Annotated in this window: 43 protein-coding genes (2 of these 43 running past the window's edge); 22 read left to right on the top strand and 21 right to left on the bottom strand. The window is 64.1% G+C overall.

Annotation, left to right across the window (positions count from 1 at the left end):
- Positions 1-448, top strand: partial view of an amidohydrolase family protein gene (locus C7R54_RS14780; protein WP_129151213.1) — the 3' portion only. Its footprint begins 425 nt before the window's first position; only the last 448 of its 873 coding nucleotides appear in the window; the start codon falls outside the window, past its left edge; it ends in the stop codon at positions 446-448.
- A gap of 84 nt (positions 449-532) precedes the next feature.
- On the opposite strand, the gene C7R54_RS29500 is transcribed toward C7R54_RS14780, so the two are convergent.
- Together C7R54_RS29500 and C7R54_RS14770 are read right to left on the bottom strand one after the other, a co-directional pair.
- Positions 533-703: a hypothetical protein gene (locus C7R54_RS29500; protein ID WP_158021210.1), complete on the bottom strand. Its 171-nt coding sequence runs from the start codon at positions 701-703 to the stop codon at positions 533-535.
- 494 nt (positions 704-1197) lie between these two features.
- The gene (locus C7R54_RS14770; protein WP_192903664.1) at positions 1198-2052 is read right to left on the bottom strand and encodes an IclR family transcriptional regulator; all 855 of its coding nucleotides are present in this window, start codon (positions 2050-2052) and stop codon (positions 1198-1200) included.
- A gap of 192 nt (positions 2053-2244) precedes the next feature.
- On the opposite strand from C7R54_RS14770, the gene C7R54_RS14765 reads away from it, so the two are divergent.
- Both C7R54_RS14765 and C7R54_RS14760 read left to right on the top strand, forming a co-directional pair.
- Complete coding sequence (locus tag C7R54_RS14765) at positions 2245-3219, top strand: Bug family tripartite tricarboxylate transporter substrate binding protein (RefSeq protein ID WP_129151210.1); 975 nt, start codon at positions 2245-2247, stop codon at positions 3217-3219.
- A gap of 68 nt (positions 3220-3287) precedes the next feature.
- The gene (locus tag C7R54_RS14760) at positions 3288-4565 is read left to right on the top strand and encodes an NAD(P)/FAD-dependent oxidoreductase (RefSeq protein ID WP_240039532.1); all 1278 of its coding nucleotides are present in this window, start codon (positions 3288-3290) and stop codon (positions 4563-4565) included.
- Between the two features lie 40 nt (positions 4566-4605).
- Here the strand turns inward: C7R54_RS14760 and C7R54_RS14755 are convergent, their stop codons facing one another.
- Positions 4606-5853, bottom strand: coding sequence for an amidohydrolase family protein (locus C7R54_RS14755; protein ID WP_158021209.1), 1248 nt, complete (start codon positions 5851-5853; stop codon positions 4606-4608).
- A gap of 309 nt (positions 5854-6162) precedes the next feature.
- Between C7R54_RS14755 and C7R54_RS14750 the strand changes: the two genes are divergently transcribed.
- Together C7R54_RS14750 and C7R54_RS14745 are read left to right on the top strand one after the other, a co-directional pair.
- Positions 6163-7104, top strand: a complete 942-nt coding sequence (locus C7R54_RS14750; protein ID WP_129151208.1) for a Bug family tripartite tricarboxylate transporter substrate binding protein — start codon at positions 6163-6165, stop codon at positions 7102-7104.
- A complete protein-coding gene (locus tag C7R54_RS14745; protein ID WP_158021208.1) occupies positions 7101-7565 on the top strand; it encodes a YybH family protein in 465 nt (154 codons plus the stop codon). The genes C7R54_RS14750 and C7R54_RS14745 overlap by 4 nt, the downstream gene beginning before the upstream one ends.
- A gap of 57 nt (positions 7566-7622) precedes the next feature.
- Here the strand turns inward: C7R54_RS14745 and C7R54_RS14740 are convergent, their stop codons facing one another.
- The gene (locus C7R54_RS14740) at positions 7623-8939 is read right to left on the bottom strand and encodes an MFS transporter (protein ID WP_129151206.1); all 1317 of its coding nucleotides are present in this window, start codon (positions 8937-8939) and stop codon (positions 7623-7625) included.
- A gap of 96 nt (positions 8940-9035) precedes the next feature.
- Between C7R54_RS14740 and C7R54_RS14735 the strand changes: the two genes are divergently transcribed.
- From C7R54_RS14735 to C7R54_RS14720, 4 genes are all read left to right on the top strand, one after another.
- Positions 9036-9950: a LysR family transcriptional regulator gene (locus C7R54_RS14735; RefSeq protein WP_129151205.1), complete on the top strand. Its 915-nt coding sequence runs from the start codon at positions 9036-9038 to the stop codon at positions 9948-9950.
- Between the two features lie 113 nt (positions 9951-10063).
- Positions 10064-10570 (top strand): RNA polymerase sigma factor, encoded by a 507-nt coding sequence (locus tag C7R54_RS14730; RefSeq protein WP_129151204.1) that lies wholly within the window; start codon positions 10064-10066, stop codon positions 10568-10570.
- Positions 10571-10629: 59 nt separating this feature from the next.
- On the top strand, positions 10630-11604 hold the full coding sequence (locus C7R54_RS14725) for a FecR family protein (protein ID WP_129151203.1): 975 nt from the start codon (positions 10630-10632) through the stop codon (positions 11602-11604).
- A gap of 200 nt (positions 11605-11804) precedes the next feature.
- Complete coding sequence (locus C7R54_RS14720; RefSeq protein ID WP_275669693.1) at positions 11805-14243, top strand: TonB-dependent siderophore receptor; 2439 nt, start codon at positions 11805-11807, stop codon at positions 14241-14243.
- A 183-nt stretch (positions 14244-14426) separates the two neighbouring features.
- Here the strand turns inward: C7R54_RS14720 and C7R54_RS14715 are convergent, their stop codons facing one another.
- The 9 genes from C7R54_RS14715 to C7R54_RS14675 all read right to left on the bottom strand — a co-directional run bounded on the left by C7R54_RS14715 (position 14427) and on the right by C7R54_RS14675 (position 27242).
- Positions 14427-16232, bottom strand: a complete 1806-nt coding sequence (locus tag C7R54_RS14715; RefSeq protein ID WP_240039531.1) for a Vi polysaccharide transport protein VexE — start codon at positions 16230-16232, stop codon at positions 14427-14429.
- Positions 16233-16425: 193 nt separating this feature from the next.
- Positions 16426-17454 carry a KpsE/RkpR family capsule polysaccharide export protein gene (locus tag C7R54_RS14710; RefSeq protein WP_158021228.1) on the bottom strand — a complete coding sequence of 343 codons (1029 nt, stop codon included), beginning with the start codon at positions 17452-17454 and terminating at the stop codon, positions 16426-16428.
- A 121-nt stretch (positions 17455-17575) separates the two neighbouring features.
- A complete protein-coding gene (locus C7R54_RS14705) occupies positions 17576-18295 on the bottom strand; it encodes an ATPase (protein ID WP_129151200.1) in 720 nt (239 codons plus the stop codon).
- A gap of 9 nt (positions 18296-18304) precedes the next feature.
- Complete coding sequence (locus tag C7R54_RS14700; protein ID WP_129151199.1) at positions 18305-19645, bottom strand: ABC transporter permease; 1341 nt, start codon at positions 19643-19645, stop codon at positions 18305-18307.
- Positions 19646-19652: 7 nt separating this feature from the next.
- Entirely contained in the window at positions 19653-20813 is a 1161-nt protein-coding gene (locus C7R54_RS14695) for a polysaccharide biosynthesis/export family protein (RefSeq protein ID WP_129151198.1), read from the bottom strand.
- Positions 20814-20854: 41 nt separating this feature from the next.
- Positions 20855-22912, bottom strand: coding sequence for a glycosyltransferase (locus C7R54_RS14690; protein WP_129151197.1), 2058 nt, complete (start codon positions 22910-22912; stop codon positions 20855-20857).
- Positions 22909-25389 (bottom strand): tetratricopeptide repeat protein, encoded by a 2481-nt coding sequence (locus tag C7R54_RS14685; protein WP_129151196.1) that lies wholly within the window; start codon positions 25387-25389, stop codon positions 22909-22911. Before C7R54_RS14685 ends, C7R54_RS14690 begins: the two co-directional genes overlap by 4 nt.
- A 37-nt stretch (positions 25390-25426) precedes the next feature.
- Entirely contained in the window at positions 25427-26686 is a 1260-nt protein-coding gene (locus C7R54_RS14680) for a nucleotide sugar dehydrogenase (RefSeq protein WP_129151195.1), read from the bottom strand.
- A gap of 331 nt (positions 26687-27017) precedes the next feature.
- Entirely contained in the window at positions 27018-27242 is a 225-nt protein-coding gene (locus C7R54_RS14675) for a hypothetical protein (protein ID WP_129151194.1), read from the bottom strand.
- A gap of 342 nt (positions 27243-27584) precedes the next feature.
- Between C7R54_RS14675 and C7R54_RS14670 the strand changes: the two genes are divergently transcribed.
- From C7R54_RS14670 to C7R54_RS14660, 3 genes are all read left to right on the top strand, one after another.
- Complete coding sequence (locus tag C7R54_RS14670; RefSeq protein ID WP_129151193.1) at positions 27585-28154, top strand: cysteine dioxygenase family protein; 570 nt, start codon at positions 27585-27587, stop codon at positions 28152-28154.
- Positions 28155-28292: 138 nt separating this feature from the next.
- A complete protein-coding gene (gene purB, locus C7R54_RS14665; protein WP_129151192.1) occupies positions 28293-29648 on the top strand; it encodes an adenylosuccinate lyase in 1356 nt (451 codons plus the stop codon).
- Positions 29649-29727: 79 nt separating this feature from the next.
- Positions 29728-31098 (top strand): MFS transporter, encoded by a 1371-nt coding sequence (locus tag C7R54_RS14660; protein WP_129151191.1) that lies wholly within the window; start codon positions 29728-29730, stop codon positions 31096-31098.
- On the opposite strand, the gene C7R54_RS14655 is transcribed toward C7R54_RS14660, so the two are convergent.
- Genes C7R54_RS14655 through C7R54_RS14645 form a run of 3 tightly spaced genes read right to left on the bottom strand, consistent with a single transcriptional unit; the run spans position 31037 to position 33133 of the window.
- Positions 31037-32047 carry a CobW family GTP-binding protein gene (locus C7R54_RS14655; RefSeq protein WP_129151190.1) on the bottom strand — a complete coding sequence of 337 codons (1011 nt, stop codon included), beginning with the start codon at positions 32045-32047 and terminating at the stop codon, positions 31037-31039. The genes C7R54_RS14660 and C7R54_RS14655 overlap by 62 nt on opposite strands.
- A 2-nt stretch (positions 32048-32049) precedes the next feature.
- Complete coding sequence (locus C7R54_RS14650) at positions 32050-32364, bottom strand: hypothetical protein (RefSeq protein WP_129151189.1); 315 nt, start codon at positions 32362-32364, stop codon at positions 32050-32052.
- Positions 32365-32386: 22 nt separating this feature from the next.
- A complete protein-coding gene (locus tag C7R54_RS14645) occupies positions 32387-33133 on the bottom strand; it encodes a GntR family transcriptional regulator (RefSeq protein ID WP_129151188.1) in 747 nt (248 codons plus the stop codon).
- 119 nt (positions 33134-33252) lie between these two features.
- Between C7R54_RS14645 and C7R54_RS14640 the strand changes: the two genes are divergently transcribed.
- Together C7R54_RS14640 and C7R54_RS14635 are read left to right on the top strand one after the other, a co-directional pair.
- Positions 33253-34647, top strand: coding sequence for a dihydroorotase (locus C7R54_RS14640; RefSeq protein ID WP_129151187.1), 1395 nt, complete (start codon positions 33253-33255; stop codon positions 34645-34647).
- 75 nt (positions 34648-34722) lie between these two features.
- Complete coding sequence (locus tag C7R54_RS14635) at positions 34723-36162, top strand: MFS transporter (protein WP_204524339.1); 1440 nt, start codon at positions 34723-34725, stop codon at positions 36160-36162.
- A gap of 108 nt (positions 36163-36270) precedes the next feature.
- Here C7R54_RS14635 and C7R54_RS14630 read toward each other — a convergent pair whose 3' ends face one another.
- Complete coding sequence (locus C7R54_RS14630; protein WP_129151186.1) at positions 36271-36645, bottom strand: hypothetical protein; 375 nt, start codon at positions 36643-36645, stop codon at positions 36271-36273.
- A gap of 190 nt (positions 36646-36835) precedes the next feature.
- Positions 36836-40390, bottom strand: coding sequence for an autotransporter family protein (locus tag C7R54_RS14625; protein WP_129151185.1), 3555 nt, complete (start codon positions 40388-40390; stop codon positions 36836-36838).
- Between the two features lie 671 nt (positions 40391-41061).
- On the opposite strand from C7R54_RS14625, the gene C7R54_RS14620 reads away from it, so the two are divergent.
- The 4 genes from C7R54_RS14620 (at position 41062) to C7R54_RS14605 (ending at position 45788) form a co-directional block, all read left to right on the top strand.
- Entirely contained in the window at positions 41062-42168 is a 1107-nt protein-coding gene (locus tag C7R54_RS14620; protein WP_338026171.1) for a Fic family protein, read from the top strand.
- Between the two features lie 131 nt (positions 42169-42299).
- Positions 42300-43199 carry a LysR family transcriptional regulator gene (locus C7R54_RS14615; RefSeq protein ID WP_129151184.1) on the top strand — a complete coding sequence of 300 codons (900 nt, stop codon included), beginning with the start codon at positions 42300-42302 and terminating at the stop codon, positions 43197-43199.
- Between the two features lie 135 nt (positions 43200-43334).
- Positions 43335-44357 (top strand): Bug family tripartite tricarboxylate transporter substrate binding protein, encoded by a 1023-nt coding sequence (locus tag C7R54_RS14610; protein WP_129151183.1) that lies wholly within the window; start codon positions 43335-43337, stop codon positions 44355-44357.
- A gap of 24 nt (positions 44358-44381) precedes the next feature.
- The gene (locus C7R54_RS14605) at positions 44382-45788 is read left to right on the top strand and encodes an amidohydrolase (RefSeq protein WP_129151182.1); all 1407 of its coding nucleotides are present in this window, start codon (positions 44382-44384) and stop codon (positions 45786-45788) included.
- A gap of 8 nt (positions 45789-45796) precedes the next feature.
- Here C7R54_RS14605 and C7R54_RS14600 read toward each other — a convergent pair whose 3' ends face one another.
- Both C7R54_RS14600 and C7R54_RS14595 read right to left on the bottom strand, forming a co-directional pair.
- Entirely contained in the window at positions 45797-47845 is a 2049-nt protein-coding gene (locus C7R54_RS14600; protein WP_129151181.1) for a TonB-dependent siderophore receptor, read from the bottom strand.
- Positions 47846-48605: 760 nt separating this feature from the next.
- Positions 48606-49640 carry a Fe(II)-2OG oxygenase family protein gene (locus tag C7R54_RS14595; protein WP_204524338.1) on the bottom strand — a complete coding sequence of 345 codons (1035 nt, stop codon included), beginning with the start codon at positions 49638-49640 and terminating at the stop codon, positions 48606-48608.
- A gap of 1120 nt (positions 49641-50760) precedes the next feature.
- Here C7R54_RS14595 and C7R54_RS14590 point away from each other — a divergent pair.
- Together C7R54_RS14590 and C7R54_RS14585 are read left to right on the top strand one after the other, a co-directional pair.
- A complete protein-coding gene (locus tag C7R54_RS14590; protein WP_129151180.1) occupies positions 50761-54090 on the top strand; it encodes a UvrD-helicase domain-containing protein in 3330 nt (1109 codons plus the stop codon).
- A gap of 384 nt (positions 54091-54474) precedes the next feature.
- Complete coding sequence (locus tag C7R54_RS14585; RefSeq protein WP_129151179.1) at positions 54475-55338, top strand: DUF5677 domain-containing protein; 864 nt, start codon at positions 54475-54477, stop codon at positions 55336-55338.
- Here the strand turns inward: C7R54_RS14585 and C7R54_RS14580 are convergent.
- Positions 55291-56091, bottom strand: coding sequence for a hypothetical protein (locus C7R54_RS14580; protein ID WP_129151178.1), 801 nt, complete (start codon positions 56089-56091; stop codon positions 55291-55293). The genes C7R54_RS14585 and C7R54_RS14580 overlap by 48 nt on opposite strands.
- Before the next feature lie 395 nt (positions 56092-56486).
- On the opposite strand from C7R54_RS14580, the gene C7R54_RS14575 reads away from it, so the two are divergent.
- Together C7R54_RS14575 and C7R54_RS14570 are read left to right on the top strand one after the other, a co-directional pair.
- Positions 56487-57209, top strand: a complete 723-nt coding sequence (locus tag C7R54_RS14575; RefSeq protein WP_129151177.1) for a hypothetical protein — start codon at positions 56487-56489, stop codon at positions 57207-57209.
- Positions 57206-57671: the start of a DotA/TraY family protein gene (locus C7R54_RS14570; RefSeq protein WP_129151176.1), read on the top strand. It continues 1802 nt past the right edge of the window; 466 of the gene's 2268 nt are visible here — the first part of the coding sequence; its start codon is at positions 57206-57208; its stop codon lies off the right edge, out of view. The genes C7R54_RS14575 and C7R54_RS14570 overlap by 4 nt, the downstream gene beginning before the upstream one ends.

Genomic DNA, 57671 nt, shown 5'->3' with positions numbered 1-57671 from the left:
ACGGGCCGAGGTCATCGCCGACCTGGCGCCGATGCTGCGGCGCCAACCCGTTCCCGTAGTGCTGGATCACCTCGCGCGCCTGCGGCGGATCGATGGCGACGATGCCGCCGCCTATGCCGCCGTGCGCGGCCTGCTCGACACGGGCCGCGCGTGGATCAAGCTGTCGGGCGCCTACCTGGACAGCCAGAGCGGCCCGCCCGGCTATGCGGACCGCGCGCCGGTGGCGCGCGCCCTGCTCGGGGCGGCGCCCGAACGCCTGGTATGGGGCACGGACTGGCCCCACCCGTCGGCATCCGCCGGCGAACGGCCCATGCCCGACGCCGCGCGCCTGCTGGGGCTGTTGGCGGACTGGAGTCCCGACGCCGCGCTGCACCGGCGGCTGCTCGTGGACAACCCGCTGGCCCTTTACGGTTTCGATCCCCAGCCATCCCGGACTACCCCGACATGAGAAGCACGCTGTTCGTACCCGGCTCTCGCGCCGAACGCTTTTCCAAGGCCCTGGCCAGCGCGGCCGACGGTATTTCGCTGGATCTCAGGTAGCCTTGGCCAATGCGGCCTTCGGCCCAGCGACCGCGAACTCGCGCATGCGCCCAAGGTCGTCGAAGCCGCCCTGGCCGCCCGCGGCGCGCTGGAATGGGAGGCCTGCTTCGGCGACGCCGTGCCGTGCGCGGCGGCGCGCACCATCGAAGACATGTTGGGGCATGAGCAAGTCCTGGCCCCGCCCCTTACGCCGCCCCTCGCTGGGCCAGCACAACGGCCTGTGGGCCACGCCGGCGCTCGACGCCGGGGATGACTGAGCACCCGTGGACGTTACGCCTCGCGCCGCGAGGCAAGGGCTGTTCAACGCGTGTTGACCCAGTCCTTGGCATCCTGGATGAACCACGGCAGCCTCAGCTTCTCGGCTTCGCCCGCCCGTATGGTCAAACGCTGATCCGACGATGCGGAAGGGTTGGGCACAGGCCGCGTCACATAATCCGGCTCCCCTGGCGCGGCCGGGCCGGCACGACCGGATGGCGTGTCGGCGCAGGCGGAAAACGACGCGCATACTATCGCGAGCAAGACCAGACGCGACGCGGAACGAAAACTCATCATGATGCCGTGACTCTCGGAAGCGGCGCCGGCCTACCTGCCTGAACGCACTGAACGCACCGGGACCAGCATACGCATATCCGGCGCTGGAAGCCAGCCGGCCAAGCCTCAGCGCCTGCCCGCCAGGTCATTGCTGATGCGGCGCGCGCACTGCAGCAGCAGGGGCGCGAGCTCCTTCTTCGCGCGGGCGATGCTCCAGCGCGGCGAGGGCACGGCGATATTGATGGCGGCCGTGACCTCGCCGTCGCGGTCGAACACCGGTGCAGCCAGCGAAATATCGCCGATGAAGGCTTCCTGGTTGTTGACCACGTAACCCTCCCGCTTGGCCTGGGCCAGGATCGCCCGCAAGGCGGCGAGGTCGGTGACCGTGTGTTCCGTCATGGCCTTGCGCGGCCCGGCGAGCAGGTGTTCCGCCTCGGCCTCGGGCAGCCACGCCAGGATGGCGCGCCCCGCCGCCGAACAGAAAACCGGCAGCCGCGACCCGACGTGCAGGTCGACGCTGACCGGATGGCTGCTGGGGTAGCGCAGGACGTAGACGATCTCGTTGCCTTCCAGGTCCATCAGGTTGACGGTCTCGCGGCAAGCGAGGTTCAGCGCGCGCAGATGCGGCTCGGCCGCCTCCCGGATGAGATCGGTCACCAGCATGCTGTAGCTGAACTCCAGGAGTCGCGAGGACAACACATAGGCGCGTGTGCGCGGATGCTGGCGCAAGTAGCCCAGGATGCACAGCGTATGCGTGAGCCGTTGCGCGGCGCTCTTCTCCAGGCCCGACAGCTCGGTAAGTTCCTTCAGGCTGAGCGGCCGCTGCGCCGCATTGAAGGTTTCGAGGGCGCGAAAGCATTTGGCCACGGAGTTGACGAACAGGCGATCCGTGCCGGCCTCGGCTGGCGCCATCGCACGCATTCTCCCCTTGCCGCGCGGCCTGGCGATGTCGTCGATGCGTGTGGAAATGGGGGGCGACACGATGGACTTCTCTCCCAGGCGCCGAATGGATATCGAGATATCGGCAAGATATCGGCATGCGGCAAATATCGGCATGCACCCGATATCGGCATGCAATATCCGCTATTGCAGGTAAATATTCTATCGATATAGCCTCTAGCCAGGCAAGGTCCAGAAACCTGCCACTTTCAGATAATCACAAGGGGAAGTGCCATGTTCAACGTATTGACCAAACTGCTGCTCATGACCGGGCTGGCCGCCGCCACGGGCGCGGCGCTCGGCGCCGAGACCTATCCCGCGCGGCCGGTGCGCATGGTGGTGGCCTATCCCGCGGGAGGCACCACGGACATTGCCGCCCGCGTGCTGGCCAAGGCCTTGAGCGAACGCATGAAGGGAAGTTTCGTCGTGGAAAACCGCGCCGGCGGCGGCGGCGTGATCGGCGCCGGACTGGTGGCCAACGCCACGCCCGACGGCTATACCCTGCTGTTCGGCGCCTCGCCCGAACTATCGATCGCGAAGTCGACGAAAAAAGACATAGCCTACGACCCGGACAAGAGCTTCGCGCCCATCGCCCTGGTCGGGCAGGCCCCGTTCGTGCTCGTGGCCAACAAGGACTTTCCGCCCAACACGGTGCAGGAACTGATCGCCTATGCCAAGGCGCATCCGGGCGCGGTCAACTTCTCGTCCTTCGGCAGCGGCACGTCCAATCACCTGACAGGGGAATTGTTGAACCTGGAGGCTGGCATCAAGATGACGCATGTGCCCTATCGCGGCAGCGCCCCGTCGCTGACCGACCTGATGGGCGGACAGATCCAGGTCACGTTCGATACCATCACCGCGGTGCTGCCGCTCATCCAGTCGGGCAAGGTCAAGGCGCTGGCAATGGCGACCGCGCAGCGCTCGTCCCTGCTGCCGGACCTCCCGACTATCGCGGAAAGCGGCGTGCCTGGGTTTTCCGGCGGCACGTGGTTCGGCCTGGTGGCGCCCAAGGGAACGCCGGATGCCGTCGTACAGGCCTTGTCGCGCGCGACGACAGCGGCGCTGGACGATCCCGCGGTCAAGAAAGACCTCGAAAACCGCGGCATCGTGACCGATGTCCAGTCCCCCCAATACTTCGCCAACTACCTGACGTCGGAAACCGCCAAATGGCAGCGCGTGGCCACCAAGATAGGCTTGCAACCGCAATGATGCAGCCCGATGATAGCCGCCTGCGCATTGACGCCTGACCATTGACGCCTGACCAATGCTCCTGATTCATGATGCCTGATTCCCACAGTCGTTCGGCCCTGGTCATCGGGGCCGGCATCGTCGGCCTGTGCGCGGCCTATGCCCTGCAACGCAGCGGCGTGGCGGTTACCCTGCTTGACCCGAATCCGCCTGGATCGCAATGCTCGTCGGGCAACGCGGGCGCCCTGTCCTCGGGGTCGGTCGCGCCGCTGGCCATGCCGGGCGTGCTCAAGGACACGGTATCGATGCTGTTCGATCCCGTCGGGCCGCTGCACATCCCCGCGCGCTACTGGTGGCAGGGCGCGCCCTGGCTGGCCCGGTTCGCCCTCTCGTCGCGGCGGGACACGGTCGCGCGCATCGCCGATGCCCTGCACATCCTGCTGCGCGGCTCGGTTGACGAGCACGCCCGCCTGGCGCGCGAAATCGGGCGGCCCGAACTGGTACGCCGCAATGGCCAACTGCATCTGTACCCGGACGCCCGTTCCCTGGACAAGGATGCGGGCGGCTGGGCGCTGAAGGAAGCCCACGGCTTGCGCATCGAACGCGTGGGCCGCGCCGAGATTCTGGACCTGGAACCCGCGATATCGTCGACGTACGCCACGGGGGTATACCTGCCCGACGAAGGCAGCGTGACGGACCCGCAGGACTATTGCGAGGCCATTGCGCGCGCCACGCTGTCGGCCGGCGCCCGGTTCGTCCAGGCGGGCGTCGCCACGCTCCAGCGCACGGCGACGGGATGGCGCGCCAACAGCGGCGATGCGCAATGGGAAGCTTCCCACCTGGTGCTGAGCGCGGGCGCCTGGTCCGCGCGCCTGCTGGCCGGACTGGGCTTGCGCGTCCCCCTGCAAACGCAGCGCGGTTATCACCTGCAATTGCAGCCGGGCCAGCATGCCATTTCACGCATCGTGGTCCTGGCCGACCGCAAGGTCTTTCTCAATCCCATGGACCGCGGGTTGCGCATCGCGGGCACCGTCGAAATCGATGCGCTGGACCGGCCGCCCAACATGCGCCGTGCGAACGTGCTGGCGGAGCACGCGCGCGCGGGCGTGGGCGGCATCGACGCCACCGATGCACGGGCATGGATGGGGCATCGCCCCTGCCTGCCGGATTCCATGCCGGTCATCGGTGCCGTGCCCGGCGCAGCGGGCCTCTGGTGCGCCTTCGGTCACGGTCATCTCGGCGTAACGGAGTCGGTCAACACGGGAACGTGGATAGCCGACGAGATCAATGGCCGCCCGGGAACCGTGGATAGGCGGCAAGGATTGCGCGCGTTTTCCATCGCGCGCTTCAAGGGTTGGAAAGTCTAGGCTGGAGAGGCCAGGGCTTGAGAGTGTAGGGCTTGAGAGTCTAGGGCTTGGGAGTCCAGCGCTTGAGACCTTCCGCGCGCTTGCCGGGCCGTTTGTCGCTGATGATCTGGCCATCCTTGATGACCAGCTCCAGCTTGCGCACGTTATGAATATCCTTTAGCGGACTCTCCTTCACCACGATCATGTCGGCGATCTTGCCCACTTCGATCGTGCCCAGCTTGTCGCCCACGCCGCAGATGGCCGCGCCATGCGCGGTGGCCGCCTGCAAGGTCTGCCACGTCGAGGCGCCGTTGCGCGTCCACAATCCCATTTCCAGCAGCGCCGCCTCCTTCAGCGGCCGGATATCCGAACCCAGCGCCATCTTCACCCCCGCTTTCAGCGCCTTCTGGAACCACTCCGCGTGCACGGGCGCCGCGACTTCTGCGCGGCAGCACAGCGCATGCGACCACCCGCGGCCGATGGCGAATGTCGACTCCCAGTTATTGGTGGCCTGCTTGGGCGTCAGCTGGCTGATGGCCAACGTGGGCACCAGCCAGGTGCCATGCTCAAGCAACAGCTCGATGCACTCGTCATCCATGATGTAGCCGTGCTCGATGCTGTGCGCGCCCAGTCGTATCGCGGCCTTGACGACGCCCGGATGCGTGGCGTGCGCCATGATCTTGAAGCCGCGGGTGCGGCAGATTTCGAAAGCCGCCTGCAACTCCTCGTCCAGGTAGAACGATTGCGTATGCAGGTCCCACTTGGGTCCGATGATGCCGCCGGACAGGTTCAGCTTGATGTGGTCGACGCCGTTCTTGATCTGCTCGCGGATGGCCTTGACGAAGCCATAGGGGCCATCGCATTCCAGCGCATGCCCGGACGTGAGGAAGTGCCCGCCCGTGGTGGTCAGGAAATGGCCGCTCGCGAACAAGTGGGGGCCGACATACTGGCCGGAATCGAAGGCATTGCGCCAGGCCACGTCCATGTAGTTGTGGGAGCCCGCGCAACGGAAGCCCATGATGCCGGAATCGAACAGCGCGGACCGCAGCCTGTGACCGAACAACGCCGTCTGCTCGGGCAAGGGGTTGGTCGACAGCGACAGGTAATCGGGATGGACATGCACGTCCCACAGGCCGGGCATGAGATAGGAACCGTTCAGGTCGAACACGGCATCCTGCTCGGCCGGCTGGAACGCATCGGCCCGCGAAACCTGCGCGATCCTGCCGTCCTCCACCACCACGACGCCCTGCGGCAGGGGTTCGGGATTGACGCTGTCGATGATGGTGGCGTTCGTATATACGGTTCGCATGGTGACGTCTTCCGGCTTGTAGTGAGAGGCGGTTCTGGATCTTCTGCTTGTATTGCCGCCGCCGATTATGAAGGGGTGCAAGGCCACCGACAATGGGTAAAAACATCCAGCTTGGCGCGTTGTCGCGTATAGGCCCGCATGCCGCGATTTACGGCTTTTTTCGGGGCTGCGATATTGCATTGTGATAATTGCCATTGCGTGTCGCATCGGGCCGAAAGTACATTCGGCGGCAACGGGACAATGCAATGAAAAATCGTCCCGCGACAAAGAAAACCCGCATCGTCATCGCGTTCATCAAGGGGAACCGACATGAGATGTCGCTGGACTCTCGCCGCCGTCGCGGCGTGCTTATTCCTGTTCGCGCCGCCGAGCCGCGCCGCGGGCTATCCGGAGCGTTCGATCACCATCGTGGTGCCCTGGCCTCCTGGGGGACTGACGGACAACCTGGGGCGCATGGTCGCGCAGAAACTCGGCAAGCGGCTCGGCGTTTCCGTCATCGTCGACAACCGGCCCGGGGCGTCCGCCTTGATCGGATCGGAATACGTCATGCGCGCGGCGCCGGACGGCTACACGCTGCTGGTCACCTCATCGGACGGCACCGTCAAGATGCTCCAGGTTCCGGACGCGGATCCCGTCACGCAATTCACGTCCGTCGGCATGCTGGCGTCCGTGCCGGTGGCCTTGGCGGCCGGACCCAAGTTCAAGGGCGCGACGTTGCGCGACTACATCGACGCCGCCAGGAAGAATCCCGGCACGATCTCCTATGCATCGCTGGGGGAAGGCGGCGCGACCAATTACGGCATGGAGACGCTTTCGAAGGAAGCGGGCATGCGGTTGATGCACATCCCCTACAAGGGAACGGCGCCCGCGTTGACCGACGTGCTGAGCGGACAGGTGGACTCCACCTTGCTCAGCTTGCAGAGCCTGCGCGCCTATATCCAGAATGGGCGCCTGCGCGGCCTGGCGGTCACCGGACAGACGCGGCACGCCGACGTACCGGACCTGCCCACTTTCGCCGAGCAGGGTTATCCGCGGTTCGACATGTCGCTCTGGTACGGCATCGCCGGCCCCAAGGGCATGCCGCCGGACGTCGTAAAGACGTTGAACGAAGCAATCCGCGCCGCGCTGGCCGAACCGGACTTCAAGAAGATGCTCAGCGATGCCGCGGCGGAAACGCTCTCCGGAACGCCGCAAGACATGGATGCCTTCATCAAGACGCAGGCAGTCAAGTGGAAGGAGATGATGAAGTGACGGACCAGACCGACCTCCAGGCCTATCTGCGGCGAGACGCGCTGAAGGACCTGGTCATCGAATACTGGCGCGATGTCGACGCGAACGATGCGGCGCGGGCGCTGGACTTCTACACCGAGGACTGCCTGTACCTGATGTGCGGACACCGCATGCGGGGCCATGCCGACATCGCGGCCTACTATGAGCATCGGCGCCGACGCGGCAAACCCCGCCTGGTGCGGCACCTGGTTTCCAACCTGCGCGCCCACGCGGACCATCCCGATCGCGGCTGGGTGGAAGGATCCATGACCGTCTACGCCGACGACGGCGCGCCTGTGCTGCCCGCCGCGCCTCCCATCCTGGTCGCGGACATCGCTGCGCAATGCCTGCGCGGCGCCGACGGACGCTGGCGCTTCCAGACCTTCACGATAGCGCCGCTGTTCATGGGTGGCGTCGAGCTGGTGGTCCCGCCCTCGTCCTGATCCGCCGTCCTTTTTGTTGCGTACCGCCGCGCGTATCCGCGCTCGTCGCGGCCCACGTCAGGAATGCGCGCCTTCCCGCCCGCCCATGCCCACCACCAAGGCGGCGGCGGAGAAGATCGCGCCCATCACGCAGACCGCGGGCCAGCCACCCAGCACCCACGCGATGCCCGCCAGTGCCGACCCCGCCGCCCCGCCCAGGAAGAACAGCCCGACGAACAGGCCGTTGATGCGGCCGCGGGCTTCCGGCCGCAGCATGTTGATGGCGCGACGGCCCAGCGTCTGGTCGCCCGTCACGCCGACGTCCAGCAGGACGGCCGCCATCCCCATCGCGATCATCGGCAGCGTCGCGCTGCCTGTCCGTGTCCATCCGGCCCAGGCCGCGACGCCGAAGCCGGCGATCATCAGCGCATCGGCCGCAAGCGTCGCGGACCGGGTCCACCCACGGTCTCCCGCGCGGCCGAACCACGGCGTCGCGATGGCGCCTCCCGCGCCCACCAGGGCGAACACCGCGATGTCCACCTGATCGAAACCGAAGGGCGCTTGCGCCAACCGCAGCGCCACCGCGCTCCAGTAGAGGCTGAACGCCGCCATCGCGAGCGCGGCGGACAGCGACCGCCGCCGCAGCACGGGCTCCCCGCGCAACAGCCCCCAGAGCGATGCGATCAGGGCGCCGTAGGAATCGCGCGCCACGGGCCGCCGCCGCGGCAGTCGCGCCACCAGTACCAACGCGATAACCGACATACCCAAGGCGCTCGCCACGTAGAAACCCCGCCAGCCCCATGCCTGGGCGATCAGGCTGGCGATGGGACGCGCCAGCAGGATACCCACCATCAATCCGCCCATCACATCGCCGATGACGCGACCCCGCTGCGCGGGCGCGGCCATATCGGCGGCAATCGGGACCAGGACCTGGATGGCCGAACAGGCCATGCCCAGCACGAATAACGCCGCCATCAAGCCCGTCGCATCGCCGGCCACGGCGGCGGTGCCCGCGGCCGCGATGGCCACCAGCAGTTCGACCAGCACCAGGCGCCGGTTCTCCACCAGGTCGGCCAAGGGAACCAGCAGGAAAAGCCCGCAGGCATATCCCAACAAGGTCATCATCGCGATCAGCCCGCTGTGTCCCATATCCAGGCCCAGAGAGGCCGCCATCGGCGCCACCAGGGTCTGCGGCGCAAACAGATTCGTCACGATGACGCCGACCGATGCGGCAAGAAGCAGGGTCAGCGCGGGCGTCAGGGTTGAACCCGCGTCCCGCCCTTTCGGCGCCGCGATGGAAACGGAATCGGACGATGCGTCCGCGCAAGAACCATGGGCGGGCGGTAGCGATGCCTGCGCGCCCGGCTTGCAGGAAGCAGGATGTAGCTGTGTCATGGAATTACCTTATTTGCTATATTTGATGCGCACTTTATGCGCCTCTCGCAACATGAGGCAATTCAAAAATTTGAATAACTTCTATGCGGATTTCGCATGAACATACGTGACCTGGAAGCGTTTCTCGCGGTGGTCGAAACCGGTTCGCTGGTGGCGGCGTCTGCCCGCCTTCATGTAACCCAGCCGGGCCTGACACGGCGCATACAGAATCTGGAGGAAGAACTGGGCACCGCGCTGCTCGACCGGCAGTCCAAGCCGTTCAAGCCCACCGCCGCGGGTCGCGAGGCGTACGAGCGGGGACGCCGCGTCCTGCATTCGATCAACGACCTGGTCGCCGGCGTTTCCCCGGACGCGCCCCTCGAAGGTGAAATGCGCATCGGCGTCATGCCCTATCTATCCGAAGCGGCGCTTGCGCTGCCCTTGGACCGCCTGCGGGAGGCCTATCCAAAATTGTCCTTGCGCATCTTGTCCGGCTGGTCGCCTGCCCTGGTCGCGCAATTGCAGCGCAGCGAGGTCGATGCCGCGATACTGTGCCTCACGGAAGGCGCATCCGAGCCCGACGGACTGGCGGGCGATGACCTGGGCGGACAGCCCGTCCTGCTGGTGGCCGCGCCCGAACTGGGCGTGCCCGCGACGGCGGACCTGGCAAGGCTTGCCGAATTCCCCTGGGTCATGAACGAAACCGGCTGCGGCTTTCGGGCCAGCCTGCGCAATCACTTCGAATCGCGCGGCCTGCCATTCAATGTCGCGGCGGAAGCCCAGAGTGCGGACCTGCGGTTGTCCCTGGTGGCGCGGGGCATGGGCATCGGCATTGTCACGCCCGCGGCCTTCGCGGCCTGCACCTGCCCGGATCGCTACATGGTCATTCGCACACCGGGTTTCGCGCCCAGCGTGCGCGCATGGCTGCTACACCGTCCTCCGGCGGGCCGGTATGCCGGCCCGCTCGCCGTGCTCCGCGAGGCCTTGCTGCAAGCCCTGGCATTGCCGGGCGCGGTCGCCCTGCGCGCCTGAGCCGCCAGGCGCTTGGCGTCCGCGCTGCTGCCTCCGACGCACGCCGGATTTTGCGCGAATAATAATTATTTGCAATAATCTGCCGCTCCGCCCTTTCGGTGCCTACACGCCGCATGCGCCGCTCCTATCCCACCGAACACGGGTGGCTCGCCTATTACCGCGAGCTGCTGGCGACTTGGCGGCGCAAGGAGCCACGCCAGGGCGATGCGCAGGATACGGCGCATGACGCCATCGCCAACATGCTGGCGGGCGACGTATCCGCCATACGCAATCCGCGCGCATATCTGCATCGCAGCATGCACCATGGGCTGATCAACCAGCATACCCGCCTGCGGCGCGAAGCCGCCATCGCCCTCCAGGACCTGCGGGAAGACGAGCATCCTCCCAACCAGGACGATCCGGAAAGCCATGCCCGCACGGCGCAGCTGTCCCGCGCCTTGCTGGACGCGCTGGCGGAACTGCCGCATCCCTGCGCGGCCGTCTTCGCCTGGCATCGGCTGGAAGGGCAGACGGTGCCGGAGATCGCGGCCACGCTGGGGCTGTCCGTCAGCAGTGTGGAAAAATACCTCGCGCGCACCATGCGGCACCTGCATGCGCGCCTGCACCCCTATGCCCGATGACATGATCGATTCCAGGCGTTTTCTTCCTCCGCTACGCGAACGCCCCGCCGTTCGACACCATGGACGCGCCTGACGCCCTCCCCCCGCCCGCCGACCCGGTCGACGCCGCCGCCTACTGGTTCGCCCGCGATCACGGCGGCTTGATGACGGCCGGCGAGCGCCTGCGCTTCGAAGCCTGGCTGCACGCCGATCCGGCGCACGCGCAGGCCTATCGGGAGATGCAGGAAACGTGGGGCATCGCACGGGCAACGCCTGACCACGCCTTGCGCTTCCTGCTGCGGCCGCCCCAGGCGCCGCGCCCGGCGCGCCGGCGCCTCGCCTGGGCGCTGGGCGCGGCGGCCTGCGCGGCTGTCGTGGCGTGCGTAATCGTGCCCGGCGCCGCGCCCGTGCTGTTCGAGGACCGCTACGCCACCGCGCGCGGCGAGCTGCGCACGGTCCTGTTGCCGGATCAGTCCCGAATCACCTTGAATACCGCCACGCAGGCGCGCGTGCGCTACACGGCCACCGAACGGCACGTGGTCATGGACACGGGCGAGATCATGTTCGAGGTCGCGCCGGACGCGGCCAAGCCTTTCATCGTCGAAACGCAGGCCGGCAGCGTACGCGTCACCGGCACGCGCTTCGATGTTCGCTTCGAGGACGGCGTGCTCGCCGTCGCGGTCGAATCCGGTTCGGTGGAGTTGCGCACCGGCCCGTGGTGGAACCGCCAGCGGGCAGCCCTGGTGCGTGGCCAGGGCCTACGCGTCAGCGGCCGTGACGAGCCCCTGCATGTCGACGCGATGGATGTCTCGTCGCTGACGGCCTGGCGCCAGGGCAAGGCGGTCTTCACGGATACGCCGCTGGAGGCGGTCGCCAGGGAGATGAACCGCTATCGCGAACATCCCATCCGGGTCGCCGGCGCCCTGCGCGGCCTGCGCATCGCCGGCGTGTTCGATGTCGCGGACACCAGCGCCTTTCTCCGGGTCTTGCCCACCCTGGCGCCGCTGCGGGTGGTGCCGCAAGCCGACGGCAGCGTGGACCTGGTCGCGCGCTAAAGCGACCGCGACAAGCGCCGGGCGTCGAGATCGGGCTGAACCCAGGGCCCGAAGATACATTTCGTTTCTTTTTTGATATGAGAATCATTACGGGTTTTCCGTTCCGCCCGCTCATATCAAGGTGTCGGCCGCTTGCGCCGCATTTCCCGCCGCCGCGCCAACCGCGCCACACGGCATCCGCAGAAACAGAAACGAAGATCGTGACCCGCTCCTACGCCCTACCCTACCCGGCCGCGTCCCGCCACGGCGCGCGTATCCCCGTCACCCTCGGTACGCTCGCGCTTGCCGCGGCGCTCGTCTTCGGCGCCGCGCCCGCGCCGGCCCATGGCCAGGCCGCGCCCGTCTCGCTGAAGCTCGACATGCCCGCGCAGCCCCTGGGCCAGTCCCTGTTGCAGGTGGGCAAGCTGGCCGACCTGCAGGTCTATTTCCTGCCTGAAATGGTGCAGGGCAAGCAGGCGCCGGCGATAACCGGCACGCACACGCTGCAGCAGACCCTGGACCGCCTGCTCGCGGGGTCGGGGCTGGTCGCCAAGCGGGATGGCAATACCATCGTCATCCAGGCCCCCGGCGCGGAAACCACCGCCCTGCCCACGGTGTCGGTCTATGCGGACGCCGGTACCAGCGCCGTCGAGGGCCTGGTCGCCAAGCGCACGCGCACCGGAACCAAGACCGATACGCCGATCGAAGAAGTGCCGCAAACCATCAATGTCGTCACCGCCCAGCAGATCGAAATGACGGGCGCCACCGACATCAACCAGGCCTTGCGCTACATCCCCGGCTTTTCCAGCTACGGTTCCGAGAACCGCTCCGACTGGTATTCGGCCTTGCGGGGCTTCACGCCCACGGCCTATGTGGACGGACTGCCGGTGCCCAATACCCTGAACCTGGCAAGCTGGCGCGTCGATCCCTACATGGTCGACAGCATCACCGTGCTGCGGGGCCCCACGTCCGTGCTTTACGGACAGGGCGATCCGGGCGCCATCGTCGATACGCAAAGCAAGCTGGCCAACGGCGAACGCATCCGCGAAATCGAGACCCAGGTCGGCAATTACGCCCGCAAGCAGGCGGCTTTCGACATCGGCGACAACGTCGACGCCGACGGCACCCTCTCCTACCGCCTGCTGGGGCTGGGCCGCGACGGCAATTCGCAGACCGGCCCCAACCCCGACAGGCGGGTAGCCTTCGCGCCATCCCTGCGCTGGCAGCCTAGCGCCGCCACGTCCCTCACCCTGGCAGCGACGTACCTGGACGACCACGGCGACATCAGCAACAACTTCCTGCCGGCGCAAGGCACGGTGCTGTCCAACCCGAATGGCCGCATCTCGCGCAATCTTTACACGGGCGAGGCCGACTTCAACGACTACCGCAAGAAGCAGTGGTCGGTGGGCTATATGCTGGAACACCGGATAAACGACACCTGGACCCTGCGCCAGAACACGCGCTACATGCATTCGGAGCTGAACAACCGTTCGGTGTATGGGGGCGGGCTCGACGACAGCGACCCGACCATGGCCTCCATGATCCGCTACGCGGGCATCTTCCAGTTCAACTACAGCCGGTTCGACATCGATAACCAGGCCGAGGCCAAATTCCGCACGGGCGCCGTGGAGCACACGCTGCTCACCGGGCTGGAGTACGGTCGGCAATCCACCACGGACAGCGAATGGCTCGCGCAGGCCCCGTCCCTGAACCTGTACCACCCGGTCCATACGTCCGTCGACCGCTCCATCTTCGACGGTCCCACCGCCTATCCGCACACGGACACCCGCAGCACCATCAACACGCTGGGTCTTTACGTCCAGGACCAGTTCAAGTGGAACCGCTGGTCCTTCACGCTGGGCGGCCGCCAGGACTGGGCCCGCACCACCCAGGACGACCGCGAAGCCGATACGCGCGCGAAGCAACGCGACCAGGCCTTTACCGGCCGCGCGGGCGTGACTTACGCCGCCGACCATGGAATCTCGCCGTACATCAGCTACGCGACCTCCTTCAATCCGGTGACCAACACCCGCCTGGCCAACGGCGACTGGGCCGCGCCGACAAAAGGCAGGCAGATTGAGGCCGGCGTTCGCTGGCAGCCCGAAGGCCGCAACCTGGCCGTCAATGCCGCGGTCTACCAGATCAAGCAGACCAACGTGCTGACCAACAATCCCGACGACCCCACCAACAGCAGCTACGTGCAATCCGGCGAGGTGCGATCGCAGGGCGTCGAACTGAGCGTCGTCGGCCGCCTGACGCCGGAGCTGTCCGTGACGGGCGCCTATGCCTTCCAGAACGTGAAGATCACCAAGGCCAACGACGAGACGCAGGGCAAGTGGCCGGTGGACATTCCGCGTCCGCGCCAGATGGCATCGCTGTGGGCGGACTGGACCTGGCACGCCGGCCCGCTGGAAGGATTCGGCCTGGGCGCGGGCATCCGTTACCAAAGCTCTGCCGCGGGCGCGGCCGACAACTCGCTGAAGGTTCCCAGCTACACCGTCTATGACGCGGGCTTGCATTACGAAATGCCGCACTGGCGCTTCGCGCTTAACGCCAGCAACCTGTTCGATCGCCGTTATGTCAGCGGCTGCCAGTCCTATAGCGTCTGCATGTACGGCAACGGCCGCGCGGTCATCGCCACCGCCAAATATGAGTGGTAGGTCCCCCCCGAAGGCGCTGCGCGCCTTCCCCCCCAGGGGGGCGCACAGGCGGACCGGCGGAGCCCGGATCCGCTGTGCCCCGGTCTGCCCGGGTTTTTAAGTGGCGGTGGGGAGTTGGCGTTGGCGTTGGCGTTGGCGTTGCCTCGACGCTGGCAGTGGCATTGGCGCCAACCTCGGACGATCCTACTGCGCGGAGCGGTCGGCGGGTTTCACGTGGCGCCAGATGCCGCCGCTCATGCGCAGGTTTTCGGGGGGGCCGGCCAAGTGCTCGCGCAGCCGCTCGAAATAGGCCTGCTGCCATCGCTGCGCGTACGCGTTGGCGTCCTCGCCGGGGGTGGCGGCGGGCAACATGGCCAGCGTGTACGTGACATGGCCGTCTTCCCAACGCGGCGCGTAGAACACCGAAGGCACGCCGAGGCGATGCGCCAGGTGCGAGGCGAAGCTCGAATACGTCACCTCCTGTCCCTCGAACATGGTGCGCGGCGCGGCCGGGTTCGCCGCGCCGTCGACGGCCAGGCACAGCACATAGCCCGCCCCGATCGCCCGCATGCAAGCCTTGGCCACCTGCGCCTCGGTCTGGTCGGCCGTGGAAATCAAGGCTTCGGCATAGCTGCTCTGGGCGATGCGCGGCGCCGTGGCCAGCCAACGCGAAGGAATGCCGACCAGCTCCAGGGCCATCAGCCCCGCATACATGGGGCCGACATGCGCCGTGGCAACGACGACGCCGCGGCCGGCCGCCAGCAAGGGCGCGAAGAAACGCTCGCCGGGATCCAGGTCGCCCAGCATCCGCATGGCTTCCTCGACGTTATCTTCCCGGCATTCCAGCCAGTCGAACAGAAGATGATCCACCAGATGGCCCCAGCGCGCCGCGCGTTCCCACTTGGCGCGATCGGCATCCTTGTCGCCGCGCAGCGACCATGCCCAATCGAAACGCGCCCGCGGAATCGGCGCGGTGTCCAGCCGCTCGTCCAGCTGGGCCAGGGCTTGCGCGAACGTGTCCGGTAGGGCCGCGCCGCGCTGCGCCACATATCGCCCGAACAACGCTTCGGCTTCCTGGGTGCGCCCTGCCTGGGATAGCGCCGCGATGGCGGAGCGCTGCCAGAGCAGCTTGTCCGGAGACTGATCGAGCAACTTCAGGAACTGGTCGGCGGCGTCGGCATACTGCAGCGAATAACGCAGCGCGCGGGCATACAGCGCCCGCGTCTGCTCCAGCTCCGGCGCCAGGTCGATCGCCTGCTTCAAGGGCGCCACGGCCTCCTTGTAGCGCCCGGCCCGCAACAGCGTTTCGCCGTACAGCGACAGCAGCCTCACATCCGCCGGCGACATCGCCAGGCCGGCCTCGAAATGCGCCGGCGCATGCACCTTCCTGTCGTCCTCCGTGCCGCGTCGCAGATGCGCCATCCCCAGGGAAGTCCGCAGCGGCGCGCTATCGTGGCCGGCGGCCAGCGCGGCATCGCCCAGGCGGATCGCCGCCTGGGCCCTGTGGTCTTCCAGCAAGGCGCGCACGGCCATTCCCGCAACACGCTCGTTAGGCAGGTTGTCCGCATCCAGCAGCGACGCCATGCGGGCAGCCTCGCCCGCGTCGCCATTGCGCATGAAGGCCAGCAACCAGAAATGTGCATCGCCCGGCGCTTGCTCCGCCAAGCCGGCGGTAGCCCGCGCGACCGCCGCGGCGTCGGCGACCCGCCCGGCCTGCAAGCGCAGCTGGATGCGCGCGCCATGCAAGGCCGCCGTCCCAGGTTCGATGGCGGCGGCGGCATCCGCCTCGGCAATGGCGCGGTCCCACTGTTCCGTGCGCCCCAGCAAACTGGCGAGCAGGCGTCTATCCTCGACCTGCGAAGGATAGGCCGCCACTAGCACCTCCAGCGCCGCGATCGCGGGCGCGAACACCCCCTCCCGCACGAAAGGGGAAACCAGCAGTCGCCGCACGTCGCGCCGACCGTCCGCCGCCAGTACCAGCGCGCGGTCGAGAGCCGGCATCTCGTCCATGGGGTAGGCCGCGACCCGGATCGCCTCGATCACTGCGCGCAGACGGTTTGCCGCATCAGGCCCGGCGCCCTGTGATGGGGCGGCCTGTGTTGAGGCGGTCTGCGTTGCGGTGCCCTGTGTTGCGGCGGCCTGTGTTGCGGCACGCGGCATTTCAACACCCTGGCTCTCGGCTCCATGCTTTTCAAGCACGCTATCAACCATGACGCAACCCCCTCAGCAAGGCCATCGCCACGCGAGCGATGAACATCAGCACAAAACCCAGGGCCAGGGCCTGCAGCAGCAAGATCGCGGTGCGCGGGCTGCTGGGCCGGTCCGTGGGAACCGGTTGGGCAATGATGGAAAGATAGCGCTGCAACCGCAGGGCATCCGTCATGGCCTGCTGGTACGACTGCTGGGCCAAGGTCAGGTTCGAGTCCGCGAATGCCTGGTTATTGCGCAACGCTTCGTATGACTTGAGCTGCTTCGCTTCCGTATTCCCCTGGCCGCTCAGGCGATGGCGCACCGCCACGATCCGCTTTTGCAGCGCCGCGACCTGCAGCTCGGCGGGCCTGAGCATGGGATGATCCTTGTTGCCCAGGGCGCGCAACTTGTCCAGGTTGATCTGCGCGGTGCTGAGCTCGCCTTCCAGCTGGCTGGAAAGATTCAGCAGCATCGCCACGGACGCCGTCGGATCGATATTGCCATGGGTGGTCCGCCACGCCGTCAGGGCGTCGCGCGCGGCAAGCGCCTTCTGCTCGGCCAGGTTGACCGCTTCCTGGCTCACCCTCAACTTGTCGGAAACACCTTTCTCATTCATGCGGCTGACGAAATCCTCCGCCAGCCCGATCAGGGCCTTCGACAGCTTCGCCGCGTCGTCCGGAGAAAATGCGCTCACCCGTAATACATCGATCTGCTCCAGCGGATTGAAGGAAACCTGTATCGCGGCCTGGTAGGCGCGATAGAGCTCATCCTGGCTCGATGCCCGCGCAAGATGGCTGGCCGGGTCCGGCCCGGGCTGGACCAGGTAGCGGCGCAAACCTATCTTCTCGTCCAGCTGCTGCATGCAGTCGCGCGACTTCAGGAAATCGCTGACCGCCCAGCCGTCCACGAAGCCACCCAGCATGCCGGACATATTGCCCGTGGTGAGCAGGTTCGCGGCGCCGCCGCCCCCCGGCTGGCCGGACGCCGACTGCACGAAGAAGCGCGACTCGGCCTCATAGCGAGGCGTCGCGATGCAAAGCACATAGGCCAGGGCGCAGGCGACCGGCAGGACGACGATGAACGCATTGATCCAGCGGTGTCGCCGCCGTTCGCGCAGCGATGCCTGGCGGTCGCGACGGCGGCGCTCGATCTCGGACCCAGTCTCAGAAGCCGAGCTGGCCGTCTTCGAAGCCGCCTCCGAAGACGTCGTCGCCTGCACCGCCGGATTCGCTCCTGGAACGTCTTGGGGGGAATTTGCGGATGCACTGGTCGAGGTCGTCTTCGATTCTGAGTGTGCTTCGTTCATAGATCAAACCCTTGAAGCAGTAGTCCGCCATCTGGTTCTGGCGGTAACTGGAAAAAATGAGCGTGCGGCCCACCAGCCGCTCTTCGAACAGCGCCAGCCACAGGCGGGTGAAGCGGCAGGGCTCGAACGGAATGGTCCCTTCGATCACGTAGACATCGAAGGCCGGCGCCAGCGCCAGCGCGAAGGAAAACTCCTGTCGGACATAGAGCGGCCAGTGTTCCATGGGCCGGCCCAGGAACTTCGGATCGCTGACGAGATCCGTGACCAGCTCGATCGTGGCGTCCGCGTCGATTTCGTACATCTCGCAAGCAAACTCGATCATGTCCATGCCGCTGGCCTTGCCGCGAATGAAGCCCTGCCGGCCTATGGCCCAAGAAACATTGCCCTCGTGCCAGACGTAGCCCTCGCGGGGCGGGCGCAGGCGGCACAACACATCGATGACCTGGCGATGGAGTTCCGGCGTCGGCGACAACAACGCATAGCGCCCGACCGGGATATCCAGGTCGACGTTGGACAGCAGCGGCTGCCTGCTGCCGAATGCATGGGGTTCGTCGGTTACGCCATTGAGATGGATCATCGCTTTCGCTCACATCGGCTGGACGTTGCTGCGCGCAAGACGCTCGGCCGCCAGGGATATCACCGCCAGGAATACCAGCGCGGTCAGGAAATACCCCAGGCTGCCATCCTGCGACTTGTAGCTGTCGAAGTAGGCCGACCGCAGAAGCTGCATGCCATGGGCGAACGGCGACCACAGCATCCACGGACGCAGTTGCTCCGGCAGTTGCTCCGAGACGAAAAACACGCTGGAGAATAGCTGCAGGAAACGCTCGATCACCGGCGCCAGCCTGAGGTAAAAATGCCAGACGGTCGCGATCGATCCGAACAGCACCCCCATCGCGGAACCGCAACATCCCATCAGCACCACGTAGAACATGAAACCCGGCCAACTCTCCGGCAGCGTGATCAGCTCCAGGGCATGGCCGGCGGTGATCAGGATACTGAACACCACCAGGTACACCGACAGATAGATAAGCGCCTGCACCAGCGCGCACATCAACGGCGTCACGCCCTGGAAATTCAGCAAGCCCCGCGCCGACACATAGGCCGTACTGCTGCGGAAGATGATCTGGCGGAACATGATCCAGGTCGTCGCGCCCAGCAGCGAGAACGTCGGCACATCCATGCCCAGGATGTAATGCGTCCCCATCAGGAAGTACAGCGACGAAATCAGCGTAAGCAGTACGACGGGTCCCACCAGGGCCCACAGCAAGGCGATCCGGCTCTCGCCATGCATCACGCGCAGTTGCAGCACGAACAGCGCCAGGAAAGTGCGTCCCACCGGCCGGTCCTGGTCCAGGCCGCGTGGGCGGCGTCCACCGTGCAAGGCATGCATGCGCTCGCGCAGGATCGCCAGGTCGCCCGCTTCGGCCGGAGACAGCTCGATCTCCAGCGGGATGTCGTTGCGGGAGGCGTGGCGGCGTGCATCGCGCGCCTCGTCCTGCTTGCGCCGCTGCACCCGGCGCTCGTGCGCCGCGGCCAGCCGCTCGTCTTCCGCCAGCAGCTTGGACGGCATGTAGCCCGGCTCGAACACGGCGACGCCGGCACGGATATCCTGCTCCAGCAGCCGCACGATGATGCGCAGGCGCCGCCGGGAAAAATCCGCCAGCGTATCGTCGATGCCGCCGCGCGCGATCTCGCCGTCCAGCTCCGCCTGTATGGCTTCGTACACCGCGCGCCGGGCCGCCACGGATGCATGCGGCTCTCCTTGCAGCCGCGCCACCAATGGCTTGAGCAAGACCGCCGGCGAGGACTGGGCCTGGAACAGCGCTGCCGGATCCAGGCGCCAGTCCGCGACGCCAGCACCTACGGTGTAGTTACTCCCCTTGCGGCGTGTCCGCCAACCCTTGATGCGATCCTCGTTGCTCATCGGCGCCTTATTGCGTTACGCCGGAGCTGGAGCTGGAGCCCGAGTCGCTGTCGATTGCCCGCGTCGCGCTGAAGCCGGCACTCATGGTCACACGGAAGGCCGACAACACCTTCTGCACCTGGGTGAACGGCGCATCCGAGATATAGATGGCCTGGCCTTCGTGGACCGTGAACTGGCCCGCCAGCGCCACCTGCTCCGGCCGGGTCAGGTCAAACTGGTACACGATGGGCAGGACGTCCGGCGCCCCCTTGGTGCCCGGCTTGGCGGGCGTGAACAGGAATACGGACCGCGGGTCCGCCGTCTTGTCGTCCAGCCCCTTGGAGTCGCCCAGGGCGTCCAGCACGCTGTAGTTGCGCTTGCTGATGGCCACGCGTCCCTGGGTGCCGGCCGCGCCCAGCACGGTGAGATACTCGCGCGCGTCATGGGCGGTAATCACATCGCCCGCGCGCAGCAGGATATCGTTGGCCTGGTTGCGGTAGAGATCGGCCAGCCGCACCGACGACACCTCGGTGCCGCGGCGCAGGGTGATCACGAGCTGCTCCGGGTTCGTCTGCACCGGCGCCGCCTGCGCCAGCGCACTGCTCAGGCGCTGCGTCGTCTGGGTAATGGGATACATGCCGGGCTTGGTGAGGTTGCCCTGGACGGTGACCATCTGCCCGCGCGTATCGGCCACGCGCGTAACGCTGACGTCGGAGCCGACGACAAGCTTGCTCAGGCGGGCGACGACAGCGTCATGAAGCTGCGCCAGCGTCATGCCCGCGGCCTTGAATTTTCCCAGCATGGGAACGTAGAGGGTTCCCGTCCGGTCTATCTCCTGGTTGCCCAGGTCGCTCACGCCGGCGGCGTTGGCCGCGAAGACGCCCAGGCCATCCCGCTCCCATACCGTGACATTGATGCCGTCGCCGGGAACCAGGATGTCGAATCCCGCCTGGCTGGAATCCCGATAGCGCGCCGGAAAATCCATCACATCCGGGACGTTGCTCGCCAGCGCCAGCTCGCGCGAGACCGGCATGACCACGACATCCTTGGCGTCGTTCGCGGACGTCATCTCGCTCAACATCGGACCGGAGCGCGGCAGCTGGCATCCGGCAAGCGCCAGGGCGGCGAGCAGCGCCGCGACCGGCGCCCGCATGCCTGGCAGGCCCACGGCCTGAACGTTCTTTCGCATAAAAGCCTTGCTTTTCAAGATCGAGGGAAAGGGCGGAATGATCAAGCCTCCATCAAGCGTTCCGCCCCGATATCGATGCGCTCGTCGTTCTCCGACATAGGCATGACGGGTACGCACAGGGCCAGGAATTTCCCCAGCATCGCATCCAGCGAGAACAACTCGCGGGCCCGGCGCCGGCTCTGCTCCTTCAAGTCCGCGTTCTCTCGCGCCAGGTCGATCATGTCCGCGATTTTTTCGCAAGCCTCGTTGAGGTCGGGGTGATCGACATCGCTCAGCAGATGGCCTGTCTCGTTTTCCACGAAGCACTCGCCCGCCCCGCCGGCGGGCGTCGACACGACCGGCACGCCCAGCAGCTGGGCCTCGATGAGCACGTTGGGCAGGCCTTCGTAGCGGGATAGCAGCACGCTTGCATCCATCCGCGAATACCAGTAGCCGACGTGGTTGGACAAGCCTACCAGCAAGAGCCTGTCCGTCACGCACAACTCCTGCGCCAGCGCCGTGACGTTGTCATGCAGGCGTCCGTCGCCCACGATGAAGAAGCGCGCTTGCGGACGCTGCTTCAGGTATTGCGCGGCAAGCTTGACATATAGTTGCGGCCGCTTGTCCGGCTCCAGCCTGAATACGCCGCCTATGGTCTCCGTGGCGCCGGGCGTGCGCGCCTCGAACTCCTGCCATTTCTTCTCGTCCGCGGCCGACGTGGCGGTCGTCAGGTCGGGCACGCCGTTATAGAGAACATGGAAGCGAACGACCGGAATGCCCAGCCACTGCGCGTAGGCCTCCGCGGCCGTACGGCTGTTGCTGACGAAGTAGACGCCGGGAACTTGCGCCAAGGCCTGGTACAGCTCCGGATACTCCGCGCGGTAGCGGTCCTTGCGTATGTTCGGCGGCAGTCCGCGAAACACCAGGTGGATGGTCGGGACGCCGGCCAGCAGCGCCGCCAGCGCGCCGAACAGGCAGGTGCCGTCCTGCCAAAGGCTGACGACATCGAACGTGTTGGCGCGCAGCATGGGCGTCAAGCGCGTCACGCCGTAGTGAACCGGCGGCGGCTGCTGCTCCAGCAAGCGGGCCAGGCCGGAATCGCCCACCGGCTGATGGGCGACCGACACCGGAGGCAGCAGGTTGATTTCCGTGACCGGTATCCGCGCCTTGGCAAGAACGGGAAGGAAGAAATCCAGCCCCTGCTTCTTGACCGAGCCGGCTGGCTCCGTGTGCTGCTTCACCATCACCTCGACCTTGTCCGGCTTCACCAGCATGGCGCCCGGCTCCTGGTCCTCGCTCTCAGCTATCCGCCGCAACTCGCCCGCCAGCCGGGTCAGCTGGCGTTCGGCGCCGCCGGGTCCCAGGCTGCCCGTCACCAGCGCCACCGAGACCGGCTTGTCCGGCGACTGCTCCGGCACCTCGCGGTCGCGGAAGTGCAGGATCGCGTGCTTCATCGAGATGATCTTGACGTCCTTCCCGGCGATGCCCTCCGGCTCAAGACCCTGGTAGAACGCGTAGTCGTCGGCCAGCGCGCTGGCCAGTTCCGCCGCCTTGCTGCCGGGGGCCAGCTGGCCCGCCACCGACTGGATGGTCTCGTATGCCTCCGCCAGCAGCCCGCGCTTGCGCAGGCGCTTGGCGAATTCGACGCGCACGTTGCGGTCGTCGCCATGCGCGAGCAGGCGGCGAAACAGCGCGTCGGACTGCTCGTGCGCGCGAATGTCGCTAAGCAGCTTGGCCCTGGCGAACAACAGGGCCGGGTTATCGGTCGTGTCGGGGACGTGGCGGTCGACCAGCGACAAGGCCTGGTCGACGTGCCTGTCCTTGACAAGCCGTGTCGCGCAATGGCGGACGATCAGCAGATCGTCCGGGCAGTCGTTAAGCAAGGCTTCCCATTGCTCGGACATGCCCTCATTGAGCCCGGCCGACTCCTTCAAGCGAAGGAGCAGGAACCGGACTTTCGGATCCGACAGGTAGTCGCGCGCCAATGCCTGGGCGCGCCCCAGGTTCTCCCGCGCGACCTGGACCCTCCCGGATCCGGCGACGATCTCCTCCAACTGGGCATGCACCGATTCGAGGTCGGACGTATCGTTCTCTTTTTCGGCAGCCAGCGGGGCGTTCATGCGGCCTTCCTCCGGTTGATCTTCTCTATCCAGACGTTGCACCGCTGGATATAGTGATCGAACTGTTCGGGCGTATCGGAATGCGCCCGGAGCGCTTGCCAGTAGGGCAAGGCCTGTTCGAAGCGATGCAGGCGCATCGCCCCCACGGCCGCCAGGCGCAGGCCGACGCTATCGTCGGGTACCAGTTCCAGGATCCGCTCGCCAAGGGCAAGGCGCTCGGTCGTGGACGCCGGATCCAGCGCGCGCGCCTCGGCATAGAGCACGGACAGGATGCGCCGCTTCTCGTGGGCGACTTCCGCCATGTCGGGCCACGACTGCGCCACCCGATCCAGCAGGCGCCACGCGGCACGCGGGTCACCGGCGGAAAGGATCTCCCGCGCGGCGCGTATCGAGCGCGGTCCGAGCCTGCCCAGCTGGCGCTCCGCTTCTTCCTTCGCGCTCTGGTCAGCCGAGGGGTGGGCAAGCACGGCCTTGTAGGCGTCGATGGCCTCGCCGAACCAGCCGCCATTGAATGCCACCCGGGCGAAGTACAACTGCGTGCTGAATTGCGCGGATTCGCCGGACGCCGCCTGCTCCAGATGCCGCATGGCCGTCTTTTTGTCGCCCAGCGCGTCGGCGGCCCGCCCGCGCATCGCGTCCAGTTCGGGGAAGTGCACCTGGCTATCGAGCGCGATATCCGTAAGCTCGATCACTTCCTTGTGGTTGCCCGCCATCAACGCGGCGCGCACGCCCAGGCGCATGGCGCGTTCGAATGCGCGCTGCGACCGCACGCCGGCCAAGGTGCCCGGATCGAGCAGGCGATGCGCGCAGATTCTTTCGGCCGCGTCGCGCAGACGACCTTCTTCCAACGCGCGGTTGCCTTCCTCGGCCCATTGCTGCGACTGCGCGGCCAGCCAGGCCGTGATGTCGTCCTGGCTGCTCTCGGCCAGCCGGCATGAAACCGCCAGGGCGGCCGCGGCCACGATATAGCCGCGCCACTGCGCCTCCTTGACCAGCTCCAGCGCGTCCAGGTCCGGCAACTGGGGGGATTCGTCCGCCAAGGCACGCAGCCCCGCGCGGTCGCCCGCCATCAGGCGGTCGCGCCACAGGACGGCAAATCCGCGTCCATAGGTGGGGAAAACCGCGCGCACCTCGTGCACCCAGCGCATGACGGCTTCCATGTCGCCGCTGGCCTGCAACATCGAAAGCACCGTATCGGCGGCCTCCAGGGCGCCAACCTGGTCAGAGGACGAAATGCGGAACAATTGCTTCCAGTTGCCCAGCGCCTCGTCCGCGTAGCCCAGCTGCCCGCCGCAGATCGCGGCGATCCTGACGATTTCGGGGGTTTCTATTTCATCGCCCAGCAGGCCGGCCGCCAGCGAGTACGCCACATCATGGTGTCCAAGCTTGAATTGCGCACGCATCAGCACCTGCTCGGCCTTGCTGCCGGTGGCCAGCGAGCCATCGGGGCTGTCCAGCAGGGCAATCGCGCCTTCGTAATCACCCAGGTCCGCCTGGATGCGCGCCAGCAGCAGCGTGTGGTCGGGCACGCCCGGATAGCGGCGCAGCACATCGCGCGTGCGGCGCGATGCCTCGCGCAGGTCGCCGCCGTCCAGTATCCGTTCTATGCGCTCGGCGGTTTCCTCGGGGGCCAGCTTCGCCACCACCGGCTGCGGCGCGGCGGAGGTCATCCGCGGACGCATGAAGGCCTTGTACCACTCGGCGCACAGGCGCTCTCCGAACAGCTGCGTGTAGTGCGTGAGGTCCAGCCCGCCATCTTCCATCGCGTCGGCCTGGCCTATCTTGTTCATCGTCGGCGTCGGATCGTAGCAAGGCACGCCGATGCGCTGCGCCGCCGCGGTCACGGCGGCAATCAGCTGTTCGCGCTGTTCGATCGGCGCATTGTCGGGCGTCAAGGCGTTCACATGCGTGACGAACACCACCTTGTCCTTGCCCAGCAGATCGACAAGCTGGCGCATTTCCGCCTCGATCTCGTCATCGGCAAGGTCGCGCTTCACGATGCGGGCGAACAGCTCCCTATCCTCCGCCGGCAGGCTCTTGAACAAGGGCTCCTGTGCGAGCCAGGCCCGCCGCTGCTCAAGCTGGTCGGCGACGGCCATGGACCAGTACGTCCGGGTGCGTGCGCGATCGGCGAAGAATTCGCTGAAATAGCGTCCCAGGTAGTTGGACTGGATCGGATAGCCGTCGATGGTCAACAGCTTGCGCGATGACAATTCGATCATGTACAGGTCGGCCGGCTTGTGCGTGCCGCGGCGGGCCTTCTCGCCGTTCGAGGGCCGGAAAACCAGGCGCTGGATATCGACGGGGATATCCTGTTCGCCGTACATGAATCGTGCCTGCTGCAACGCCTCCGTGCTGGTATGCACGAAGCCGTAGTTGCGCCCGAGTTCCAGCTTGATCGGGTAGCGCCCCACGCCATCGCGCAGCGGCGTGTGGATGCGGCAGGTTCCAATAGGAGCGGTCGTAAAAGCAGCCATTCAGGGTCACCTTTAGGGAAGGAGGGGGAGCCCGAACTTAGAGAGTCCAGTACAAGAGGTCAGACTGCAGCCGGCTGCTGTCCAGCACCGACTTCAGGTCGCACACCATGCCGCCGCGCTTGACGAGGGTCGGCATGTCGTCCCAGATGGATTCCATGGTTTCGCGGTGGGGAACGGCCAGGACAAGCACGTCCATGTCCCTGAACGCGTCGCGCTCCACGAGCTTGATGCCGTACTCGTGTTCCATCTGCGCCGGATCGGCCATCGGATCGCAAGCGACCGGCTTGATGCCGTACTTGCCGAGCGCGTTATAGAGGTCGACCACCTTGGAATTGCGGATGTCGGGCACGTTCTCCTTGAACGTCATGCCCAGGATGCCCACGCGAGTGTCGGCATTGAGGCGGCCATTGCGGGCCAGCACCTGCACCACGCGCGACGCGACATGGCTGGCCATGCCGTCGTTGATCCGGCGCCCCGACAGGATCACCTCGGGGTGATAGCCCAGCTCCTGCGCCTTCGACGTCAGGTAGTACGGGTCGACCCCGATGCAGTGCCCGCCCACCAGGCCCGGCGTGAAGCGCAGGAAATTCCACTTGGTCCCCGCGGCGGCCAGGACTTCCGACGTGCGGATGCCGACCAGGTCGCAGATCTTCGACATCTCGTTCATCAGCGCGATATTGATGTCGCGCTGCGTGTTCTCCAGCACCTTGGCCGCCTCGGCCACCTTGATGGAGGAAGCGCGGTGCACGCCCGCGTCGATGATTTTCTCGTAGACGCCGGCGATGGTTTCGAGCGCGGCCTCGTCCTGGCCCGACACGATCTTGACGATTTTCTCCAGCGGGTGTTCACGGTCGCCGGGATTGATGCGCTCGGGGCTGTAGCCCAGCTTGAAGTCGACGCCGCAACGCAGGCCGGAAGCTTTCTCCAGCTCAGGTCCGCAGATCTCCTCGGTCGCACCGGGATGGACGGTGGACTCGAAGACGACGATGCAGCCGGGACGCAACACCGGACCAATCGACTGGCAAGCCCGGACCAGCAGGGAAAAATCGGGATTGCATTTCTCGTCGACAGGCGTCGGGACGGCGACCACGAAGAAGTCGCAGCCCTCCAGCTCCGCCACTTTGTCCGTGAACTGGATCGGCGACGCGAGCAAGGCTTCGCGCTCGATCTCGCCGGTCCAGTCGTCTCCTTCTTTCAGGCGCGCGATCCGCCGCTTGTCCACGTCAAAGCCGATGACGTCGAAGCACTTGGAAAACGCCACGGCAACCGGTAGGCCCACATACCCAAGGCCACACACTGCGATTCTCTTTACCACTGGCTTACCTCACTATTTGTCATCGTGTCTCGGACACTAGGAAATCAACGCTCAACGACAATCGGATCGACATCAATCACGGTCGGATTGACATAAATCCGAAATAATTTGTCGTTATTTGGCGAGCGTGCTGTAGGATTCGGAATTACAACTCGACACTTAGCTGAATGGCTGCCGCGTGCGAGCCGATGAATCCTAGACGGTGGCGGGAGCAATATTCTTTCTAAAAATGTACATTGCTCTTGAAATAAATCAGCGGCGACGCAATAAAGCGCCGTTTACTGGGAAAAACCCCTGGATTCGATTACATCGATTACATGAATCGCAACAAAGCGGGCTGGAAAGATATTTCTAAATATTTATAAGCGTATTGGTTGTTGTTATTTAACCTAAATGCAAAGCAACAACAATTGGTTTCTTTCGGGTTATTTTTTGCTCCAAAGAGAGATATTCCTTCTCGACCAAAAAACGCGACGCAAAGGCGTTTCCCCCTGTGTTCAAGGGCGTTGCCGGATATGCCTGCATCGACGCGCGTCATGTCTTGTTCCACGCTCATCAACGCCGCCCGCCGCTGCAAGTCGGTTCAGAACCACGGAAACCGGGGCGGGTCATTAAGGTGCTGTCAAACAATGCCGACAGGTCGTCACAAAGGAGGAACAATTTCGTGGGCTGCAATCGTGGGCCGCAAGCACGGCCACAAGAGGTAGACGCAATGCCCCATCCCTCGAACTGCATGCCAGGCCCTGCCTGTGCATGCTTGACGCCCCGTTCCACGCGCCAATAACATGCCCCGATTCACTTTTACTGATGCGCTGTTCCACGTTCGGAACACACGGCCATGTTGGCTCGGTCACATGCAGGCGCGAGAACCGGAGGCAAGATGTCAGCAGGAAAGTTGAAGGAATTCGTCCAGGAAGCCACCCGGGTCATGGACACCGTGACGGGGGACAAGGCTCGCATGCTGGCCACCAGGCCGGTCCTGGAGAAACTGATCCGCCAGGACGACTGGCTGCCGGACGCTTTCGCCCGGCCGCATCCCGAGTACTACCAGCAATACCTGCTGTACTGCGACCCTCATGAACGCTTCTGTATCGTCAGCTTTGTCTGGGGACCGGGCCAGAAGACGCCCGTGCACGATCACGGCGTATGGGGCCTGGTGGGCATGTTGCGCGGGTCGGAGACTTCGCAGCGTTTCGAGGCGCGCGACGGCGGCCTGCACGCGGGAGAGACCGCCACGCTGGAGCCCGGACAGATAGAGTGCCTGCTGCCCGAGGAGGGCGACATCCACCAGGTCAGGAACCGGTTCGACGACAAGGTGTCGATCAGCGTCCATGTCTATGGCGCCAACATAGGCAAGGTGCGCCGCCGCGTGCTGGATCCCGCCACGGGACAAAGCAAGGAGTTCATTTCGGGGTTCTCCTCCGATGTCCTGCCGAATATCTGGCGCTGAAAGAGGGAGGCCATTCCCCCGCGCCGCGCGGCTGACGCCGCTTTGCTGTCCCCCGGGGGCGGACCTCTTTCCCTGAGGCGGCCCAGGGCAAAGACATAAAACGCCCAGAACAAAAAAGAAGACGACAAGGAGGAAGACATGAGCTCATACGTCATCGACAGCGCCCTGTTCCGCGACCAGTTCGGCACGCAGGCAATGCGCGACATCTTCAGCGACGGCAATACGGTGCAGAAATGGCTGGACGTGGAGGCCGCGCTGGCCCGGGTGCAAGCCCGCCTGGGCATCATCCCCCAGGCCGCGGCCGACGAGATCCAGCACAAGGCCAGGGTGGAGCTGATCGACCTGCAGGCGCTGAAAGCGGAGATGGACCGCACATCGCACCCCATCGTGCCGCTGCTGCGCGCCATGAAGAAGGCTTGCCACGGCGACGCCGGCGAATACATACATTGGGGCGCCACGACCCAGGACATCATGGACACGGGCACGGTCCTGCAACTGCGCGACGCGCTGAGGGAAATCGACAGCGCCATGCGCGTCGTGCTGGACAAGGCCGCCGCGCTGGCGAAAACCCATCGCGACACCACCATGGTCGCGCGCAGCCACGGCCAGCAAGCCCTGCCGATCACCTTCGGCTTCAAGGCCGCGGTCTGGGTCGCCGAGCTGCGCCGAAATCTGCTGCGCCTGTCCCAGATGCGGGAGCGCGTGCTGGTGGGCCAATTTTCCGGCGCCGTCGGCACGCTGGCGGCGCTGGGGGACCAGGGCATCGAGGTGCAGGAAGGGCTGTTCCGCGAGCTCGGACTGGGCGCCCCGGAGATCACCTGGCACGTTTCCCGCGACGGCATGGCCGAACTCGCCTGCGTGCTGGGCATCTGCGCCAGCACCCTGGGCAAGATCGCGCACGAGATATACACCCTGCAGAAGACCGAGACCGCGGAACTGGAAGAGCCCTTTTCTCCCGGCAAGGTCGGCAGCAGCACCATGCCGCACAAGCGCAATCCGCCTGCCTGCGAGACCGTGGTAGCCCTTTCCCGCATCGTGCGCAGCACCGTGCCGCTGGCGCTGGAATCCATGATGGCCGAGCACGAACGCGACAAGATCGTGCTGCAGACGGAACGGGAATTCGTCTCGCGCACGTGCAGCATGACCCACGCGGCGGCGCTGAAGATGGTGAACGTGCTGGACAGGCTGAGCGTGCGCACGCGCAACATGGAAAGGAACCTGCATATCCAGAACGGACTGCTGCTTTCCGAAGCCGTGATGATGCACTTGAGCGACGCCCTGGGCCGCCAGGAGGCGCACGAGATCGTCTATCGGGTATGCATGGAGGTCTTCGAGCAGGGCGGCAATCTCAAGGACGCCATCCTGAACGAACCGGAACTCAAGGGCAGGATCAGCGCGCAGGAGCTGGACCGGGTGCTGGATCCGCATGCCTATATCGGCCTGTCGGGCGTCTTCGTCGACCGGGTGCTGGACTTGCCCGTGCCGGCGGCCTAGCTGGGCCGCTGCCAGCGGGGCGCGGTTCGTTTCGACGTTCGTCGAAGCGTGGCGTTGTCGGAGTCCATACGATGACTCGATGACGAAACCTCGACAACGAACGTCCATCCTGGCCACGACGATAGCGGCGAGCTTCGGCTTCGGGCTCGTCCAGCTCGACGTAACCATCGTCAACGTCGCGCTTCCGACGATAGCCAGGACACTCGACACAACCCTTGCCGGCCTGCAATGGGTGGTGGATGCCTATGCGCTCGTGTTCGCCGCCCTGCTGCTGACCGGCGGCTATCTCGGCGACCGCTACGGCGCCAAACCTTGCTATCTTGCCGGCATCGCGTTCTTCGCCCTCGCTTCGCTGGCTTGCGGCATGGCCGCGTCGGCGCTCATGCTCATCGCCGGGCGGGTGTTGCAGGGGGTCGGCGCGGCGTTGATGCTGCCGTGCTCGCTGGCCCTCATCAACCACGCCGCTCAGGACCAGCCACGGCGCCGCGCACAGGCCATCGGCTGGTGGACAGCCGCCGGCGGCATCATGATCGCGGCGGGTCCCATCGTGGGAGGCCTGCTGCTGGGCGTCGCCAGCTGGCGCGCCATTTTCCTGGTGAATCTTCCCGTGTGCGCCGTCGGCGGGCTGTTGGCGCTGCGCGTGGTGGAAACCCGCCGTCTTCCAAAGGGACACGGTGTGGACATTGCGGGCCCATGGCTGGCGATGCTCGCGCTGGGCGCCGTCACCGGAGCGATGATCGAGGCCAGGCCGCTGGGAATGGCCAGCCCGGTCGTGCTGGCGAGCGCCGCAACGGGCATCCTTGCCTTGCTTGCCTTCGTCCGGCATGAGGCGCGGGCAGCCTCGCCCATGCTTCCGCTATCGCTGTTCGACTCGCGCACCTTCCGCGGCGCCCTCCTCTATGGCGCCATCGTCAATCTCACCTATTACGGCGCGGTCTTCGTCCTCAGTGTTTATCTTCAACGTGTCCTGGGCTACACGCCTGTCACGGCGGGCCTCGCGTTCCTGCCGCTCACCGCCACTTTTCTCGTCGTGAACGTCATCAGCGGCTGGTGGGTGGGCGCAAGGGGATCGCGGGCGCCAATGATCGTCGGCGCGCTGATCGATGCCTGCGGTTTCGCCCTGCTCGCCTTGATTGCGGCCGCGGCGGCGCCCTATTGGAAACTTGCCATCGCCTTCGTATTGATTCCGGCCGGCATGGGCCTGGGCGTGCCGGCCATGACCACGGCCGTGCTGGTCAGCGTCGAACAGGAACGCTCGGGCGTCGCGTCGGCGGTACTGAACGCGGCCCGGCAGGCCGCCGGCGCCATGGGCGTTGCGCTGTTCGGCGCGCTCGCCGGCGACACCCCCGCCCATATCGTCTCGGGCCTGGGGCGATCGGCGGTAATCGCTACTGCCCTGCTGGTAGCCGCCGCCCTGCTTGCGGCGCGGGCGATGGCGCGGAGCCGGTGATGCGTTCCAGCGAGCGCATTATTTTTTCGTCATCGATGCCGTGCGTGATGAAGACCAGGCGCGAAACGCTGTCGTCGTCATCGGCGGCGGGCAAGTGCGACGGCGGATAGACACGATGGCGGACGCCCTGCACCACCAGCTTGCCCTGCCCGTGCACGTCCAGCACCGACTTGAACCGCAGGATGCGGTCGCCATGCCGGTTGAGCAAGGCGGTCAGCCATACGGAGAACGACGCCCAGTCCACCGACCGGTCGAGCGCGAGCGAGAAACTGCTTATCGCCCCCGTATGCGCATGGGCCGGCTGGCGCTCCGGGTGCACGCGCCGGTCACCGGACCGGCGTGCCAGCGCTTCGAAAATAATGGCGGGCACATCGTTGAGGGTCACATCGCAGGCCGGATTGACCTTGCGTATTGCCGCCGAGAGCGCTTCAAGCGCCACGCTATCGGACAAATCGCTCTTCGTGACGATCACCCGGTCCGCCGCAGCGACCTGGGCCACCGCTTCCGGATACCGCTCCAGGGTATGCAGGCCTTCCAGCGCATCGAAGGTCGTCACGCAGGGTCCCACCTGGATGTACTCCGCCAGGTTTTCGTCCGACAGCACGGTACCCAGGATGGGCGCCGGGTCGGCCAGGCCACTCGTTTCGACAATGATGCGTTGCAGCCCGGGCAGTTCGCCTCGTTCGCGGCGCGCCAGGATGTGCAGCAGCGTCCGCTGCAATTCGCTCAGCACCGTGCAGCACAAGCAGCCGTCGGCGATGGTCTCGATTTCCGATTTCAAGTGCAGCGTGATGCGGTCGTCGATGGATTCGCGGCCGAACTCGTTGATGATCACCAGGGTGCTACCCAGCGGCTGCGTTTGCAGGTAGCGCTTGAGCAAGGTGGTTTTCCCGCTGCCCAGGAATCCGGTGACCACATTCAATGCCAGGCGAGGAACGAGTCTGACCATGGCTAGGCGACAGCAAGGAAATCGGCTTCAAGCGGATCGATGGCCGTGCCGCTCAATTGCTCGGCCGTCCGCCATAGCGCGGAAAGATCGGACGCGACCTTGAAACGGCCCCGTGCGTCCTCCACGCTATAGGCTTCGCCATCCCAGTCGGCGACCACCAATCCTGCCGGCGCCACGATGCGATTGATGACCCTCAGCCGCTTCGTCCGTTCAGCCCGGTTTTCAAGAATGCCCGCCGCCACATCCTGCTGGCCGAGCGGGTCCGCGGCATCCGCCCAGTGCTTGCCAACGCCAAAGACCGCACAAACTTCACACATGATCGTATGCTCCTGCCGAAGGCTATCTGGTTCGGGGGGTGATCGAGATTCCACTGATCGCGCTCTGCGAGATGTACTCCGTGACGCGCCTGCGCGCCAAGCCGGTATGCGAGCACGCCAGGTCCTCCGCGCGATCGGCATCCTGCGCCTTGATGGCGTCCAGGATGTCCCGGTGCTCGGTCAGGATGTTGTGCAAGTGCGTATGCCTGGCTTGCGGCGTCGAAAACGTCTCATAGCTCATGGCAAGCCGCGCGACGCGGAGATTCTCGGATAACAGGTTCGCGTATATCTTGGCGAGCACGCGATTGCCGCAGGCGTTGCCTATCGCCATGTGCAGATCCCAGTTCCGGTCGATCATGCCATTGACGTCGTTGTCGGCGTGCGCCGCCTCGAACGCGACGACCAATTCCTCGATGCGCGACAGGTCGGCATCCGAGCGCCGCAGCGCGGCCAGGCGCGTCGCCGCCCGCTGGGCGAGATCGAAGGCCTCCAGATGCTCCTGCAATTGGGGAATGTCCATCGAAGCGACCCGGGCCCCGCGATTCGGCAGCAGGGTAATCAATCCCTCTCCCGCCAGCCTGATCATCGCCTCCCTCAAGGGAGTGCGCGAAATACCGAGCTCATCGACGAGCGCCTGCTCATCGATGTCCTCCCCCGGCTGCATTTCCAGGGACACGATCCTGCCGCGCAGAAGCTCGTAGGCCTTGCTCGCTCCCGATCCTTTCACCGCCTTGGCGCGTTCGCCTTCCGGCGTCTTGTTGCTCTTCATCTACCCAATCCCAGACTGCCAAGTGGCCAGTCTAGCGAAAGTACCGTCTTGACACAAACATTTTATACATTAAAAATCTATCGTGTATTTACTGTGTATTTTTGATTGGGACTTCAGCAATGAATCAGCGACTCGTCGATTTGGTGATCACCAACGGAACTGTCCACACCCCTGAGGGCAGCGTCCGCCAGAATGTCTGCGTCTTGAACGGGAGGATCGTCGGCCTGGCCGATGACGCGAACACACCGCCCGCGGCCAGGGTGATAGACGCGCGAGGATTGGACGTGTTGCCAGGCCTCTGGCACGTCCACTGTCATTTCCGTGAGCCGGGGCACACCTACAAGGAAGACTTCACGTCCGGGACAACCGCCGCGGCAGCCGGGGGAATCACGTTCTGTATCGACATGACGAACAATGATCCGCACCCGACCACCCTGGAGGCGTTCGAACTCAAGCGGTCGACCATTGCGCCGAAGGCGCTCGTGGACTACGCGTTGTATGGCGGCGGGCTGTATCCCAAGACGGTGGCGCCGCTGGCCAAGGCCGGCGCGATCGGGATCAAGGTCTTCAATACGCGCCACGTCAAGGAGGTCTATCCATACATATCCGAACTGGGCGTGGTCGACCACGGCATCCTGCATGAACTGTACGAAGCGGTGGCCGACACGGGCCTGCTCTGCGCCGTCCACCATGACGACAGCGAATGGTGCAAGCGCCTGACATTTCGCGACTACATCAACCCAGGCAAGACAAGCAACCGCGACTACATGGAAGCTTACGAAAAGGGCTACATGTACGGCCACGGGATGGCGGCCGGCCTGGCCGCGTCCACTTACTATGCCCGCATCACGGGGGTACGCCTGCATGTCCTGCACATGGGCGTGATGCCGCCGGCCGCGAACGGGCTGGTGCGTTTCGCCAGGCAGCAAGGCGTGGACATCTCGGGCGAAATGGAGACGGCCGCCCTTTTCATGACGCGCGAACAGGCCGAGAAAGTCGGTCCCGGCGCCTACGCCTGGGCATACGCTCCGGAAGCGAACTGGCGAGCCGTCCACGACGGCACCGCCGACATGCTGGTAGGCGAGCATGCGCCGCACACGCTGGAAGAAATCACGCCGGGGTGGCAAGACAATTTCTCCGTTCCGCTCGGCGTCACGGGAGCACAGGAATTCATTCCCATGGTGCTCAACGCCGTCAACCAAGGGCAACTGACACTCCAGGACGTGGCGCGGCTCTGCGCCGAAGCACCGGCGAAGCGCTTCGGGCAGTACCCCAAGAAGGGGCGCATACAGATCGGCGCGGACGCCGACTTCACCATCGTCGACATGAAGGCGGAAAACCTGTTCAAGGCCGCCGACATGCATACCCGGGCGGGATACACCGCCTATGAGGGCATATCCACCCAGGGCATGCCGGTCTATACGATCGTGCGAGGAAGCACTGTCATGGACCACGGCAAGATCGTGGGCCAGCCCGGACATGGACAGTTCCATCCAGGCATCGCGGCGACTTGATGCCCTGGCCGCCACGCCAACCAACAACTCACAAATCACAAATCACGCGCGCGCCATGCGCGCCAAGGGGTCAGCATGATCAACGCTTCCAATTCCTCGGCCCGGCCGATGCCCATGCCAACAGGCACGCTTCCCCAGGCCGATACCACGACGGCGGGCGCCACCGCGCTGACGCAGCCGCAAATCGCCGCCCGCCTGGACCGCTTGCCCGTGTCCCGCTTCCACATCACCGTCCTGGTCGTGGCCGCGCTGTCCTTGTTCTTCGACACGCTGGACACGGTCATCACGGGATTCGTCCTTGCGACGCTCGGTCCTCTATGGGGATTCAGCGCGGCGACGATCGGTGTCGTATCGGCGATCGGGCTGGCAGGCTACCTGGTGGGTTCCGCGCTCGCCGGTTTCGCGGCGGACCGCTATGGCCGCAAGCGGATGATCATGCTGACGCTGGTTCTCTACTCGCTCTTCTCCGCTTCCAGGGGCCTGGTCAACGATATCTGGAGCTTCGCCGCGCTGAATTTCCTCACATGGATGTTCGTCGGCGCTGAAAGCTCCATCGTTCCGCCTTATCTCGCGGAGCTGTGGCCGACACGGGTACGCGGGAAACTGGGTGGCTGGATGATGGGTTTCTTCGCGCTGGGCATCGCCTTTTCGCCCGTCTGGGCCTTGAACATCATTCCCGGCCTGGGCTGGCGCGCCGCGCTGTTCCTGACGCTGCCCTTCGCGATCGTCGTGGGGCTGATGCGATCCGGCCTGCCCGAATCGCCGCGCTGGCTCCTGGGCAAGGGACGGACCGCCGAGGCCGAGGCCGCCCTGGCATCGATCGAGCAGCGCGCGGGACGTCCTTTTGATCCTCGGCTGGAGGGAGTGGACGGGTCGGGCCATGACGCGCAGGGCGAGCCCGCCACGAAGTACACCGCGCGCGATCTTCTGAATCCCCGATACAGGAAGGTCACGCTGATGATGTGGACAGCATGGTTCGCCGAGTATGGCGTGCTGTACACCTTCATGACCTTCGTCCCGACCTTGCTCGCGATGGAAGGCTATACCATCGTCAAGTCCTTCCAGTTCTCGATCGCCATCTACGCCTCGGTCATCCCGGGCTATGTGCTAGGCGGCTATGTCGTCGATTGGCTCGATCGCAAGCCCACGGCGGTCATCGCATTCATCGGCACGGCGGTGTTCGGAACGCTGTTCGGCCTGTCGACCTCGTCCACGGCGCTGATGGCGTTCGGCGGCCTGACGGCGTTCTTCCTCGCATTGGGATCGACCGCCATCTATAGCTATACGCCCGAACTCTATCCCACCGAAATACGCGCGACGGGCATGGGCCTGGCCTCCGCCTGGGGACGCGCGGGCGCCATCATCCTGCTTCTCGTCTTCGGCGTATTCGCGGTGCTGAAAGGAAAGCTGTTCGTGTTCCTGGTCAGCGATGTCGTCCTGCTGGTCGCGGCGGTCGTGATTGCCCGCGTCGGCCCGTCCACCAAGGGGCGGTCCCTGGAAGACGTTTCGCGCTGAGGAGGCGGTCGCCGCTCCGCGCCGGGTCGGGGCGCGTTGGGTCCAATGAGACCCCGGCGGAACCAGTATGTCCCGTGATATCACGGGACCTCATCCCGGCACGGACACTCAATGATGTCCGTGCCCGCGCCCATGATCATGATCGTCGTAGTCCCGATCATGTCCATGGCCCCGGCCCGGCGGATGGGAACGGTACCATTCGTCACGGCCCCAGTAGCGACGGCCGTCCCAATAACGGTCGCCGTGCCAGCCGATGACGATGGCCGGTCCAGGAACCACGACGGCAGGTGCCGGACCGTAGTAAACGGGCGGCGGCGGGGCATAGACCGGCGCCGGCGGCGCGACGTATACCGGGGGAGGCGGCGCGACATACACCGGGGGCGCGCCTATGTTGACACCGATACTGACGTCGGCCAGGGCGGCGGTCGACATGCCGACAGTCAATGCGCCCAACAGCAGCGCGCTAGCACTAGAGAACTTCATGATCTACCTCTGGGACTGCTACAAATGGTTGGCCGAGCTCGGTTGCGGAGAATATAGAGCCAGCCGCGACACCGTGGTGTGCCGCACTGTAACAAAGGAAATCGGCCATGGGGAAAATCCACGAAAGGACCGCTATGGAGCGCTGCCTTCGACCATGACGACCGCGATGGAACAGCACTCGTAAGCGCATTCAGAAGCGCCAGGCCAGACTCAAGCTTCCCGCATTCTGCCGGTTGCCACCGCCGAACTGGCCGTTATAGGCCAATCCAAGCGTCGTCGACTTCGTCACCCGCATGTCGATCCCCAGCCCCATGACGGCCGCGTCCTGGGCGATGGGCGTCCCGGCCACCGTGAACGGTACGCTGTCGCTGAACGCCATGGTGGCCGAGGGTTGCAGGTCGCCGAAGGCATGGCGCCAGCCTGCCATGGCATGCACACGGCCCGGCATGCCCGCGGACTCGAAGCGAAGCTCGCCACGCAGTCCCAGGGTGGTGGTGGTAACGGCGCTGCGCTGGCTTTCGCCATTCAGTGCCGCCACGCCGCCGGATTCCGAAAACCCGCGCACGCGCAAGTCGCTGTAATTGGCGCCGGCGAAGGGCTGCACCGCCATGCGGTCGCCCACCGGCAAGCGGTAGCCCAGCTCCGTGAAGACCTGTGAGGTGCCGGCGTGATAACTGGCCCTCAGCGTGTCGGCCAGCCCGGCGGCGGAGGTATCGCGGCGCGTATCGATATCGTGCCAGGTGTAGGCCGCGCCCGCGGTCCATTCGATGTGTCCCGCCCCGGCCTGGAAGGCCTTGCCGCCATACAGCGTGGCGCTGTAGCTGTCCACGCCCGCGGTGGAGGCACGGTCGCGCAGCGACAGATGGCTGCCGGTGTAGCCCAGCGCCCCGCCCAGGCGCCAGCCGGCGCCCAGCGCGTGGTCGCCGCCCACGAACAGGCCGCCGTCCGATTGCCGCAGGCGCCCTGCATTGCCGTCGCCGTCCAGCGTGCGCCAGTTGCCGAAGATCTCGGCCCATAGCGGCTGCGCGGCCGGACGCGGCATGGCAGTCGCGGCCAGGATCGCCGATCCTGCTTGTGCCGTTGGTTCGCCGGCCGTTTGGCCGGCGTACAGATTCGCACGCAGATGCGCCATCGGCAGGCTCGCTACCGTGTTGCCGACGCCATGCAGCGCGGCGATGGTGCTGGAGTGGATCTCACCCGACAATGCATCGAAGGCCGCCGGCGGCGCGCCCGCCGGAAGATTCAGCACGCGGGAATAAACCGCGTTGTCCTGCGGCATGCTTTGCACCGCGTTGGCGACGGCGCGCTGATTGCCGGTCTCCGCGGCATCGGCGTAGCGGATCGGCCGCGTGCCCCCATCGCTACCCCCGGCGCCATCGCTGCCGCCGTTGTCGCCATTGCCATTGCCATTGCCGTTGCCGTTGCCCCCTTCGCCGCCGTTGCCCGAGCCGCCGTCGACCGGCACCTGCTTCAACTGCATCCGCAGGGTGGCATCGTTCGCGCCATAGCTCAGCTTGGGGTCCAGGAAGGCGTAGTTGCTGGCCACGCTGTTGAAGGTGCCTTGCAGGCCCCCTGCCGCGGTCACGATGGTGTAGTCCCGCGCCAGGCTGAAATTGCCGTCCGGCCCCACATGCACCACCGAACCCGCCAGCGTCGCCGTGCCGCCCACCACGATGCGGTCGCTGGCCGAGGACGAAGAATCCACCTCTACCTGATAGACCGCGCCGGGCGCCATGGTGAAGTCGCCGGTGACGTACAGCGTGCCGATGGAGTTGCCCGGCGCCAGGATACCGCCGGCCCCGATCACGGCGCCGCCGACCGTACCCTGCCCGCCCAGCGTGGCGCCGCTGGCCACGGTGACGATGCCGGGCAGGACGGCGCCGGCGTGCGTGGCGTCGCCCACCACCAGCTTGCCGGCCTGCAGCGCGAAGGCGCCCGTATATGTGCTGGTGCCGTTCACCGTCAGGGTGGCGGCACCTGTCTTGGCCAGCGCGCCGCCGCCGGAAAGCATGCCTTGCAGCGTCAGGGGCTGCTGCGTATCGAGGGCGCCGCCGCCCACGTCCACCACGATGGCACGGGCGGTATCGATGGCCGCGGTGTTGCGCAGCGTGCCGCCATTGAGGGTCAGGGCGCCGGCGACGTTACCCAGCGCCGCGTCCGCCCCGACGACGAGGGTGCCGGCGCTCAGCGTCCACGGCGTGACACCGGCGTTGGAGCCGGTCAGCGTCCACGTGCTGGCGCCCGTTTTCTCGTAGCTGTTGAAGCCCTGGTACTGGACCACGGCGCCCGTCGAGCCGACCTGGCCGACGTCGAAGGTGGTGCTGGCATCGGTCGTATCGCCGCCCAGGGCCAGGATATCCCCGCCTAGCGTCGTGCCGCTGGTGCTGACGACGTTGCCCAGGATGGCGGACCCCGCCAGCAAGGTCAGGCGATTGGCGCCGCCGCTCAGTTCCACGGCATTCGCGCGGGCCCCGCTGAAACCGTCCCCGCCGCCGATGATGGTGCCGCTGTTGGTTACGGTGGCGCCGCCCTGGGCGATCACGCCGGTCCCGCCGACACCCGTGGGGCCGCCACTCGGCGTGCCCGCGGCGCCACCGGAGATAGTCCCGGCGTTCTGCAGGAGTCCCCCAGTATTGATGAAGCGCACGCCGGCCCCGCCGTTGCCGGGCTGGTTGGTGAAGCTGAACCCGTCACCGCCCCTGCCACCGATAATCTGCCCGCCGGCACCGTTGGCAATCGCGGTTCCATTGGCGACGACGGCATCGCCGCCGGCGCCCGCGACGGTCACGACGGTAAAACCGCCGTTGCCGCCCCGCAGCAATGCGGCGTTATTCACTGCCCCACGGTTGGCGAGCACCGCCGCACCGCCCTGGCCACCCGCGCCGCTGGTGCCATCGCCGCCCGCCCCGCCCTGCACGGTGCCGGCATTGTTGAACAGGGTGCCGCCATCGACCAGAAACACGCCCGCGCCGCCACCGCCGCCGACCGCATCGGCACCCAGGCCGCCCGCCCCGCCGGAACCGCCGACGATCACGGAGCCGTCATGCTGGATGGTCCCCCCCGACACCAGCACCACGCCGGCGCCGCCGCCACCGCCGCCGCCGGTCCCGCTGATCGCCGCCGTGGCCCCATTGCCGCCGTTGCCGCCCGAGACAGAGGTGCCGCCGGTGGAGAGCATCGCATTCGGCCCGGTCAGCACCAGGCCACCCTGCCCGCCGCTGCCGCCGCCACCTGCTGCATCGAAGGGGCCCGTACTGCCGTTGTCGCCGTTCAGCCCGCCAATCGCGCTGGATAGCACCGTGTTCAGGTCCGCGCTGACGTTGCCGGGCGGCGTCACGCTGTTGCCCCCTGCGCCGCCCGCGTTGGTGGTGCCGCCGGCGCCACCGCCCCCACCGCCGGCGGAACTGGCGTCGCCGCCCAGGACGAGGCCCCCTAGGCCACCCGGGGCGCTGGAATTGTCCCCATTGGCGCCGGCGCCGGCCGCCCCGCCCAGCGACGCGCCGCTGCCGCCCCCGCCGCCGTCTACCGACGCGCCGGAAGCCACGCCCCCTTGTCCGCCGCCTCCTCCACCCCCGCCGCCGGCCAGGCCGCCCGCTCCGCCCCCGCCGCCGTTGCCGTTGTTGGAGTCGCCGCCTTTACCTCCCTGTCCGCCGCCGCTGACGATATCGCCCGGCGCCCCGTAGGCCGCCATGGGCACCGCCGTCGCCAGGATCGCGGCGACCAAGGTGAGTTTCAGCGTGGACAATGACAAGTCGGGAGCGCGACGACCCTGCGGGGCGATGCGATTTCCTTCCGGGGTATTTTTTGTTTTCATATCGGCGCGACAAGGCAGGGGAGCGTGCATCCACGACTGCACGCCAGGGCTAGCGGAGTACCAGGGAAACCCAACCCCATCTTCGATGGGCAGCGCCGCGGACTAGGCCGAACAGTGGAGACTATGAAGACGGCGCGCGAAGATTGTAAAAGCGGCCGGAGAAAAGTGGCATTTTGTTTCTATTCATAGAGCGAGTCCGGGCTGATCGCGCAGGCGCAGCAACTACACCGCATATGGGCCCATCCACAGCCTGTGACGGCCATCTCGAAGTGGCGCAGTTCCAAAAACTGCGCCAAAATCGCGCCATCCGCTTTAGACCTGCGCCACTACCATGTCCTCGTCGCTCCCCGCAGCGCTATTACAGAGCATCCAGACATCCCCGAATGGACTGTCCCTGGCCGAAATCCTGGAAGCACACCCGGACATAGCCCGACGTACAGCACAGCGACAGATTGCCAAGCTGCTTGGGAACGGCCAGCTCATCGCGCAAGGCGAAGGCCGGGCCCGCCGCTACTTTGCCGCAACCTTACGTGCGACGACCTCTCGCACTATCGATGGGTTTTCCCCCGGGATTCCCCTGTCCGCCGACAGTCTGGACATCCTTGCCTACATCGATCAGCCTGCCCAGGCGCGAAAACCCGTGGGGCTACCAAGGCGATTTTCTGGATGCCTATCATCCCAATCAGACTTGGTATCTGTCCGAGCCGCTGCGTCGGCAGTTGCACAAGATGGGAACAACGACGGATATTGATGCCCCAGCTGGCACCTACAGCCGCGCCATCCTGAATCGTCTGCTGATTGACCTGTCCTGGGCATCGAGCCACCTGGAGGGCAATACCTACTCCCGGCTCGATACGCGCGAACTCATCGAACACGGCAAAGCCGCCCGTGGCAAGGCCGCCATCGAAACGCAGATGATCCTGAACCACAAGACAGCGATCGAGCTGCTGGTCGAGAATATCGCCAGCGCCGAGTTCAACCGCTATACCTTGATGAATCTGCACAGCGCCCTGGCGGAAAACCTGCTGCCCAACCCAGCGGATGAAGGACGCATACGCCAGCACGCTGTCGACATCGGAAGAAGCGTCTATCGTCCGCTCTCCGCTCCACAACAAATCGAAGATGCGCTGGACACGCTCCTGGACAAGGCTCGGCAGATTCGCGACCCGTTCGAGCAATCCTTTTTCATGATGGTGCACGTGCCATACCTACAGCCTTTCGCGGACATCAACAAGCGCACTTCGCGACTGGCCGCCAACCTGCCCTTGTTCCGCGCCAATCTGTGCCCGTTGACGTTCCTGGATGTCCCAGAGCAGGCCTACAGCCGCGCTACCCTGGGGGTCTACGAAATGACCCGGGTGGAACTGCTGCGGGATCTTTATGTCTGGGCCTATGAGCGCTCCACGCAAGAGTATCTGGCCATCAAGCAAGACCTGGCGGAGCCTGACCCGTTGCGCCTGGCCTGGCGCGACCTCATCAAACAGACTATCCACGGGGTCGTCACGCACCCCACGACCGACCCGCTTGCTCGTATCAAGGAAGCCGTCGAAGAGCATGTCCCCGAGGCACAGCGATCCGCTGTACAGGCATTGATCGTTGAAGAACTCCGGCGTCTGCACGAAGGCGTCCTGGCGCGCTATGGCTTGCGCCCATCCGCCTATGAGGCATGGAGAACGGCTCAAATCGCGCATACGCCAAGGACGAAGTAAAGTCCGAACGCCACGACTACAGCAAGGCCCACCGCGACGACGAGCGTGGGGCGAGGCGGCATGGACGAAATCGGCTCACGAGTTACGGCCTGCATGGGCAAGACAACGGGAAAGCCAAGGGGAACGAGGCGATGACGGAACTCAAGTTGTTCGAGGATTTGATCGCGCTGGCGCGCACCGGCAGCTTCGTGCGCGCGGCGGACCTGCGCCACGTAACGCATCCGGCGTTCGGCCGCCGCATCAAGGCCCTGGAAGCCTGGGCCGGCACCCCGCTGATCCTGCACCAGCGCGCCCCCGTCACCTTGACGCCGGCGGGCGAGCAGTTGTTGAAAGCGGCCACGCAAGCCGTCGAGCAGATGGAGCAGGTCCGCCAACGCATCGCCCGCGCCGAAGGCGCCGAGCGGGTGCTGCGCATCGCCACCGGCCGCAGCCTGGCACGCACCATGGTCACGGAATGGATCGCCCGCCTGTGCCGCCAGCGCGTGATCGACAACCACGATCACGTGGACCTGGCGACGGGCATGATCAGCACCATGGTGACGCAGCTGGAGAATGGCGAAGCCGACCTGCTTTGCTGCTACGAGCATCCGGCCTGGTCGGCATCGCTGGGCAGCGGTCGCTACCGTTACCTGACCTTCGCCATCGACAAGCTCGTTCCCGTGTCGCAAACCGACGCGCATGGCAAACCGCGTCACAGCCTGGGCGATGCACGCCGGCCGCCGCCACTCATCGCCAGCGCCGAAGGCTTGGCCATGGGCAATATTCTCGGCGACTGGCTCAAGCGCAGCCCCCACGCGCTGCGTCCTTTTCTCCGCTGCGACTCGCTGGACGCGATTCACGGCGCGGCGCTCAAGGGACTGGGTATCGCGTGGCTGCCCTGGTCCATGGTGGCCGGCGATTGCGCGCGCGGCGTCCTTGGCAAGCTGGGCGGCCGCGGCGACGAAGTCACTTTCGAGGTCCGCCTGTACCGGCCACGCACGCGCCTTTCCGAACTGGCCGAAGCCGCCTGGAGCGCCGCCGAGGCTGCTTGAGTTCCGTGCCGAATCCGCACCGGATCGTGCCGAAGCCGCACGCGCACGGATAGCCTTGCGCCACAGAATTCCCTTACACCAACGACGCAACCGCCGGTCAAGCGCGCGGACTGCGATAAACAAGGGAAGCCTGACATGGACATCATCCGAAGTTCACGCCGCCTGGCCTTGGCGGCCATCGTTTCGACGCTAGGGACGCTGCTGGCCAGCCCGTCCAGCCAAGCAGCAGAAACGGCCACCGCGGCAACTACCGGCAATTGGCCGGAACATCCCATCTCCCTGATCGTGGGCTACCCCCCCGGCGGCAGCGTGGACCTGACCGCGCGGCTGATCGCCAAGGAGCTGAGCGACCGCCTGGGCCAGAACGTGGTGGTCGTGAACCAGGGCGGGGCCGGCGGCACCATCGGCGCCCAGCGTGTGGCGCGTGCGCCGGCGGACGGCTATACCCTGCTGCTGGGATCGACCAACGAGATGGTCATCGCCGGCATGATCAACAAGGCCGTCGTCTATGACGGCAGCAAGGACTTCACGCCCTTGGGCATCATTGCCACCCAGCCGATGCTGCTGGCCGCGTCGCCCAGCGCCGGCGTCAAATCGGCGGCCGAGTACCTGACCAAGCTGCGCGGGGCGCCGGCCGGCCGCTACAACTTCGGCTCTTCCGGCGTCGGCACCACGCTGCACCTGGCCGGTGAAATGGTCAACCAGGCCACACAAACGCAGGCCTCGCACGTGCCCTATCGCGGCGTAGCGCCGCTGGTCACCGACTTGATGAGCGGCCAATTGTCCTTCGGCATGCTGGTCCTGTCCTCCGGCCTGCCCCAAGTGCAGGCCGGCAAGCTGGTGGCGCTGGGCGTGACGGAGAAGAAGCGGTCGCCGGTCGCCCCCGACATCCCCGCCTTGGCCGAAACGCCCGGCTTCGAAAGCGTCGACATCAACGTATGGTTCGCGCTGTACGGCCCCGCCGGCCTGCCCGCGCCCATCGTCAAGACCTTGCGCGAAGCATTGGCCGCATCGCTACAGGCCCCCGTTTTCCGGGCGAAGATGGCCGAGTCGGGCGGCGAAGTGGCCGCGCCGGGCCTGGATCCGGCGACCTTCCAGGCCAGCGAGGTCGTCAAGTACGGCAAGCTCGTGCGTGCCGCGAAGATCGAATCCGACTGACACGCTCTTGCGCGAGGCATTGCCATGCAAACTATTCAAACCAACGGCCGTCCGTTGACGGTTGACCCGAACCCGACCGCGGTTGACCTGATAGCGGCCGACACAATAAGGGCCGCTACGTTGACGAACGATTCATTGACGGCCGAGCTGTCCCTGCCGCTTGCGCAGCAGGTCGTCGCCACCCGGCGCGACCTGCACCGTCACGCCGAGCCAGGCTGGTGCGAATACCGGACCGCCGCCAAGGTCGTCGCCACCCTGCGTGCACTGGGGTGGGAAGTACGCCATGGCCGCGCCGTCACGGACACCGCCAGCCGCCTGGGCGTACCGCCGACCGCCGAACTGCAACGCCACGAAGCGCGCGCCGCCAGCCTGGGGATCGATCCAGACGTGCTGGCGGCCATGCGGGACGGGCATACCGGCGTGGTCGGCGTGCTACGCGGCACGCCGGGACCGGTCGCCGCCTTGCGCTTCGACATGGACGCCAATACCTGCGGCGAAGACCGTGATGCCGGGCACCCGCCCATGCGCGACGGATACGCCTCCATCAACGACGGCATCCATCACAACTGCGGGCACGATGGCCATACCGCCATCGGCCTGGCCCTGGCCCGCCTGCTGGCCGAACAGCGCGACGCCATTCGTGGCGAGATCCGCCTGGTCTTCCAGCCGGCCGAGGAAGGCCTGCGCGGCGCCGCCGCCATGGTCGCCGCCGGCGTCATGGATGGTGTCGACGTTTTCTTTGGCTGTCACATCGGCGTGCAGGCGCTGCGCCTGGGCGAGATCGTCGCGGGCTACCGCAATATCCTCGCCAGCCTGAAGCTGGATGCCACGTTCCAGGGCGTCAGCGCCCACGCGGCGATTTCGCCGCAGGTCGGCCGCAATGCCTTGCTGGCCGCCTGCGTGGCCACGCAGAACCTGCACGCATTACCGCGTCATGGCGATGGAGAAACGCGCGTCAACGTCGGCCTGTTGTCGGGCGGGGAGGCCCGTAACGCGGTGGCGGCGCATGCCACGCTCGCGGCGGAAATCAGGGCGGACAGCAGCGCCGTGCTGGATACCCTGCATGAGCGGGCGATGGACGTGCTCGATGGCGCCGCCCGTATGCATGGCGTGCAACTGTCCACCCGCGTGGCCGGCGCATGCGGTGCGGCCAGCAGCGATGAGGCACTGGCCGAACAGGTCGCCCAGGCCGCGGCCTCGGTGGCGGGCATTACGCACATTCGCGCTTCGGCGGACTTCAAGGGCAGCGATGACGCCGCCGCCATGATGGCCGCGGTACAGCAACGCGGTGGCCAGGCAGTCTATATCGGACTGGGCTCGCCCCTGCGGCATGTTCATCATCACCCCAGTTTCGACTTCGATGAAGCCGTGCTGCCGCTGGGGGTCGCGCTATTCGAGGCCGTATTGCGGCAGGGCGGCCACGTGGGTTAGAACCGGGCTTAGAACTGGTACTTGACCTGCATATCCACCGTACGGCCGCGGCCGTAGTAGCAATAGAAGTCGCAACCGCTGATGTAGTTCTTGTCTGTCAGGTTGCGGACGTTGAGCTGCACCGACCAGTTGCGGTTGATCTCGTACAAGCCCATCAGGTCCACCAGCGTGTAGCTGCCGATCTTTTCGTCCGGGTAGTAGGTTTCATCCACGGTGGAGCCGTTATAGCGAATGCCGGCCGCCAGCGTCAAAGCTTGCGAGCTGGGCAAGGCCAGGCGGTGGCTGACCCACGCACTGAACTGGTTCTTCGGGATCAAGGGCACACGCACCGTCTGGTCGGAACTGATGTCCTGATGCGCATGGTTGTGCGTATAGGCCAGCTTCAAGTTGGTCGCCTTGCCGATGCGCAGGTCCGTGGACAGCTCGATACCCTGGTTCTTGCGCTTGCCGATCTGGGTCTGGATGTTGCTTGAATCCGCGGCCAGGGCATTTTTCTCTTCCAGGTCGAAATACGCCAGGGTCGCCGTGCCGTTGAGCCAATCCGGATTGAACTTCAGGCCCACTTCCCGTTGCTTGCCTTCATACGGCTTGTAGCCCCGGCCATAACCATCCGAGCCCGCCACCGGCTGGAACGATTCGGTGTAGTTGAAATAAGGCGAGACGCCATAGTCGCTGATATACATGGCGCCGAAGTTACGGCTGTTGTGGCTGACGTCGTAATCGGCATTCGTGCCGGAGGACAAGCTGTCACCCTCGGCCTTGTCGTGACGGATGCCGCCGGTGAAGAGCCAGTTGCTCCCCACTTTCACTTGCGAATTGAAATATGCGCCAAGCTGCCGCGTCTTCTGGTTATAGGGCGTCCCGCTGACGTCAAAAGGCTGACCATAGACGGGGTTGAACATGTCGATATTGGGAACGAAGCCGAAACCATTGTTGTCCCCGTCCGTCTTGGAATGCAGGTAGTCGAAGCCGACCGTGGGTATCCACTCGACCTTGCCCCAGTTGATCTTGCCCTTGATGCGGTTGTCGATGTAGTTGTTGTTGGTGTCGCCATTGGTATAGCTGTATCCACGCAAGGCCTGGCGGTTGCCATCCGAACCGTAGGCAAACGTGTTCTGCTGGTCTATGTCCAGGCGCGTGAACTTGTAGTTCTGCGTGAACTCCCAACCATCGGCGAATTCGTGGCGGAACAGCCAGCCCGCGCTGACCTGCGTGCGCCGCAGATAATCGGAATACGGCTCGCCCAGGTTGGTGGTGCGACCGATGTGGCCGTAGGGCGTATCGATGAGGGAGCCATAGGCGGGCATGAAACCGTTGGTCGGCGTGCCGTTCTCACGCTGGATGCTGGTCAGCAGCGTCAGGGAAGTACGGTCGCTGAAATCCATCGTGACGCTGGGCGCAAGATAGAAGGTCTGCATGTCGGTGTGACGCTGCTGTCCGTCTTCCTCGCGGGCCACCCCGACGATGCGGTAATACACGGATCCGCTTTCATTGGCGATACCGTTGTAGTCGACGCTGAGGCCACGCCGGTTGTTGGTGCCGACCTCGGCGCCCAGGCTCAAGGCTTCTTCCTTGTGCGGCCGCTTGGTAACCAGGTTGACCACGCCACCGACCGCCGATGCGCCAAAAATGCTCGAGTCGGCGCCTTTCACCACTTCCACCGACTCGACGCCAAAGATCTCGGGTTTCCAGACGAAAAAGCCGTTGGGCGTCGTGGGGGTGCCGTCCAGCGATGTCGAAGCGTCGAAGCCGCGGATCTTGAACCAGTCCACCTTGTTGTCGCCGCCGAACGGTTCGCTGACGATACCGGCCTGGTACTGCAAAGCCTGGTCCAGCCTGCGCGCGCCCTTTTCCTGGATGGCATCCTGGCTGATCGTGAAATTCGAACCGGGAGACAGGAAGTCCAGGCTTTGCAGCGCATCCACCGTCCCGACTACGGTCACCGCGCTCATCTCCTGCACAGGCGCAGCGTCAGGCGCTTGCTGGGCATAGGCGGAGCAATTCAGGCCAAAGGCCCCCAGGATGGCCGCGTTGACAGCGGTTAGGTATGTGCGCATGAGACCTTTCGGACAATAGTTTGAGACGGAAGTCGTTGCGACGCATCTTAATGCAACTCATTCTCATGATCAAACAATTTGTTTCAGAAAAGCCACATAGATGATGAGCGGCAGAAAGCAAAAAGGCCAACCCGGAAGGGTTGGCCTCGTGCTTGAATTCCATGGTGGGCTGTGAGTGGCTCGAACACTCGACCTACGGATTAAGAGCCAAATCAAGCATGGGAAGGATATCACAGAATCACGGACGATCAAGAGAGAGATACATCACATCAGCGCTCACATGATCGCACAAAGCACATATCCAGCTCCGGCAGAATTCCGGCGCTAGTATTGGAATGTCATTGAGTCCGGGAATTTTTAGGGGCCAAGAGGGAATGCATAGAAATGACAGCCCACGCCTCCACGCCTCGCAGGGAGCTTACTCGATCTGTTCGACGGAAACGATCTCAACAGCCGTTATCGACCCAAGCCAGGTTTCGCCGCTATTTTGCAAGTGGTTGCTTCGCAGTGATTGCTGTCGGTGATCTTCGGTGGACGGGCTCACGCTGTGTGACACCAAGCGGTCATTGCGCTCGATGCTGTGGGCCGATTCGGAGAAATAACGTCGACGATCCGCGCGCATCGGGCGCCTGACAGTTCGGATCTGTATTGGCGGCGTAGTGCTGGCCGAAGTTACAGGATCCGTTCTCTGATAGTACGTTTCGGTCACCCTTCAAACAGCAAGGCCGCACCCCAGCGGATTCATCAGGACGACATTGGCCTACGGGAAAAGCACATGCGAAGGCCGGTCGCCAAGGTGTCGCTGGCTGTCATCCAGCTGCGATGTATCCAAAGCGTAGGTCCGCAGCAGCCATCTTGAATGCCCGCCCGTATCGTCACCCACCTCGCCACGGCCGTGCAGGCACAGGCGGTTACTGACGAGCACGACGTCGCCGGGGCCGACGGCCACGGGCTTGGCGACTTCACCGCAAGCCTTCGCGAAATTCTCAGCGGCCGTCTCTGCTGTCCCGCCGGGCTCAGTCGGGGACACGTTGGAATGGCTGAATCGAACGATCGTCCCGATGGGCGCATCCTTGAGAACCGGCTCGTCAATCGCGATGTGCACGTCCCCCAGGATGTCGCGCATGCCTTCAAGAAAAGTGGCCTGCGATCCGATGGAGAACTGATCCTGTTTCAATTCATGGACGTCCTCTGGAGACAGCTTGGCCAAGGCCTCCTCAAGCACCATCACCGTCGTCGGCACGGCCTTCGGATTTCGCAGCCCTACCAACGTCACTAGGTCCGGCGAAGGTGCGATTCGCGAATTGGAAGCGTCAGTTTCCCCGTTAAACGGGAAGCTCACCGCGTCTGTATGCCCACGCAGTCTACCCTGCGACTTACGGGAGAATTTACCCTCGCCAGGAATAGCCGTCAGGTTGACGAACAGTTCACCGCTGTTTTCCGACCCATATGACACCGTCTCCATGCCAAGGAAACCATGGACAGCAAGTGCCGCAACGCGTCCCGATTGGGTGCCGCCGGTGTCCGGAACCGGCGTGAACCATTCCGGCGTATCGGGCAATTCCGCAGGTGTGAACACTCCAGCGAGCAGAACGAAGGGTGCCGAGATAACTTCCTGACGAACTGCGCTCGGGTCCTCGCCCGCGCTCATTAGCTCTTCTTCGATGGACTTACCGAGGGCGGCACCGAGCTCGCCAGGGCTAGCCAGCGCGTTCGTTCGTTGGCCAAAGGTGGTCCCCTGCTCCCACGCTGCAACGACTGCCCTGACGGCCTCAGCCAGCATCGGCAAAGTCATAAATCCTCCTTGAGATTGATACATTCTTGATATAAGTCTACAATGACATTAAGGGGCTCGTATACGCCCCTCAGCCATGGAGGGCGCCAATGCGAACCACGCTCAACCCGGTGGACCTTGATCAAGGGCGAATGCTCTTGTCCCTGCTCCCAGACACATTATCTAACATTTTTCGGACAGCCCTACTAGAGCAGCAGCCCGAAGGACGTGTATCTGTCTCCTACGAAATTGCCGGCATTGGGAAACGTCAAGTGGCGGCTACATCTCCAAACGAAGCTATTCGGCTGGCCCTCGTGGACCTCGCCTCCTTTCTCACGTCCGTCGCTGAGTCACGAGAGATCGTTCGAATGAACGCTGGCGGAACTAGATCTGAACTGGGTGGAGAAACCTCTACCTCGTCTGAACGCTCTCTATCAAAGGTGAGACAACAGACTCTCGGAACCACATTACCGTTGAGCCTTAAGGAGCATTTCAACTCGATAGCTTCCTCAGAAGCGACAAGCTTTGCTGAGGTGTGCCGTAGATTTATTGTTTTCGGATTTGAAGACTTCGTTGCCAGGTCACTCTATGCGAGCCCGACTTCGCTGTTCCAGATGCTTGATCAGGAACTACATCAGTGGCACGACTCGAGTACAGAGCAGGTAATGGTTCGATTGGAGCCGGGCCACGCTGTTCGCCTTCGGTCGACCGCGAAAGAGTATGAAAAGTCAGTCTCCGAACTGACTGTGCTATGCGCGGTCCACGGAATTGCGATGCAGAAGCTGCTCACCTCTCTCGAGTCAAGGGTCTCGAATTGCAAGGGGGCAGCGATACGTAAGCTGGTTTCCACGCTTGGGCTTCAACCTGCTACCGCTCCTCTAGTGTCAGGCATCCTCGTCGGAAATGTACGTGCTCCGAGGAAACTGCTGTCTAGACTCGCCGTGGCCTTTGAAGCGCCTGAGTCGCTGCTATCGACACTGTTCCGAGGCAGTTTTGACCGCAGATTGGTACCCGCGTTTAAGGCGGAGGCCGGAAAGCCGGTGCTTTCGACAGCTCCTACGACTTGGACTTCCGCAGTGAAATCGCTCAATCTGCCGCCAGAGGACGCCAAGGCACTTCTCGATCTTGGAGTCTGAGACGCATGAACCCATTCCAGCGCGCTCGAGATGAAGCCCATACAGCCAGAGCCAAGCTAGAGGCCACCTTTACTCACAACGTCATTACGGCGAAGGACCTTTTACTCCAAGTCGAATCGGCCCTAAATATTGCGATTGAACAAGTACCGCCCTCTTATGCCGACTTAGGCGGAGGAAGTGCCGTACTCCAACGGGAGCAAATGTTCATCTACGTGAGCTCAGAAGTTGATGCGTGGGGCGCTGAATTCTGTGGCCTTGTTGCGCACGAACTGGGGCACTACTTCCTTGATGCAGCGAAGCCGGCAACCACGGTTGCCCACCTGAGCACCCTGCTAGGTAGTGCAGGCAGTCCGGCTGTTCTCAAAGTTGAAGCCTACGGAGCACGAGAGAGGCAGGAACTCCAAGCGAATGTGTTCGCTCGCGAGCTATTGCTGCCACGGGATGTCGCTCGTCAATTTTTTTTTGCCGGGAAAGGACCTGCGGAGATTGCCTCGGAGCTTGGTATCCCTTTGGAGTTCGTCCGGCAGCAGATGCTCGACGGACTGCTGCTTCCCGAATCAGCGGTTACCACTAGCCCCCTAGCAAGGCCGAGTCCCGACCAGCTCGCCGCAGCGAGAGCCCAAGAGCGAGCCGCCAACGTGGTGGCCGGGCCAGGCACTGGCAAAACCACGACCCTCATCAACCGAGTGAAGTACTTGGTGGAAGAGAAGCGCGTGCATCCGAGTCAAATTCTGGTTCTCACATTCACCAACAAGGCAGCGTTTGAACTGGTCGAGCGGCTGCACAACGCGGGGATTGATGATGCCTCCGAGCTTTGGGCAGGCACCTTCCACTCGTTTGGGCTGGAATTTCTGAGGAAGTACCACCAGCACTTCAATCTGGAGTCGGACCTTCACGTCTCAGACTTGATGAGCTCGATGACCACCATGGTCAAGGCTTTGCCTCGAATGAACCTCGACCACTTCTTGCGCGTGGAAGACCCATATGACTGGCTCGGCCCTGTCATTGAAGGTATCACGAGACTCAAGGAGGAGTTGGTCACCCCAGCCGAGTACAGAGCCTTTGTGGAGCTGAACAAAGTTGAGGACGAGGAGCTGCAGCAGAAGCGGCTCGATGTAGCTGCACTTTTTGAGCTACACGAGACTCTACTCGAGGAGCGTCAGACTGTTGACTTCGTAGACCTCATATCGATGCCTGCAGTTGCCCTCCGAGAAGACCGGACGCCTTTCGCAGAACTAGTCGACCGCTTCGAGCACGTTCTGGTGGACGAATATCAAGACGTCACGCAGGCCATGGTCGAATTGCTTCGGCAGTTGGCCTACAAGAAACACATCTGGGTAGTTGGAGATATTCGGCAAGCCATCCATCACTGGCGCGGCGCTTCACTGAAAAGTTTGCTGAAGTTCGATACCGAATTCAAGGCCCATGCTGGCGGGAAGGCGATTCAGCGCTACCCTCTGACGTACAACAGAAGAAGTTCTCAAGAAATCGTCGATCTAACTCAGCAGATTGGCCGCGAGCACGTTCTGGAAAGTTCGTTGCGCCTAGACGACGTCGTCGCGATCAATGGTCCATCAGGTGTAGTTCCCGTCGTTGTCAGTTGCAGCGACCGCGATGGAATCGTCGGCGCGATTTCCGAACACATTCGCGAACTGCATGCCGATGGGGTCGCGTTTGGCCGCCAGGCCGTCCTTTGCCGCAAGACCAGCGATGTGGAGCGGGCTGCAGAACTGCTTGAGCATGCGGGGATCCCAATCATCTACATCGGCAACCTGAGCGCGCGGATCGAAGTGAAACACTTGCTCTGCTTGATCCAGCTTCTCGTTGAACGCCGCCCGAAGGCCCTAATTGGCCTATCGGATATTCCGGACCTGAACATGCCGCGGGCTGACCTCGATGTCCTCCTAAACGCGGCCGAGAACGACGTGGCCTTCCAGCGGGGCGGCTGGATTCATTTCGCACCGCCCGGCCTGAGCTCTCGCGGCTGTGAGGTCGCGTCAAATCTCCACAAGCTCATAGGGAAATTCCGGCATAGCTCCAATCCATGGGCCTTCGTCTGCGACCTTCTACTGGAGCAGCGCTTCGGACTCCCTCCCTTTGCTGACACAAGCGTTCAAGCGTGGGTCGCGCGCATCGCTCTCTGGCAGTTCGCCTACAGCGTGAGAAACGGTGATGGTGAAATGAAGGAGGCGCGACTTTCCCGATACCTATTGCGTCAACGACTGCGTCAGAGAATCGGTGATGCACATGGTCAGCGTGACCTTCCCCCTGAAGCTGCCGTGCTTGACGGTGTCCGGGTCATGACGGTCCATGGCAGCAAGGGACTGGAATTTGAGGCGGTGCATGTAGGCTTCGTGGACTCCGACAGCTATGGAAGTCAAGCACCGAACTGGAGCCGTGAGGGAATTCTGGACATCGTCCCGCCGGAAGCACTCGGTAGCAGTTCGGACGAGTACAAATTCGAGGCGTCTGTCGAACGGAACAACTTGCTTTATGTCGCGGTATCGAGAGCGAAACGACACCTTCATCTCTACCAGGACACCAAATTCAAGAACTCTACCGCACCCCAGCTGAACCACTACCCCAGGAAGTTCCGGCTCAAAACATACACGGGCCCTACACTCACCAAAACGAAGAGCGTCTCTGGAGCAGCGTTTGTACCACCGACGACAATAACGTTCGAGGACTTATACAGCTACGCGACTTGTTCGCTGCGATACTGGTACAACCGAGTTCTGGAGTTAAAGAGTGAATCGGACATTGAAACATCGCTGCGCGCTAGATGGGCAGTGATGGATGCGCTCAAGGCGTTCTCGTCGGGGGCCGCGAGCGCGCCAGAAAGTGCATTGGCAGATGAATGGGTAGCCCGAAAACTGCCCTCACGGTTAGAAGATCCATCCCTGTGGAGTGATGCGATATATGCGCTGAGAAGGGGTGAGGCCCAGGTGAACTCGATGCAAAAGCGAGGAGGCAAATTCGAACAGGCCACTGCCGTAATCGGCGGACTAACACTGCAGATGCCGTGGGGCTTTCGCATCCAGGGAAGCTACGGCACCGAGTATGCAGTCCTGAGGTTCTCTCGTCGCGGCATCGCTGAATACACAACCATCATGAAGCCGTTGCTCCAGGGGCTGAACCTTCCGGGCGCCACATCTATTTCACTTCACCATGTTCTATCGGACAAGACGGACTCAGTTCCAGGCACTAGGGCACTAGAGATGACAAAGTCGTACAAGGCAGCGGTACGATTCGCCACCGGAGACAACAGTCCGGTCGTTGGTCGCCATTGCGCACATTGCGACTTCTCCACAATCTGCCCGGCTGCCCCAATGTAGCTTTCGCGCCGCACAACAGCGCAGTCGGACGAATCGCGTTGTTGGTCGTGAACGCCCACTGGCAGCCAACCACCTGCGACAATTTTCCAAAGGTCACTTCCGACGTCCGGCGTATGAGCTATTGCTCATGGGCGCAGAATTTGGAGCATCCTAGGGACTCAGTTCAGCCTGAAGCGATCGCTCCAGATACAAGACTGATCATTTACTATTGGCTTATAGGCACTGGCGGTTGCCGACCCAAGCGAGACGGAACGCATTTCCCCGCATAGCAAGTCAGCGATTTACTTCAGCGCTCTCACTCCACCTCTTCACCAGCTATAGTTTGGTGGGCAGGCACAAGTCTGCCGAACTTCACTGAAGTTTTTGTGTTTGGGCGCTTGAAATATGACTGCAAACGAGGAATTGCCGCTGCTGGATGCGCTGCGAGGATTGGGGATGCTTCAGCAAGAGCTTCTGCGTCTTGCGCTCTTTATTGCATCTCAAGGCCATGGCACATATGAAGGTGAAACTCTAACCTGCACTCTACCTGATTCGCAGCGGCGCATAAGTACATTGCTGGCAATGTGCGCTGGGCAATCTTTCGAGTTCCTCCTGCGCCTTGCCAAACAACGTGGGATTCCTGTTCGTGATGCCTACCCCATCGCAAGATCGGCGGTCGAGTCTTTCGTAAATGCGAGCTACCTCCTTGCGGAATCGGACGCAGTCGCGGAACGGGCTATAAAGTACGCCGAATTTGCAGCATGGCGGCATCACAATCGTAAGTTTGGAAGCGGCGAGTTCTCAATCGAGATTCAATCAGACCCCGACCCGGCTGCAACGCTCTATAGCAAGTTTCCCGAGTTCGCGGGTAAAGGGAATGGAAGCTGGACCAACCTGGATGTTCCAAGTCGGATCAGGCGCGTTGGTGAGCTTACTGGACGTAAGGCTGGATCGAGGCTGCTAGGAGCGTATGGATTGATCTACTCGCTCTCCTCGGAGGTTATCCACGGCTCACCCTTTGGAGCGAGTTTCTTCTACTCAGCGCACCTCCAAGGAGAACACACCACGGAGGCGTTTGTCGCAGGAACGGTTCGGCAGCTGGAGGAAATCCTCATCGCACTTCTGCACGCTGGTTGCGGCTATCTCGCTGCTTTTTTCGAAAAGCAGAAAATTCATAGCGCCGTGAGAGCAGAAGAGAAACTTTTCAATCGGCTAATGTCCTTAAGCACCAAGCCAGCGGCGGACTTCCCGTTTCCCTTGCCGCACTAGCTCTTCCAGATTGGCCGCTATTGACTGCTCTGAGGGAAGACCAATCTCCTCCCATGAGAAAACCGGTTCTCTCTCCGCAGTCTTTTTCCAAAGCACTCCCCACTGCCACGCATACAAGTCGATCAAGTCTGGTCTTGCCGTCCCGCGAATCCTACGTCTCAATCGATCAGCCTTAAGCCTTCGATATGTAGGCCAGTCATCTTCGTAGTCAAGGTATAGATCGACAGGGCTTGCATCTCCCAAGTCCAGGCGATCCCCCGGAGCGCCCAACACTTCAACCTGGTCGTATTCCGGTTTTATGTATCGGTAGACCAGCACCTTGTGAGCGGGTCGCTCTAGAACAGCGGCAACCTTGTCTTCAAACTCTTGGATGTCCCCAGCTGTTGGGGCCCTACCATCCGGGCCAGGCAACCAGTGCGAATACCGTGCTGCCATATTGGTTCTCGTGTCCACTTTGCTTCGTAGACCAGCCTTCTGCAACGCTTCGTCTATTTGCGGAAGGGTCATGCCAGCAATGTCTTTCACTTCATCGATAAGCATGGCTGAGAAGCGCTGCCTGGCAAGATGCAGTCGATCACCACGGTGGCTTCGATGTTTAGTCATAGAAATTTTTGGTAGTTTTATCCAGGATAAAGCCGATGCTACCTTGCGCATCATCACCACGCAATAAGCGTCTGTGTGATCGTCCCTGATGATACGAGGTAATAACATGGCGAAGGCAAATAGAGACTTCCGTGTCTTATTCAATGGCATGGATGATGACGCGTTGATAACTCGTGCCGAACTGGCTGAGCTACTCGCTCTCTCCGACTCGGCGGTGCGCCAAAGGATCTACCTTGGCCAGATGCCGCCACAGGCATTTCCGTACGAGCGACGAACGGTTTTCTTTGTTCGTGACGTTCGACAATGGCTGAGGGATCACTACTCGAAACAGCCGAGCCCATCCGCCAAGCCTACAAAAACAGCCGGTCGTCCACGTCACTCGCACGACGTGGCTGTAGCTGCCTAATTGGTAGCTATCTAGTACCAAACTGATAGCTACGGATATGCGTGATAGCCGGATTCCTCATCCACCTGGGGGTCGATTTCTTCTTGTCCATGACTGGGCTGTTCGTGAGCTTGGCCGCGCCGGCGCAGCCGTCCTGGCTGTGATCGATTTCCTCGATCGCCGCGAAGAGATGGCCGGTGTCTGGGTCGCTTCGCGAGCTCGTGTTGTCGCAGATCTGGAAGGTTTCGTCGGCCGGAATGCAGTCGATGAAGCACTAGAAGATCTTGTCGCTAGGGGTTGGCTCCGGAGAAAGAACCACGTCGAACAAGGCCCCACCAATCTGGTTCGGCGAGCGGAGTTCGCTTTGGATGCCGATGCCATCGCCGAGTCGCTCTGCAAAAGGAAGAACTCCCCGGAACCGGGAGATCCGAAATCCCGGAATCGGGAAATCGGGTTTCCCGATTCCGGGACCGAAAGAGGACCCGAAACGGGGACTCCCTATAGAGGTAGAGAGCAGAAAAAGACCACCACCTGCGATAACGCAGGGGATGCGCCTGGCGGCGCAGGTGGTGGTATTCAGATCGCCCCTGACTACCTCGCGGAGCTGGTCGAGGCTGGAGTCGCTGCGGCAGGCCAGATCAACAAACCGGTAGCTTTCAAACGGGCAATTCGCCTACGCATTCTGCGTCATGGACCAAATCCTGACGACTTGGCGGCCCTGTCGGAGTACCGCCGCCGGCGCGACGTCGCTACCAAGCAGGCGACGCAAGCCGAGGCCAATCGGCTGCGCGACCAACAGGCCCTAACGCCCGACGCCCGGGAGCACGGCAAACAACAACTGGCCGCCATTCGCGCCCAGCTAGGAAAGCGAATCCACCCATGAGAACAATACGCAAAAATACGTGTACCGGTCTGGTCACGACCGGACTCCTGCTGTTGGCGGACACGGCCGCGGCCCAGGACGCCAGCTCGACATGGAAGCAATTCAGCCCGCCACCCGGCGACACTTCGGTGCAGTTCCTCTCGGAAATCTTCGGACCGGTGGTGAACCTGGTGTCGAACGCCACCGGCGTGAGTGGAACGCAGGGAGGAACCACTGACACTGCGCTGGGCAGCATGATGTCGGTGTACTGCTCGGCCATCATCTTTCTGGGGATGGTTTTCGTGGCCTATACCTCGATCAAGGCCACGGTGAATTCGGCCCATGACGGAGAATGGCTGGGGCGCACTATGCACTCCACTTGGGTACCGCTGCGCTCCATCATCGGCGTGGCCGTGCTGCTGCCCCTTGGCGCGGGATATTCCTTCGTGCAGATCGCGCTCATGTGGGCCACGCTGCAAGGCG

Source organism: Achromobacter aloeverae (genome assembly GCF_004121055.1).
GTDB classification, from domain to species: domain Bacteria; phylum Pseudomonadota; class Gammaproteobacteria; order Burkholderiales; family Burkholderiaceae_B; genus Bordetella_C; species Bordetella_C aloeverae.
The sequence above is the reverse complement of the archived record's forward strand: the minus strand, read 5'-3'. Positions and strand labels throughout refer to the sequence as shown.

Coding starts and splice junctions, on each gene's coding strand:
- C7R54_RS14655 (WP_129151190.1), bottom strand. CDS start 32,047: ATGGTCAGACTCGTTCCTCGCCTGGCATTGAATGTGGTCACCGGATTC.
- C7R54_RS14640 (WP_129151187.1), top strand. CDS start 33,253: ATGAATCAGCGACTCGTCGATTTGGTGATCACCAACGGAACTGTCCAC.
- C7R54_RS14635 (WP_204524339.1), top strand. CDS start 34,723: ATGATCAACGCTTCCAATTCCTCGGCCCGGCCGATGCCCATGCCAACA.
- C7R54_RS14670 (WP_129151193.1), top strand. CDS start 27,585: ATGTCAGCAGGAAAGTTGAAGGAATTCGTCCAGGAAGCCACCCGGGTC.
- C7R54_RS14675 (WP_129151194.1), bottom strand. CDS start 27,242: ATGACGCGCGTCGATGCAGGCATATCCGGCAACGCCCTTGAACACAGG.
- C7R54_RS14650 (WP_129151189.1), bottom strand. CDS start 32,364: ATGTGTGAAGTTTGTGCGGTCTTTGGCGTTGGCAAGCACTGGGCGGAT.
- C7R54_RS14755 (WP_158021209.1), bottom strand. CDS start 5,853: ATGCGAACCGTATATACGAACGCCACCATCATCGACAGCGTCAATCCC.
- C7R54_RS14740 (WP_129151206.1), bottom strand. CDS start 8,939: ATGACACAGCTACATCCTGCTTCCTGCAAGCCGGGCGCGCAGGCATCG.
- C7R54_RS14685 (WP_129151196.1), bottom strand. CDS start 25,389: ATGGCTGCTTTTACGACCGCTCCTATTGGAACCTGCCGCATCCACACG.
- C7R54_RS14595 (WP_204524338.1), bottom strand. CDS start 49,640: ATGACTTTGCCGATGCTGGCTGAGGCCGTCAGGGCAGTCGTTGCAGCG.
- C7R54_RS14725 (WP_129151203.1), top strand. CDS start 10,630: ATGGACGCGCCTGACGCCCTCCCCCCGCCCGCCGACCCGGTCGACGCC.
- C7R54_RS14700 (WP_129151199.1), bottom strand. CDS start 19,645: ATGAGCAACGAGGATCGCATCAAGGGTTGGCGGACACGCCGCAAGGGG.
- C7R54_RS29500 (WP_158021210.1), bottom strand. CDS start 703: ATGCCCCAACATGTCTTCGATGGTGCGCGCCGCCGCGCACGGCACGGC.
- C7R54_RS14730 (WP_129151204.1), top strand. CDS start 10,064: ATGCGCCGCTCCTATCCCACCGAACACGGGTGGCTCGCCTATTACCGC.
- C7R54_RS14590 (WP_129151180.1), top strand. CDS start 50,761: ATGAACCCATTCCAGCGCGCTCGAGATGAAGCCCATACAGCCAGAGCC.
- C7R54_RS14715 (WP_240039531.1), bottom strand. CDS start 16,232: ATGGACGAGATGCCGGCTCTCGACCGCGCGCTGGTACTGGCGGCGGAC.
- C7R54_RS14690 (WP_129151197.1), bottom strand. CDS start 22,912: ATGAACGCCCCGCTGGCTGCCGAAAAAGAGAACGATACGTCCGACCTC.
- C7R54_RS14760 (WP_240039532.1), top strand. CDS start 3,288: ATGATGCCTGATTCCCACAGTCGTTCGGCCCTGGTCATCGGGGCCGGC.
- C7R54_RS14630 (WP_129151186.1), bottom strand. CDS start 36,645: ATGAAGTTCTCTAGTGCTAGCGCGCTGCTGTTGGGCGCATTGACTGTC.
- C7R54_RS14765 (WP_129151210.1), top strand. CDS start 2,245: ATGTTCAACGTATTGACCAAACTGCTGCTCATGACCGGGCTGGCCGCC.
- C7R54_RS14605 (WP_129151182.1), top strand. CDS start 44,382: ATGCAAACTATTCAAACCAACGGCCGTCCGTTGACGGTTGACCCGAAC.
- C7R54_RS14580 (WP_129151178.1), bottom strand. CDS start 56,091: ATGCCATTGAATAAGACACGGAAGTCTCTATTTGCCTTCGCCATGTTA.
- C7R54_RS14645 (WP_129151188.1), bottom strand. CDS start 33,133: ATGAAGAGCAACAAGACGCCGGAAGGCGAACGCGCCAAGGCGGTGAAA.
- purB (WP_129151192.1), top strand. CDS start 28,293: ATGAGCTCATACGTCATCGACAGCGCCCTGTTCCGCGACCAGTTCGGC.
- C7R54_RS14585 (WP_129151179.1), top strand. CDS start 54,475: ATGACTGCAAACGAGGAATTGCCGCTGCTGGATGCGCTGCGAGGATTG.
- C7R54_RS14600 (WP_129151181.1), bottom strand. CDS start 47,845: ATGCGCACATACCTAACCGCTGTCAACGCGGCCATCCTGGGGGCCTTT.
- C7R54_RS14735 (WP_129151205.1), top strand. CDS start 9,036: ATGAACATACGTGACCTGGAAGCGTTTCTCGCGGTGGTCGAAACCGGT.
- C7R54_RS14615 (WP_129151184.1), top strand. CDS start 42,300: ATGACGGAACTCAAGTTGTTCGAGGATTTGATCGCGCTGGCGCGCACC.
- C7R54_RS14695 (WP_129151198.1), bottom strand. CDS start 20,813: ATGCGAAAGAACGTTCAGGCCGTGGGCCTGCCAGGCATGCGGGCGCCG.
- C7R54_RS14610 (WP_129151183.1), top strand. CDS start 43,335: ATGGACATCATCCGAAGTTCACGCCGCCTGGCCTTGGCGGCCATCGTT.
- C7R54_RS14750 (WP_129151208.1), top strand. CDS start 6,163: ATGAGATGTCGCTGGACTCTCGCCGCCGTCGCGGCGTGCTTATTCCTG.
- C7R54_RS14705 (WP_129151200.1), bottom strand. CDS start 18,295: ATGATCCATCTCAATGGCGTAACCGACGAACCCCATGCATTCGGCAGC.
- C7R54_RS14660 (WP_129151191.1), top strand. CDS start 29,728: ATGACGAAACCTCGACAACGAACGTCCATCCTGGCCACGACGATAGCG.